The organism is Stenotrophomonas sp. Marseille-Q5258 (assembly GCF_946900935.1).
Lineage (GTDB): Bacteria > Pseudomonadota > Gammaproteobacteria > Xanthomonadales > Xanthomonadaceae > Stenotrophomonas > Stenotrophomonas nematodicola.
On record NZ_CAMPPN010000003.1, the window covers coordinates 57,092 to 113,603 of the forward strand.

General features: G+C 67.8%; 53 protein-coding genes and 1 tRNA gene (2 of these 54 cut by a window edge). 37 read left to right on the plus strand and 17 right to left on the minus strand.

Annotated features, from left to right (window positions below):
- From rlmN to guaA, 11 genes are all read left to right on the plus strand, one after another.
- Positions 1-432, plus strand: partial view of a 23S rRNA (adenine(2503)-C(2))-methyltransferase RlmN gene (rlmN, locus tag OC534_RS02535; protein ID WP_206147297.1) — the end only. It extends 720 nt beyond the left edge of the window; the window shows 432 of its 1,152 coding nt (coding positions 721-1,152); its start codon lies off the left edge, out of view; it ends in the stop codon at positions 430-432.
- Complete coding sequence (gene pilW / locus OC534_RS02540; protein ID WP_026070707.1) at positions 419-1,216, plus strand: type IV pilus biogenesis/stability protein PilW; 798 nt, start codon at positions 419-421, stop codon at positions 1,214-1,216. Before rlmN ends, pilW begins: the two co-directional genes overlap by 14 nt.
- Positions 1,217-1,222: 6 nt before the next feature.
- Positions 1,223-2,077 (plus strand): RodZ domain-containing protein, encoded by an 855-nt coding sequence (locus tag OC534_RS02545; protein ID WP_262071315.1) that lies wholly within the window; start codon positions 1,223-1,225, stop codon positions 2,075-2,077.
- A gap of 57 nt (positions 2,078-2,134) precedes the next feature.
- Entirely contained in the window at positions 2,135-2,773 is a 639-nt protein-coding gene (locus tag OC534_RS02550) for a tetratricopeptide repeat protein (RefSeq protein ID WP_153164236.1), read from the plus strand.
- Positions 2,773-3,981: an outer membrane protein assembly factor BamB gene (gene bamB / locus OC534_RS02555; RefSeq protein WP_017355610.1), complete on the plus strand. Its 1,209-nt coding sequence runs from the start codon at positions 2,773-2,775 to the stop codon at positions 3,979-3,981. The genes OC534_RS02550 and bamB overlap by 1 nt, the downstream gene beginning before the upstream one ends.
- 12 nt (positions 3,982-3,993) lie before the next feature.
- Positions 3,994-5,391, plus strand: coding sequence for a ribosome biogenesis GTPase Der (der, locus tag OC534_RS02560; RefSeq protein ID WP_017355611.1), 1,398 nt, complete (start codon positions 3,994-3,996; stop codon positions 5,389-5,391).
- 126 nt (positions 5,392-5,517) lie between these two features.
- On the plus strand, positions 5,518-6,657 hold the full coding sequence (moeB, locus tag OC534_RS02565) for a molybdopterin-synthase adenylyltransferase MoeB (protein WP_136003819.1): 1,140 nt from the start codon (positions 5,518-5,520) through the stop codon (positions 6,655-6,657).
- Positions 6,658-6,816: 159 nt separating this feature from the next.
- Complete coding sequence (locus OC534_RS02570; RefSeq protein WP_017355613.1) at positions 6,817-8,643, plus strand: monovalent cation:proton antiporter-2 (CPA2) family protein; 1,827 nt, start codon at positions 6,817-6,819, stop codon at positions 8,641-8,643.
- A 138-nt stretch (positions 8,644-8,781) separates the two neighbouring features.
- Positions 8,782-9,657, plus strand: coding sequence for a bifunctional methylenetetrahydrofolate dehydrogenase/methenyltetrahydrofolate cyclohydrolase FolD (gene folD, locus OC534_RS02575; protein ID WP_262071316.1), 876 nt, complete (start codon positions 8,782-8,784; stop codon positions 9,655-9,657).
- Between the two features lie 225 nt (positions 9,658-9,882).
- The gene (guaB, locus tag OC534_RS02580) at positions 9,883-11,340 is read left to right on the plus strand and encodes an IMP dehydrogenase (protein ID WP_136003821.1); all 1,458 of its coding nucleotides are present in this window, start codon (positions 9,883-9,885) and stop codon (positions 11,338-11,340) included.
- A 111-nt stretch (positions 11,341-11,451) separates the two neighbouring features.
- Entirely contained in the window at positions 11,452-13,017 is a 1,566-nt protein-coding gene (guaA, locus tag OC534_RS02585; protein WP_262071317.1) for a glutamine-hydrolyzing GMP synthase, read from the plus strand.
- Positions 13,018-13,071: 54 nt separating this feature from the next.
- Here the strand turns inward: guaA and OC534_RS02590 are convergent, their stop codons facing one another.
- Together OC534_RS02590 and OC534_RS02595 are read right to left on the minus strand one after the other, a co-directional pair.
- Positions 13,072-16,191 carry a discoidin domain-containing protein gene (locus tag OC534_RS02590; RefSeq protein ID WP_262071318.1) on the minus strand — a complete coding sequence of 1,040 codons (3,120 nt, stop codon included), beginning with the start codon at positions 16,189-16,191 and terminating at the stop codon, positions 13,072-13,074.
- A 105-nt stretch (positions 16,192-16,296) separates the two neighbouring features.
- Complete coding sequence (locus OC534_RS02595; protein ID WP_262071319.1) at positions 16,297-18,291, minus strand: hypothetical protein; 1,995 nt, start codon at positions 18,289-18,291, stop codon at positions 16,297-16,299.
- Positions 18,292-18,515: 224 nt separating this feature from the next.
- On the opposite strand from OC534_RS02595, the gene OC534_RS02600 reads away from it, so the two are divergent.
- From OC534_RS02600 to OC534_RS02610, 3 genes are all read left to right on the plus strand, one after another.
- Positions 18,516-19,040, plus strand: coding sequence for a DUF3592 domain-containing protein (locus OC534_RS02600; protein WP_017356852.1), 525 nt, complete (start codon positions 18,516-18,518; stop codon positions 19,038-19,040).
- An 81-nt stretch (positions 19,041-19,121) separates the two neighbouring features.
- Positions 19,122-20,345 (plus strand): hypothetical protein, encoded by a 1,224-nt coding sequence (locus OC534_RS02605; protein WP_136003830.1) that lies wholly within the window; start codon positions 19,122-19,124, stop codon positions 20,343-20,345.
- Positions 20,342-22,534: an ATP-binding protein gene (locus OC534_RS02610; protein ID WP_262071320.1), complete on the plus strand. Its 2,193-nt coding sequence runs from the start codon at positions 20,342-20,344 to the stop codon at positions 22,532-22,534. The genes OC534_RS02605 and OC534_RS02610 overlap by 4 nt, the downstream gene beginning before the upstream one ends.
- Before the next feature lie 134 nt (positions 22,535-22,668).
- On the opposite strand, the gene OC534_RS02615 is transcribed toward OC534_RS02610, so the two are convergent.
- The 6 genes from OC534_RS02615 to OC534_RS02640 form a co-directional block, all read right to left on the minus strand.
- A complete protein-coding gene (locus OC534_RS02615; RefSeq protein ID WP_136004147.1) occupies positions 22,669-23,538 on the minus strand; it encodes a DMT family transporter in 870 nt (289 codons plus the stop codon).
- A 50-nt stretch (positions 23,539-23,588) separates the two neighbouring features.
- A complete protein-coding gene (gene murB, locus OC534_RS02620; RefSeq protein WP_017357561.1) occupies positions 23,589-24,626 on the minus strand; it encodes a UDP-N-acetylmuramate dehydrogenase in 1,038 nt (345 codons plus the stop codon).
- Positions 24,627-24,637: 11 nt separating this feature from the next.
- A complete protein-coding gene (locus OC534_RS02625; RefSeq protein ID WP_017357562.1) occupies positions 24,638-25,693 on the minus strand; it encodes a quinone-dependent dihydroorotate dehydrogenase in 1,056 nt (351 codons plus the stop codon).
- A 9-nt stretch (positions 25,694-25,702) separates the two neighbouring features.
- Positions 25,703-26,473: a class I SAM-dependent methyltransferase gene (locus OC534_RS02630; RefSeq protein WP_262071321.1), complete on the minus strand. Its 771-nt coding sequence runs from the start codon at positions 26,471-26,473 to the stop codon at positions 25,703-25,705.
- Between the two features lie 90 nt (positions 26,474-26,563).
- Positions 26,564-27,364, minus strand: coding sequence for an SDR family oxidoreductase (locus OC534_RS02635; RefSeq protein WP_262071357.1), 801 nt, complete (start codon positions 27,362-27,364; stop codon positions 26,564-26,566).
- Positions 27,364-28,896, minus strand: a complete 1,533-nt coding sequence (locus OC534_RS02640; protein ID WP_136003836.1) for an aldehyde dehydrogenase family protein — start codon at positions 28,894-28,896, stop codon at positions 27,364-27,366. Before OC534_RS02640 ends, OC534_RS02635 begins: the two co-directional genes overlap by 1 nt.
- A 155-nt stretch (positions 28,897-29,051) precedes the next feature.
- Here OC534_RS02640 and kdsA point away from each other — a divergent pair, with 155 nt between their 5' ends.
- Complete coding sequence (gene kdsA / locus OC534_RS02645) at positions 29,052-29,897, plus strand: 3-deoxy-8-phosphooctulonate synthase (RefSeq protein WP_262071322.1); 846 nt, start codon at positions 29,052-29,054, stop codon at positions 29,895-29,897.
- A 124-nt stretch (positions 29,898-30,021) separates the two neighbouring features.
- Positions 30,022-30,098: transfer RNA gene (locus OC534_RS02650), tRNA-Arg, on the plus strand.
- A gap of 151 nt (positions 30,099-30,249) precedes the next feature.
- On the opposite strand, the gene OC534_RS02655 is transcribed toward OC534_RS02650, so the two are convergent.
- From OC534_RS02655 to OC534_RS02670, 4 genes are all read right to left on the minus strand, one after another.
- On the minus strand, positions 30,250-31,113 hold the full coding sequence (locus OC534_RS02655) for a DNA adenine methylase (protein ID WP_262071323.1): 864 nt from the start codon (positions 31,111-31,113) through the stop codon (positions 30,250-30,252).
- Between the two features lie 2 nt (positions 31,114-31,115).
- A complete protein-coding gene (locus tag OC534_RS02660; protein ID WP_262071324.1) occupies positions 31,116-32,789 on the minus strand; it encodes an AAA family ATPase in 1,674 nt (557 codons plus the stop codon).
- A gap of 75 nt (positions 32,790-32,864) precedes the next feature.
- Positions 32,865-33,854, minus strand: coding sequence for a tyrosine-type recombinase/integrase (locus OC534_RS02665; RefSeq protein ID WP_262071325.1), 990 nt, complete (start codon positions 33,852-33,854; stop codon positions 32,865-32,867).
- A 180-nt stretch (positions 33,855-34,034) separates the two neighbouring features.
- Positions 34,035-34,358 (minus strand): hypothetical protein, encoded by a 324-nt coding sequence (locus OC534_RS02670; protein ID WP_262071326.1) that lies wholly within the window; start codon positions 34,356-34,358, stop codon positions 34,035-34,037.
- A 68-nt stretch (positions 34,359-34,426) separates the two neighbouring features.
- Between OC534_RS02670 and OC534_RS02675 the strand changes: the two genes are divergently transcribed.
- From OC534_RS02675 to OC534_RS02695, 5 genes are all read left to right on the plus strand, one after another.
- Positions 34,427-34,759: a hypothetical protein gene (locus tag OC534_RS02675; protein WP_262071327.1), complete on the plus strand. Its 333-nt coding sequence runs from the start codon at positions 34,427-34,429 to the stop codon at positions 34,757-34,759.
- A 7-nt stretch (positions 34,760-34,766) separates the two neighbouring features.
- Positions 34,767-35,249, plus strand: a complete 483-nt coding sequence (locus OC534_RS02680; RefSeq protein ID WP_262071328.1) for a hypothetical protein — start codon at positions 34,767-34,769, stop codon at positions 35,247-35,249.
- A 339-nt stretch (positions 35,250-35,588) separates the two neighbouring features.
- Positions 35,589-35,936, plus strand: coding sequence for a hypothetical protein (locus OC534_RS02685; RefSeq protein WP_262071329.1), 348 nt, complete (start codon positions 35,589-35,591; stop codon positions 35,934-35,936).
- Positions 35,882-36,667, plus strand: coding sequence for a DUF3011 domain-containing protein (locus tag OC534_RS02690; RefSeq protein ID WP_262071330.1), 786 nt, complete (start codon positions 35,882-35,884; stop codon positions 36,665-36,667). The genes OC534_RS02685 and OC534_RS02690 overlap by 55 nt, the downstream gene beginning before the upstream one ends.
- 51 nt (positions 36,668-36,718) lie before the next feature.
- Positions 36,719-37,204, plus strand: coding sequence for a hypothetical protein (locus tag OC534_RS02695; RefSeq protein WP_262071331.1), 486 nt, complete (start codon positions 36,719-36,721; stop codon positions 37,202-37,204).
- 15 nt (positions 37,205-37,219) lie between these two features.
- Here OC534_RS02695 and OC534_RS02700 read toward each other — a convergent pair whose 3' ends face one another.
- Both OC534_RS02700 and OC534_RS02705 read right to left on the minus strand, forming a co-directional pair.
- Positions 37,220-37,711, minus strand: coding sequence for a DUF6265 family protein (locus tag OC534_RS02700; protein WP_262071332.1), 492 nt, complete (start codon positions 37,709-37,711; stop codon positions 37,220-37,222).
- Positions 37,712-38,071: 360 nt separating this feature from the next.
- Positions 38,072-38,443: a hypothetical protein gene (locus OC534_RS02705; RefSeq protein ID WP_262071333.1), complete on the minus strand. Its 372-nt coding sequence runs from the start codon at positions 38,441-38,443 to the stop codon at positions 38,072-38,074.
- 143 nt (positions 38,444-38,586) lie between these two features.
- Here OC534_RS02705 and OC534_RS02710 point away from each other — a divergent pair, with 143 nt between their 5' ends.
- Complete coding sequence (locus OC534_RS02710) at positions 38,587-39,804, plus strand: hypothetical protein (protein WP_262071334.1); 1,218 nt, start codon at positions 38,587-38,589, stop codon at positions 39,802-39,804.
- A 209-nt stretch (positions 39,805-40,013) separates the two neighbouring features.
- Positions 40,014-40,463 carry a PA2169 family four-helix-bundle protein gene (locus OC534_RS02715; protein ID WP_017356218.1) on the plus strand — a complete coding sequence of 150 codons (450 nt, stop codon included), beginning with the start codon at positions 40,014-40,016 and terminating at the stop codon, positions 40,461-40,463.
- Positions 40,464-40,536: 73 nt separating this feature from the next.
- Here OC534_RS02715 and OC534_RS02720 read toward each other — a convergent pair whose 3' ends face one another.
- Positions 40,537-40,794: a hypothetical protein gene (locus OC534_RS02720; RefSeq protein WP_262071335.1), complete on the minus strand. Its 258-nt coding sequence runs from the start codon at positions 40,792-40,794 to the stop codon at positions 40,537-40,539.
- A gap of 219 nt (positions 40,795-41,013) precedes the next feature.
- On the opposite strand from OC534_RS02720, the gene OC534_RS02725 reads away from it, so the two are divergent.
- Positions 41,014-41,301 (plus strand): hypothetical protein, encoded by a 288-nt coding sequence (locus OC534_RS02725; RefSeq protein ID WP_017356220.1) that lies wholly within the window; start codon positions 41,014-41,016, stop codon positions 41,299-41,301.
- A 7-nt stretch (positions 41,302-41,308) separates the two neighbouring features.
- Here OC534_RS02725 and OC534_RS02730 read toward each other — a convergent pair whose 3' ends face one another.
- Entirely contained in the window at positions 41,309-41,788 is a 480-nt protein-coding gene (locus tag OC534_RS02730; RefSeq protein WP_136003950.1) for a GNAT family N-acetyltransferase, read from the minus strand.
- A gap of 117 nt (positions 41,789-41,905) precedes the next feature.
- Here OC534_RS02730 and OC534_RS02735 point away from each other — a divergent pair, with 117 nt between their 5' ends.
- From OC534_RS02735 to thrC, 5 genes are all read left to right on the plus strand, one after another.
- On the plus strand, positions 41,906-42,637 hold the full coding sequence (locus tag OC534_RS02735; RefSeq protein ID WP_262071336.1) for an AraC family transcriptional regulator: 732 nt from the start codon (positions 41,906-41,908) through the stop codon (positions 42,635-42,637).
- Positions 42,638-42,709: 72 nt separating this feature from the next.
- A complete protein-coding gene (locus OC534_RS02740; protein ID WP_262071337.1) occupies positions 42,710-43,657 on the plus strand; it encodes a DMT family transporter in 948 nt (315 codons plus the stop codon).
- Between the two features lie 347 nt (positions 43,658-44,004).
- A complete protein-coding gene (gene thrA / locus OC534_RS02745; protein ID WP_262071338.1) occupies positions 44,005-46,527 on the plus strand; it encodes a bifunctional aspartate kinase/homoserine dehydrogenase I in 2,523 nt (840 codons plus the stop codon).
- On the plus strand, positions 46,524-47,453 hold the full coding sequence (locus tag OC534_RS02750) for a homoserine kinase (RefSeq protein WP_153164224.1): 930 nt from the start codon (positions 46,524-46,526) through the stop codon (positions 47,451-47,453). The genes thrA and OC534_RS02750 overlap by 4 nt, the downstream gene beginning before the upstream one ends.
- A gap of 35 nt (positions 47,454-47,488) precedes the next feature.
- The gene (gene thrC / locus OC534_RS02755) at positions 47,489-48,781 is read left to right on the plus strand and encodes a threonine synthase (protein WP_262071339.1); all 1,293 of its coding nucleotides are present in this window, start codon (positions 47,489-47,491) and stop codon (positions 48,779-48,781) included.
- Positions 48,782-48,815: 34 nt separating this feature from the next.
- Here the strand turns inward: thrC and OC534_RS02760 are convergent, their stop codons facing one another.
- Positions 48,816-49,577, minus strand: coding sequence for a helix-turn-helix domain-containing protein (locus OC534_RS02760; RefSeq protein ID WP_017355819.1), 762 nt, complete (start codon positions 49,575-49,577; stop codon positions 48,816-48,818).
- Between the two features lie 141 nt (positions 49,578-49,718).
- On the opposite strand from OC534_RS02760, the gene hisS reads away from it, so the two are divergent.
- The 8 genes from hisS to hisH all read left to right on the plus strand — a co-directional run.
- Entirely contained in the window at positions 49,719-51,116 is a 1,398-nt protein-coding gene (gene hisS / locus OC534_RS02765; RefSeq protein WP_017355820.1) for a histidine--tRNA ligase, read from the plus strand.
- Between the two features lie 23 nt (positions 51,117-51,139).
- Positions 51,140-51,433: a hypothetical protein gene (locus OC534_RS02770; RefSeq protein WP_262071340.1), complete on the plus strand. Its 294-nt coding sequence runs from the start codon at positions 51,140-51,142 to the stop codon at positions 51,431-51,433.
- Between the two features lie 279 nt (positions 51,434-51,712).
- A complete protein-coding gene (locus tag OC534_RS02775; RefSeq protein ID WP_017355822.1) occupies positions 51,713-52,033 on the plus strand; it encodes a YerC/YecD family TrpR-related protein in 321 nt (106 codons plus the stop codon).
- 11 nt (positions 52,034-52,044) lie between these two features.
- Positions 52,045-52,956, plus strand: coding sequence for an ATP phosphoribosyltransferase (gene hisG, locus OC534_RS02780; RefSeq protein WP_017355823.1), 912 nt, complete (start codon positions 52,045-52,047; stop codon positions 52,954-52,956).
- Positions 52,953-54,248: a histidinol dehydrogenase gene (gene hisD, locus OC534_RS02785; protein ID WP_262071341.1), complete on the plus strand. Its 1,296-nt coding sequence runs from the start codon at positions 52,953-52,955 to the stop codon at positions 54,246-54,248. Before hisG ends, hisD begins: the two co-directional genes overlap by 4 nt.
- A complete protein-coding gene (gene hisC / locus OC534_RS02790; RefSeq protein ID WP_262071342.1) occupies positions 54,245-55,333 on the plus strand; it encodes a histidinol-phosphate transaminase in 1,089 nt (362 codons plus the stop codon). Before hisD ends, hisC begins: the two co-directional genes overlap by 4 nt.
- Positions 55,330-56,403 carry a bifunctional histidinol-phosphatase/imidazoleglycerol-phosphate dehydratase HisB gene (gene hisB / locus OC534_RS02795; protein WP_262071343.1) on the plus strand — a complete coding sequence of 358 codons (1,074 nt, stop codon included), beginning with the start codon at positions 55,330-55,332 and terminating at the stop codon, positions 56,401-56,403. Before hisC ends, hisB begins: the two co-directional genes overlap by 4 nt.
- Positions 56,400-56,512, plus strand: the 5' end (the start) of a protein-coding gene (hisH, locus tag OC534_RS02800; RefSeq protein ID WP_017355827.1) for an imidazole glycerol phosphate synthase subunit HisH. The gene runs 490 nt beyond the window's last position; 113 of the gene's 603 nt are visible here — the first part of the coding sequence; the start codon lies at positions 56,400-56,402; the stop codon falls past the right edge of the window. Before hisB ends, hisH begins: the two co-directional genes overlap by 4 nt.

Genomic DNA, 56,512 nt, shown 5'->3' on the forward strand with positions numbered 1-56,512 from the left:
TACCCGATCGTCGACCTGATGGCGTCCTGTGCGCGTTACCTGCGCGCCAACAAGCGCCGTGAGTCGGTGACGTTCGAATACACCCTGATGAAGGGCATCAACGACCAGCCCGAGCATGCGCGTCAGCTGGCGCGGCTGATGCGGCAGTTCGACAATGCCGTGCAGACCTCGCACGCTGGCAAGGTCAATCTGATTCCGTTCAATCCGTTCCCGGGTACCCGCTATGAGCGCTCCGGGGAGACGGAGATCCGCGCGTTCCAGAAGATCCTGCTCGACGCCCAGGTACTGACGATGGTCCGGCGCACCCGCGGCGACGACATCGATGCCGCCTGTGGCCAGCTCAAGGGGCAGGTGATGGATCGCACGCGCCGCCAGGCGGAATTCAACAAGACATTGCTGCAGGACGGGAAAGACCGGGATGCCGCTGCCTGATTGCCGATTGCCAGCCGTTGTTCTCTGCGCGCTGGCATTGGCCGGCTGCGGCAGACATGGCGCCCGACACCCGGCCGGGCAGTTGCCCGTCGCGCCGGTCTATGAAGTCCGCGACGACCCCGCCACCCGCAAGCGGGTCGGCTACCAGGATCAGGTCGTTCTGGCCTCCGAGGCGCTGCGCGCCGGCGGCCTGGATGTGGCCGACAAGAAGGCCCGGGCGGCAGTGAAGATCGACCCGTCGCGTCCCGAGGCGTACATGCTGCTCGCCCAGATCGCCAGCAGCCGGGGCGATGACGTCGCTGCGGGCAGCCACTACCGCAAGGCCGCCGACGTGGCGCCCAGCCGTGGCGACGTCCTGAACAACTATGGTGCCTGGCTGTGCACCCACGGCCAGCCCGCCGCCGCCCTGGAGTGGTTCGATCGAGCCCTGGCCGCCCCCGGGTACGCCACGCCGGCGTCGGCCCTGGCCAATGCCGGGGGGTGCGCACTGGATGCCGGGCAGCCCGAGCGCGCCGAGCGTGACCTCCGCGCCGCGGTACAGCTGGAACCGACCAATGCCTATGCGCTGGAGTCGATGGCCCGCAGCGAGTTCGCCCGCGGGCGTTTTTTCGAGGCCCGGGCCTTCTCGCAACGGCGTCTTGCGGCTGCACCGGCCACACGTTCCGTGTTACAACTTGCCTCACAAATCGAGGTGCAGCTTGGCGACAACGCGGCATCCAGTCGCTATCTGCAGCGAATTCGCAACGAATTTCCGCAGGATGCGGCTCCTAATCCCCGGGGTTGAAGCATTGTGATTGATGACCAGACTGTGAACGCTTTCGACACTGTGACCGGGTCCGGAGCTCGACTCCGCCAGGCGCGCGAAGCGGCCGGACTGACGCTCGAATCGGTGGGTCAGCAACTGCGCATGCCGGTGCAGGTGGTGCGGTCGCTCGAAGAGGAGCAATGGCAGCGCCTGGGCGCGCCGGTGTTCGTCCGTGGCCAGCTGCGCAGCTACGCCCGTCTGCTCAAGGTCGACATCAACGACCTGCTCGAGCAGGCCCATATCGGGCCGGTGGTGCCGCCGCAGCTGGTCAGCCACACGCATACCCCGCGGGCGCGCCGGATCGCCGAGAGCCTCGGTCGCCGGGCGCTCTATGTCGGCATCACCGCCGTGCTGGCCGTGCCGGTGTGGTTCGCCACCCGCGGCCATTTCGACGGGACCGCCAACACCCCCAATACCGCCTCGCTGGATGTCATTCCGGCAGCGGTTCCCGTGGCAGGGGGCGACACGCCGCCCGCCGCGCCGGCCCCGGTCAGCTCGGAACCGCCCAAGCCGGCGGCCCCGTATCTGGCGTCGCTGACCCCCGTGCCGCGTCCGGCCAGTACGGCCGCGCCGGCCGGCGCGTTGACCCTGCAGTTCAAGGGCGACAGCTGGGTCGATATCGCCGCTCCCGATGGCACTACCGTCGAGAAGGCGCTGGTGAAGTCCGGCGAAACCCGCAGCTTCACGCCGGGCCAGGTGGCCCGCATGGTGCTGGGCAACGCGTCGGCGGTCGAGGTTCAGCAGGGCGGCACTATCGTCGACCTTTCGCCGTACCAGCGAGCCAACGTGGCACGCTTTACGGTATCCTCTGACGGCTCCGTGGCTCCGGTTTCACACTGAGTCGCGTTCCCAATCCAATTCAACCAGCTCCTCCTGACGGGCGGGGCGAGAGTACGCATGGCGATCGACGATCTGCTCGACGAGCACGAACAAAGTGAACGCGTCCGCAGTTGGCTGCGGAAGAATGGTCTCAGCATCCTGGCCGGTGTCGCCATTGCGATCGCCGGCATCTGGGGCTGGAACGAATGGCAGGCCCGGCACAGCAACTCGCTGGCCGATGCCAACGTCGCTTACCAGGCCGTGCTCAAGAGCCTGGAAGAAAAGAATCTGGACGAGGCGGCCAAGGGCGTGAAGACGCTTGAAGGCGGCAAGGCCAATATCTATGCGGACCTGGCGGCGTTGCAGCTGGCCAAGGCGCAGGTGGATGCGGGCAAGGACGAGGCCGCCCTGGCGACCCTCCGCGCGATCAGCGCCGACGCCGAGTTCAAGCCGGTGATCGACCAGCGCGTCGCGCGCCTGCTGGTGGCAACCGGCAAAAGCGATGAAGCGATCAAGCTGCTGGGCAGCGCAGCCGACAGCGCCAGCCTGGAGATCCACGGTGACGCGTTGATGGTGCAGGGCAAGCGTGATGCGGCCCGCGAACAGTATGAGAAGGCGCTCAAGACGCTGGACGTGGCAGCGCCGCAGCGGCGTCTGCTGGAAACCAAAGTGATGGATGCCGGTGGCACCGTCACCGATCCTGCGGAGTCGGTGTAATGAACCAGATGGTCATGATCAAGCGCGTTGCCACGGTAGTCCTGCTGGGTGTGGCCCTGTCCGGCTGCTCCACCGTCAAGGGCTGGTTCGCCGGCAAGGACGCGGCGGCCAAGAAGGCGCTGGAACCGGCGGAACTGGTGAAGTTCGAGCCGACCGTCAAGGTCGACAAGCTGTGGTCGGTCAACGTGGGCAAGGGCGAGAAGCGCATCGGCGTCCGCCAGGGCCCGGTGGTTGCCGATGGTCGGGTCTACGCGGCCGCCATTTCCGGTGGCGTGCATGCGATCGATCTGCAGACCGGCAAGAAGGTCTGGACCTACGAGCCGGCCAAGGAAAAGAAGAAGCCCAAGCTGCGCCTGTCTGGCGGCCCGGGTGTCGGCGAAGGCCTGGTGGTGATCGGCACGCTGGACGGCCAGGTGATCGCGCTGGACGCCAACGATGGCAGCGAGAAGTGGCGCGCCAAGGTGCCGGGTGAAGTGATTTCCGCGCCGGCCGTGGGCCAGGGCATGGTGTTTGTGCGCAGCAACGATGGCCGCGTGACCGCCCTGGATGCCGGCAACGGTACCCAGCGCTGGTTCAACCCGCGCGAGCTGCCGGCCCTGACCGTGCGCGGCAACGCGCCGGTGGTGACCGGTCCGGGCGTACTGTTCATCGGCAACGACGATGGCAGCGTGGCGGCATTGGCCATGCAGGACGGCCGCACCGTGTGGGACCAGATGGTGGGTACCCCGGAAGGCCGCACCGAGCTGGAGCGCATGGCCGACGTCGATGGCGCGCCGGTGCTGGATGGCAACACCCTGTTCGTGAACAGCTTCAAGAACCAGACGATGGCGATCGAAGGCCCGACCGGCCGTCCGCTGTGGTCGCGCGATCACGGCGGCGCGGGTGGGCTGGCGGTGACCTCGGGCAATGTATTCGTCTCGGACAACAAGGGCGGCGTGTTCGGCCTGGACAAGGCCAGCGGCTCGGCCATGTGGTCGCAGACCGGCCTGGCCCGTCGCTCGCTGACCGGTCCGGTCGTGCAGGGGGATTACGTTGTGGTCGGTGACTACAAGGGGTACCTGCACTGGCTGCGTACCGACAATGGTGAGTTCGCGGCGCGCGCCAAGAGTGGCGGCGACGCCCTGCTGGCGCAGCCGGTAGCTGCCGATGGGATTCTGCTGGTGCAGAACGTTGATGGAAAGCTGACCGCATTCCGGTTGGCACAATAAGGAGTTACCGCGATGCTGCCCTTGGTCGCCCTGGTTGGACGGCCGAATGTCGGCAAGTCCACGCTGTTCAATGCGTTCACCCGTACGCGCGATGCGCTGGTCCATGACCAGCCCGGCGTGACCCGGGACCGTAATTACGGTGTTTGTCGTCTGAATGAAGACCACCCGTTCCTGGTGGTCGATACCGGTGGTATCGCCGGTGAAGAAGAAGGTCTGGCCGGTGCTACCGCCCGCCAGGCCCGCGCCGCCGCCGCCGAGGCGGACCTGATCCTGTTCGTGGTCGATGCCCGTGAAGGCGCATCCGCCCTGGATGACGAGATCCTGTCCTGGCTGCGCAAACTGTCGCGTCCGACGCTGCTGCTGATCAACAAGATCGACGGTACGCATGAGGACACGGTGCGTTCGGAGTTCGCCCGCTACGGCTTCAGCGAGATGCTGACCGTGTCGGCTGCGCATCGCCAGGGCCTGGACGATCTGCTCGATGAAGTCGTCGAGCGGCTGCCGGAGGAAGGCACCACCGAAACGCTGGACAACGACCCGAACCGCATCCGCATTGCCTTCGTCGGCCGTCCGAACGTGGGCAAGTCGACGCTGGTCAATCGCCTGCTGGGCGAGGAGCGCATGATCGCCTCCGAAGTGCCCGGGACCACCCGCGATTCGATCGCGGTGGACATGGAGCGCGATGGTCGCGAGTACCGGCTGATCGACACCGCTGGCCTGCGCCGCAAGGCGCGCGTGGAAGAGGTGGTGGAAAAATTCAGCGTGATCAAGACGCTGCAGGCGATCGAGCAGTGCCAGGTGGCCGTGCTGATGCTGGACGCCGCCGAAGGCGTGACCGACCAGGACGCCAGCGTCCTGGGTGCGGTGCTTGATGCCGGCCGCGCCCTGGTCGTGGCGATCAACAAGTGGGACGGGCTGACCGACTACCAGCGCGAGCAGGCCGAAGCGCTGGTGTCGCGCAAGCTGGGCTTCGTGCCGTGGGCCGAAGTGGTGCGCATCTCGGCCAAGCATGGCTCGGGACTGCGCGAGCTGTTCCGTTGCATCCATGCCGCCCATGCGTCGGCCACGCACGAGTTCAGCACCAGTGAGGTCAACAAGGCGCTGGAGATGGCCTACGAGACCAACCCGCCGCCGGCCATCCGCGGCCACGTGTCCAAGCTGCGCTACGTGCATCCGGGCGGCTCCAATCCGCCGACCTTCATCGTGCACGGTACGCGCCTGAAGGATCTGCCGGAGTCGTACAAGCGCTACCTGGAGAACTTCTTCCGGAAGCGCTTCAAACTTGTCGGTACCCCGGTGCAGTTCATCTTCCGCGAGGGGACAAACCCCTACGAAGGCAAGAAGAACGTGCTCACCGAACGTCAGATCAAGCGCAAGCGTCGCCTGATCAAGCACGTCAAAGGCAAGTGATGCAATGAAGAGCCGGCGCAAGCCGGCTCTTCCGCATTCCAGGGTTGGGGCGGGCCGCTGGCCGGCAAACCGCGCACGGCGCGGCAGGACCCGACTGCACCGGGAGGTCTGCGCGATAATGCACAGATGAGCACTGTCCCCGAGATCACCCCCGCCCAGGCCCGCGAACGCCTCACCCACGGCGCACTGCTGATCGACGTCCGCGACGCGCATGAGCGCGCCACCGGCATGGCCGAAGGCGCGCTTGGCATCGCCCGGGGCGACCTTCAGCGCGCACCGGCCACGCACCTGCCGGTACTGGACCGCGAGGTCGTGCTGATCTGCCAAAGCGGCAGGCGCTCCCTGGACCTCGCCACCACCCTGGCTGGTCTCGGCTATACCCGTATCGCCTCCGTGCACGGCGGCACCGCCGCCTGGCGTGCCGACGGCCTGCCGCTGGTGCAACCGCTGCAGAGCGATGCCGAGCGCGATTTCAACGAGCGCTATTCGCGCCACCTTCTGTTGCCGCAGGTGGGAGTCGACGGGCAGCGCAGGCTGCTGGCGTCGCGCGTGCTGGTGCTTGGGGCCGGAGGGCTGGGCGCGCCGGCCAGTTTCTACCTGGCCGCCGCCGGGGTAGGGCACCTGCGCATCGCCGATGACGACGTGGTCGAGCGCAGCAACCTGCACCGGCAGATTCTGCATACCGATGCCAGCGTCGGCACGCCCAAGGTGCTGTCCGCGCGCGAACGGCTGCTGGCGCTCAACCCCCATCTCGACGTGGACGCGGTACAGCTGCGGGTGACGTCCGCCACAGTTGATGCGCTGCTCGACGGGGTGGACGTGGTGCTGGACGGTTCGGACAATTTCCCGCTGCGCTATCTGCTCAACGATGCCTGCATCCGCCACGGCATCCCGCTGGTCTACGGCGCGGTGGAGCGCTTCACCGGCCAGGTCAGCGTGTTCGACGCGGGCCGCCAGCGGGGCGTCGCACCGTGCTATCGCTGCCTGTTCCCGGAGCCGCCGCCGCCCGGTTCTGCGCCGAACTGCGCCGAGGCCGGCGTGCTCGGGGTGCTGCCGGGCATGGTCGGGCTGCTGCAGGCCACCGAGGTCCTGAAGCTCCTGCTGGGCATCGGCGACTCCCTGGTCGGCCGGCTGCTGTCGTTCGACGCGTTGGCGATGCGCTTCCGCGAAACACGGCTGCCACCGGACCCCGACTGCCCGCTGTGCGCGCCGGGCCGTGCGTTTCCCGGGTACATCGATTACGCCGCGTTCTGCAGCAGCGTCTGAAGGCTGGTCAATCGCCGGCAGCGCTGTCGATAGGATGATCCTGCCATCCATGCGGGGCATTGTTCTGTTTTCAGTACAAATCAACGCACCCCGCGCGCTATTGCGTGCAAACGCTTTGCCCTATCGTGGGGGCATCTAGGTAGTCCGGGGAACATCCGCATGGCGGTGGAAGCAGGGGCCAGTGAGCTGGTAAAAGTGGTCGCGCTGCTTGGCGCGGCGGTGGTGATGGTGCCGCTGTTCCGCCGGCTCGGGCTGGGTTCGGTGCTGGGGTACTTCGCCGCCGGTCTGGCGATCGGTCCGTTCGGGTTTGGCTGGTTCTCCGATCCGCAGGCGATCCTGCATACCGCCGAACTGGGCGTGGTGATGTTCCTGTTCGTGATCGGCCTGGAAATGCGGCCGTCGCACCTGTGGAGTCTGCGCAAGGAAATCTTCGGCTTGGGCACCCTGCAGATCGTGGTCTGCGGCGCGGTGCTCACCGGCGTCTGCATGCTGTTCGGCTTCCCGCTGCCGGTGGCGTTCATCGGTGCAGCCGGCTTCGTGCTGACCTCGACCGCGGTGGTGATGCAGTTGCTGGCCGAACGTGGAGACATCGCGCTGCCGTCGGGCCAGAAGATCGTGTCGATCCTGCTGTTCGAAGACCTGCTGATCGTGCCGTTGCTGGCCGTGGTCGCCTTGATGGCGCCGGTGCATGCCGAGGTGGGCGGTGCGTCGCGCTGGGTCAGCGTCGGCATCGCTGCCGGTGCCATCGTTGGCCTGGTGCTGGTAGGGCGGTTCCTGCTCAATCCGCTGTTCCGCATCCTGGCCGCCGCCAAGGCGCGCGAAGTCATGACCGCCGCCGCATTGCTGGTGGTGCTGGGCGCCGCGCTGCTGATGCAGCTGGGCGGATTGTCGATGGCGATGGGCGCGTTCCTGGCCGGCGTGCTGCTCAGCGAATCCACTTTCCGTCATCAGATCGAGGCGGACATCGAGCCGTTCCGCGGCATTCTGCTGGGCCTGTTCTTCCTCAGCGTGGGCATGGCGCTGGACCTGACCGTGGTGGCCAACAACTGGCCGCTGATCCTCTCCGGCGTGCTCGCCTTGATGCTGGCCAAGGCAGTGTGCATCTACACCGTGGCGCGCATCCTGGGCAGCGACCACCACCAGGCGCTGGATCGTGGCGTGGTGATGGCGCAGGGCGGCGAGTTCGCGTTCGTGCTGTTCTCGGCCGCCGCGGCTGCCGGCGTGATCGGCGTGGAGGTCAACGCCAACCTCACCGCGATCGTGGTGCTGTCGATGGCGCTCACCCCGTTGTTCGTGCTGCTGCACGACACGCTGATGCCGGCCCGTGCGGTGTCGCTGGACGGCGTGGAAGCGGCCGACGGCCTGTCCGGCAGCGTGCTGCTGATCGGCTTTGGCCGCTTCGGCCAGGTGGCCAGCCAGTCGCTGCTGGCGCGCGACGTGGACGTGACCATCATCGACAACGATGTGGACATGATCCACAACGCAGAGCGTTTCGGCTTCAAAATCTACTACGGCGACGGCACCCGCCTGGATGTGCTGCACGCCTCCGGCGCGGCCACCGCGCGTGCCATTGCGGTGTGCGTGAACAGTGCGCAGGACGCGGACCGCATCGTCGAGCTGGTGGCCCACCAGTTCCCGCAGGCCAAGCTGCTGGTGCGGTCGTTTGACCGTGAGCATTCGCTGCGGCTGATCCATGCCGGCGTGGACTTCCAGATCCGTGAGACCTTCGAATCGGCGCTGCTGTTCGGCCAGGCCGCGCTGGTCGAGCTGGGCGCGGAGGAAGATGACGCGCGCGACATCGCCGAGCAGATCCGTCAGCGCGACGCCGAGCGTTTCGAGCTGGAGATGGCCGGTGGCGACCTGCGCGCCGGCGCGCACATGGTGTTCGGTACCGCGCTGCCCGGCGTGCCCACGCCGACCCCGTTCACCGCGCCCAGGCGCAAGGCACGCACCCTCAATGCGGACGAGGTACCCGAAGAGGAATGACGCGCGATGCGTAGTGCCGGCCGATGGGCGACTTCCGGGACAATCGGTGGTGTTGCGGAGCCGGCCGGCGGCTGGGCGACGCGATCCGGGCAAATCAGGGACAATACGTTCCCCGCCGCCGCCATGCCCCCGCATTCGATGAACGATTCCGCCCCCCGCCATTCCGCCCGCATCCTGGACGGACGCCGCATCGCCGAAGACCTGCTGGACAGCCTGAAGGTGCGCGTGGACGCGCGCCTGGCCGCCGGTGGCAGCCGGCCCGGCCTGGCGGTGGTGCTGGTCGGGGGCGACCCGGCCTCGACCGTGTACGTGCGCAACAAGCGCCGGGCCGCCGAGAAGGTCGGCATCGAGGCGTTCGACTACGACCTGCCGGCCGGGACCACCGAAGCCCAGCTGCTGACCCTGATCGACCAGCTCAACGCCGATCCGAAGATCCACGGCATCCTGGTGCAGCTGCCGCTGCCGGGCATCCCCGATGCCAGCCGCCTGATCCACCGCATCGACCCGCGCAAGGACGTGGACGGTTTCCACCCGGAAAACGTCGGCCACCTGGCCCTGCGCGAGTTCGGCCTGCGCCCGTGCACCCCGCGGGGCATCACGACGCTGCTGGGCCATACCGACCAGCCGGTGCGCGGCCGCAACGCCACCATCGTGGGCGTCAGCAACCACGTTGGCCGCCCGATGGGGCTGGAGCTGCTGATCGCCGGCTGCACCGTCACGAGTTGCCACAAGTTCACTCCCAAGGACGTGCTGGAGCAGTCCGTGCGCAATGCCGACATCCTGGTGGTGGCGGTGGGCCGCCCGGGCATCGTGCCAGGCGAGTGGGTCAAGCCGGGCGCAGTGGTCATCGACGTGGGCATCAACCGCCTGGACGACGGCCGCCTGGTCGGTGACGTCGGCTTCGAGGCCGCTGCCCAGCGCGCCAGCTGGATCACCCCGGTCCCGGGCGGCGTGGGGCCGATGACCGTCGCCACCCTGATGCAGAACACCATCGAGGCGGCAGAAGCCTTCTGATCCGGACGGCGGCACCCGTGCAGCCGGGCTCTGCCCGGCTGCACGAAACCCCGCCCCGTAGAGCCGGGCTCTGCCCGGCTGAGGGACCCCTGCAAACGTCGGCCGGGCCCGCCCGGCACTACGTGAACGCTGTTCGCGGGCGCGACACTGCGTCGCATCCGCCCCCTGCCCATCGGGCCAGAATCAGGGTAAAATGTCGCGCTTCCCCACATCTCGGGTATGCCGATGCTGCGCATCCAGGCTGAAGCACTCACTTACGACGACGTCTCGCTCGTCCCCGCACACTCCACGATCCTGCCCAAGGATGTCAGCCTCGAAACGCGGCTGACCCGCGACCTGCGGCTGAAGCTCCCGATCCTCTCGGCAGCGATGGACACCGTCACCGAAGCCCGCCTCGCCATCGCGATGGCCCAGCTCGGCGGCATGGGGATCATCCACAAGAACCTGACCGTCGAACAGCAGGCCGCCGAAGTGGCCCAGGTCAAGAAGTTCGAGGCCGGCGTCATCCGCGACCCGATCACCGTCGGCCCGGAAACCACCATCCGCGACGTGCTGGCGCTGACCCAGGCGCGCAACATTTCCGGCGTGCCGGTGGTGGATGGCGGTGGCCAGCTGGTGGGTATCGTCACCCATCGCGACATGCGCTTCGAGACCGAGCTGGACGACCCGGTCCGCCACATCATGACCAAGAAGGATCGACTGATCACGGTCAAGGAAGGCGCCGCGTCGGACGAAGTGCTGCAGTTGCTGCACCGCAACCGCATCGAGAAGATCCTGGTGGTCAACGATGATTTCGCCCTGCGCGGGCTGATCACCGTCAAGGACATCCAGAAGAACACCGACTACCCCAACGCCGCCAAGGACACCGCGACCCGTCTGCTGGTCGGTGCCGCGGTCGGCGTCGGCGGCGATACCGATCGCCGTGTCGAAGCGCTGGTCGCCGCCGGCGTGGACGTGCTGGTGGTGGACACCGCGCACGGCCACTCGCAGGGCGTGCTGGACCGCGTGCGCTGGGTCAAGAAGAACTTCCCGAACGTACAGGTCGTCGGCGGCAACATCTGCACCGGCGAAGCCGCGCTGGCGCTGCTGGACAGCGGCGCTGACGCGGTCAAGGTCGGCATCGGCCCGGGCTCGATCTGCACCACGCGCGTGGTCGCCGGTGTCGGCGTGCCGCAGATCACCGCGATCGACCTGGTCGCCGAAGCGCTGCAGGACCGCATCCCGCTGATCGCCGATGGCGGCATCCGCTACTCGGGCGACATTGGCAAGGCACTGGCTGCCGGCGCCTCGACCATCATGATCGGCGGCCTGCTCGCCGGTACCGAGGAATCGCCCGGCGAGACCGAGCTGTTCCAGGGCCGCTCGTACAAGAGCTACCGCGGCATGGGCTCGCTGGCCGCGATGGAGAAGGGGTCTAAGGACCGTTACTTCCAGGACGCCTCCAGCGCCGACAAGCTGGTGCCGGAAGGCATCGAAGGCCGCGTGCCGTACCGCGGTCCGGTCGGCGGCATCATCCACCAGTTGATGGGTGGCCTGCGCGCCACGATGGGCTACGTGGGCTGCGGCACGGTCGAAGACATGCGCAGCAAGCCGAAGTTCGTCAAGATCAGCGGCGCCGGCCAGCGCGAGAGCCACGTCCACGACGTGCAGATCACCAAAGAGCCGCCGAACTACCGCGCCTGATGCGGTACGCGCAAAGAGGAACGAGGAAGCTGATTCCCGTTCCTCTTTCTCTATCCGCCGCCGGTACCACCGTTTCGTTTTCCGTACTCCCTCCTGCATTGCCCGGGCGCCATGACCAACATCCATAACGACAAGATCCTCATCCTCGATTTCGGCGCGCAGTACACCCAGCTGATCGCGCGCCGTATCCGCGAGCTCGGCGTGTACTGTGAAATCTGGGCGTGGGACCACAACCCGGCCGAGATCGCCGCGTTCGGTGCCAAGGGCATCATCCTGTCCGGTGGCCCGGAATCGACCACGCTGCCGGGCGCGCCCGCCGCACCGCAGGAAGTGTTCGACAGCGGCCTGCCGATCTTCGGCATCTGCTACGGCATGCAGACCCTGGCCGCCCAGCTCGGTGGCGCCACCGAAGCGGCCGACCAGCGCGAGTTCGGCCATGCCGAAGTCAACGTCGTGCACCCCGACGCGCTGTTCAAGGGCCTGAGCGACCACGGCGGCGAGCCGAAGTTGAACGTCTGGATGAGCCACGGCGACCACGTCTCCGTTGCGCCCCCGGGGTTCACTGTGACGGCCGTGACCGATCGCATCCCGGTGGCCGCGATGGCCAACGAAGAGAAGCGCTGGTACGGCGTGCAGTTCCACCCGGAAGTGACCCACACCCTGCAGGGCCAGGCGCTGCTGCGCCGCTTCGTGGTGGACGTGTGCGGCTGCCAGACCCTGTGGACCGCCGCCAACATCATCGACGACCAGATCGCCCGCGTGCGCGAACAGGTGGGCGACGATGAAGTGATCCTGGGCCTGTCCGGCGGCGTCGATTCGTCCGTCGTGGCCGCGCTGCTGCACAAGGCCATCGGCGACAAGCTGACCTGCGTCTTCGTCGATACCGGCCTGCTGCGCTGGCAGGAAGGCGACCAGGTGATGGCGATGTTCGCCGAGCACATGGGCGTCAAGGTGATCCGCGTCAACGCGGCGGACCGCTACTTCAGCAAGCTCGACGGCGTGAGCGATCCGGAAGCCAAGCGCAAGATCATCGGCAACCTGTTCGTGGACATCTTCGATGAAGAGTCCAACAAGCTGAGCAATGCCAAGTGGCTGGCGCAGGGCACCATCTACCCGGACGTGATCGAGTCGGCCGGCAGCAAGACCGGCAAGGCCCACGTCATCAAGAGCCACCACAACGTGGGCGGCCTGCCCGAGCACATGAAGCTGGGCCTGGTCGAGCCGCTGCGCGAGCTGTTCAAGGACGAAGTGCGTCGCCTCGGTGTCGAACTCGGCCTGCCGCGCAGCATGGTGTACCGCCACCCGTTCCCGGGCCCGGGTCTGGGCGTGCGCATTCTTGGCGAAGTGAAGCGCGAATACGCCGAGCTGCTGGCCAAGGCCGATGCGATCTTCATCGATGAACTGCGCAAGGCCGACCTGTACGACAAGACCAGCCAGGCCTTCGCGGTGTTCCTGCCGGTGAAATCGGTGGGCGTGGTGGGCGATGCGCGTGCGTATGAGTGGGTGATCGCGCTGCGTGCGGTGGAGACCATCGATTTCATGACCGCGCACTGGGCGCACCTGCCGTATGACTTCCTGGGCACCGTGAGCAACCGCATCATCAATGAGCTGCGCGGGGTGTCGCGCGTGGTCTATGACATCTCCGGGAAGCCGCCGGCGACGATCGAGTGGGAATGAGTTGACTGACAAGGGCGCCGCGCGGCGCCCGCGCGCGGCGCAGCGCTGCCGCGTCTACCAGCGCGCCTCGAGTGTGCGGAACGGCTGCTGCAGGCGCACGCCGTTGGCGTCGTAATCGCTCACCGTGCGTCCATCCACGCGCACGTGGGTCGGGCGCGTGCGCGTTGGCCACCACACGCGCACGGCGGTATCGCCGCGCAGGCCGGGTCCGAGGGTGAGGCGCAGGGCACCGTCGCGCTGCCGCGCCTGCAACTGCAGGGTGCCGTAGGCGGTGGGCAGGCGGTCGATGGCGAGCCCTTCGCCAGCCACCCAGGCCGGTGGCGTGCCAGGCAGCAGCGACAGCGCGTCGTCGTCCTCGCGCATCAGCATGCCGAACAGCGTGCGGCCGTACTCCGCGCCGATCCAGGTGTGTGGCATGTCGCCCAGGTAGCGTGGGAACCGCTGCCGTGAGTGCACCACTTCGGCCAGCACCTGCCATTCCAGCGGGCGGCGGTCGCGCAGCAGACCCTGCAGCAGTTCCTCGGCGGCGGCGGGCTGGTCGAGGTGGACGTAGCTGAGCACGTTGCGGATTTCGTAGGGCGTGTAGGCGTACAGTGCGCCGGGCTGCGTGCGCTTGCGCACGTCATCCAGGTAGCGCGCGAAGGTGGTGCGCAACGCCGTGGGCGGCAGCACGTCCTGCGCGCCGGTGGGATCGAGGGCGATCGACACGCCGGTGGGATCGCCATCGCCGAGGTCGGCCGAGGAGGGAATGAAGTCGATGCCTTTCCACGCCATCGTGGCGCGGATCGACGCAGCCAGCGCATCGTGCAGCGCGGTGTACTGGGCGCGGGCCCAGGCGGCGGTGTCGTGGTCGCCCAGCGATTCGGCCAGCCATGCGCCGTCGTGCCAGCCTTTCAGGCCCCAGTAGTCATCCCAGTAGCTGTGGGTGGGCGAGGGGTAGCCCTCATGGCTGATTGATGGTGCGAGGATGCCGGCGAAGCGTTCCGGCGCCGGCTGGCCTGCCATGTAGCCCGGCACCAGGGTGCGCTCGCGCAGTTCCTGCAGGAAGCGCAGCGCCGCCTTCACCTTGGGCAGATACGCGCGCACCGATTCAGGACCGCCATCGAGACGGGCGACATCGGCGACCAGTGCGACGTACTGGCCCTGGCTGTCGTACTCGATGTCCGAGCCGAAGCCCGTGTTGACGCTGCCATCGGCGTTGAGGATCGGCGAGACCAGCCCGTTGGGGTGGACGCCGTGGTCGCTGTACCAGGCCAGGTAGTCGCGTGCGACCCCGGCCTCGCCCATGCGCAGCAGCACGGCCGAGGTCGCCATGCCGTCGCGGATGAAGGAGCGGTTGTAGTTGCGCGGCCCGGGCTGCATCGCAGGGCCGGTCTGGTTGATCAGCATGTAGGCGGCCTGCGCGCGCAGCATGTCCACCAGCGATGGATCGGGCAGGCGCAGTCCCACCTGGCCCAGGCGCGCCTGCCAGTCGGCGGCGGCGCGGTTGGCGAACATCCCGTAGGCGGCGTCCGGATCGCGCGGTGCATCACCCAGCGCTGGCGCGGGCGCCGGTGGCAGCGTGCCATCAGCGGCCGCAGCGGCGGTGCCGAGCGGAAAGGCGACCACCACCGAACGGCTGGCGCCCGGCGCGATCTGGATGCGGTAGGCCAGCGCGGCGGCGGCCAGGCCATCGGCATCCTGCGCCTGCTGCTGGGCAGGCAGGCGGCCGGTGGCGATGGCGGTGGTGATCTCGCTGCTGCCATCGACGCCGAACGGCGCGGCGCCTGCGGCATCGATGGCGGTCAGCGAGTGCAGCAGCGGGCGGCCGTTGACGCGCACCGCGCGGCCGTCGATCGCAATCGAGCGGATCGGCGACAGGCCACCGTTCTGCCACGGTGGGTTCATCTGCATCGGCCGTACCGCCAGCGTCAATGTGCCGTCCACCGGCGTGCTGCCGGTGTTGCGCAGACGATGCCGGACGAAGGTGACCGGTTGGCCATCGAGCGCGATCGCGAAGGCCTCGCTCTGCAGCTCCAGACCCGGCTGTGGCATCCAGCGCGCGGACGGCATCGGCTTCCAGCCGTCGCGCAGCGCATGTGTCACCGGCTTGTCCGCCGCACCGGCAGTGTGGCCGTCGGCGTTGCGCCAGATCGGCTGCACCAACGGCGCGCCCTTGAAGGCTTCGATGTTGCCGTACTCGTCGAAGATCGATTTCTGCCGTCCGGCGTGCACGCCGACGGCGGTCCAATAGGTCTGCTGCCGGTGCAGCGAGGCTGGGAAAAGGGCACGCTGCGCCCCGCTGGCGGCGATCTGGTAGCGCTTCATCGGGGTCATCACCGCGGCCGGGCCGAGCAGGCGGAGGCGATCCACGCCGGGTGCATCGCCCTCTACGGTGAGCCGCAGTGCGGTGGCCGTCAGCGGCGCTGTGCCGGCCAGCAAGCTCTGCACGCGGCTGCCGGCGTGGGGGTCCCGCGCGATCTCGTGCCACCGGCCCTGCGCATCGCGCGCGTCCAGGCGTGCCGCACCGTGCGCGCCGGCCCAGTCCACGGCCAGGCCGGTGGTCGACTCGGCGCGCGGCAGGGCGATCGCCAGCGCGTGCGTACCGGCCGCGCCTGCGGGCACGGCGACGGCACCACCGCCCTGCCATAAGGCGGCGGCCTCGTCGGGGGAGAGGCCGGCCACCCGCGCACTCGCGCGTGCATCGAGGGGCTCCAGCTCGAAGATCGACACGCCCCAGTCGGCGGTACGCTTGGGACTGGCCAGGCGCAGGTAACGTGCCGGGCGGGGCGCGAAGTACAGCGTTTCGATGCCGCCCAGCGAATCGCGCATGGTGTAGGCAGGCTGCCACTGCGTGCCGTCCAGCGACGTCTGCAGGGTGTAGCCCTCGGGGTTTGAGACATCCCAGGTGAGTCGTGCGCCGCTCAGCGTGCTGGTCGCGCCGAGGTCCACCTGGAACCAGTGGCCCGGGCTGAAGGCGCCGCCGGTGACGGTCTTCGCGTCGCCATCGATGAGATGGGCCACCGCCATCGCCGGGACCTGCTGCGAGGAACTGCTGGCCTGCCACTGGCTGCGCGGCGGCAGGCCTTGGCCGATGGCGGTCGTGGCGAAGGCCAGGGCGGGAACCAGCAGCGCGCGCGCAATGCCGGCGGCGGGGTGGGGCAGATCGGTCCGGCGGGTGGTGGGCAGCCCCATCGATGCGCTCCTGGTTCCGCGACGCCCCGGCACTGGGGCAGGGTCACGCTAGCAGGGGCTGTAATCGTTTACATGACGCGTCGCAATATCCTCCTTCAGCGCCGGCTATGTGCCAGCCGGCTCGGCCTCCGCCAACGCCGGCCCGTAGCGCTGCTGCATCGCGTCGCGGTCCAGCACCACCTCGTAGGTCTGGTGGAAGACGGGCCCGTACAGCGAATGCTGCAGCGGAAACTGCACGGCGCGTGTGGTGACGTACTGGCGGATATCGGAAAGCTCCACGGGCGAGGCCAGCTGCCCGTACAACCGGTCGGCGGCCTGCTCGACGGTGTCGTAGAAGGTCAGGTCGTGTCGATGCACCGAGCGGCCTGCTTCAAACATCTCGGCCTTGGTGTAACGGTTGGCAAGGTAGTGGCAGATCATCGCGGTATCCACCACGGGAACCCCGTCGATCGGGAACCCGGCGTACACCGGCGAATTGGTCAGCACGCAGGCGGTGACGAAGGCATCGTCGGGAATCGCGCAGCCCTTGTCGCGCAGGCATTGTCTGAATGCCTCCAGGTGCGCGACGACGGCGGTACGCTTGCGCTCGATCTGGGCGGTCGCACCAGCCACGGTGTCATGGTAGTTGGTGAACTGCAGCGCATCGTCGGGCCAGAGGATGCACTTGGCCTCGAGGATAAGGATGTTGCGCCCGATCACGGCCACGATGTCGATCTCCTCGCTGCGGCCGCCGGGCGGGGTAAACGTGACGGCACTGTCCAGCACCGTGGCGCAGCCGACGAGCGGGCACGCGGCAGCGGCCTCCTTCAGTTCCTTGCGGCAATACACCTCGAACGGCGTTCCGCGTCGGTCGAGTTGGAGGCCGCCCTGGCGCATCCATCCCTCCACAATGCGCAGCAGACGCGCCGACAGGATGCAGGGCAGCATGAGAACCACCGCATCGCCGATCCGGACCAGCGGCTGGCACCAGAGGTCGCGTGTGGGCGAGCCGTCGAACGTCAACGCGTCCAGCGCAAGCTGCGCCTGTGCCGGCGCGATGCCCAGCGAACGGGCCACACTGGGCACCAGGACCCGAAGGGGAATCGAGGGCGCGCAATGCGCCGTGTCGATCTCCCCGCGCATCCTGAGCAGCCCGTCATTCATCAGCGTCCCGACCGCCTGCAGGAAGCGCCAGGTGTCGATCAACAGGGTGAGCGCAACGCCGTTGAAGCGGGGCAGCGGCTCATCCAGGAAGCCGCGGTAATAGCCAAGCTGCACGGCAAGTGCCTCGCCGAGCGCTGTGGCGGCCAGGTCAAGCACCCGTGCGTTGTTGCCGAGATCGATCCGCTCGATGCTGCCCACGCCATGCAGCTTCTTGGGCAGGATGATCCGGCTGATCTTCTCCCGCCGTGCCGCATCCAGTTCGCGCCACCACATCGCCATCTGCAGCCCGAACTGCAGCGACAGGTTGTTGCGGCGGTAGATCGACAGGATGCGCGCCGTCTCGCGCGCTGCATCGGACGGGCGGATGAACAGGCCGTCCCGCTCGGCGCTCACTCCATACGTGTTGCCCACGCAGTCGTGCCAGTACTCCACCGCGCACTGGTAGATGATGGCTTTGTTGATTTCGGTCGCGGTGGCCTCGAGGGTGTCCGCGCTGAAGGAGGTGTCACCCCGGGTATCGGCGCCGCGTGCCATCAGCTGGCGCAGCATGTGCCTGAGCCCATCGCCCATGCCGGTGATCAGCTCATCGGGTGCGAACAGTTCGCCGAGCACGGACGGGAGCTTCTGCTCCAGCAGGTCCGGAAGGTCGATGACCGGCGCACCGTTCCGACGCGTGCGGGTGCCTTCCATGTCGCGCTGCAGCTGGGCCAGGTTGCGGTTGCAGACCGCGACGGCCAGCTGGACGGCGGCGCCAGGGGAGACCTTGATGTCGTCCAGCGCGATCCAGGCGCGGAGCTGGCTGAGCAGCACATCGAAGAACAGCCCGGCCTGATGCACACGGGTATCGTCGTCATCGAACGCAGGCGTTGCCGCAGCCTCCCATGCCGCGCGGTCGAAGCCGCGCTGGCTGGGGCCGGCGCGTTTGCCGTAGCGGACATCATTGGCGAAGGTTCCCATTGTTGAACCGCTCCTTGTCGCAGGCGGTCATCGTGCCAGATGGGCGGCGGGATCAGGAACCGATCGCCTGCGCCCACCGCTTGACGCATCGTCAACCGCGCGCTGCGCCAACCTGACACGTCGCGGGTTCACGCGTACCGCCGCCGCGCGCAGACTTCTTCACGTTGCCGGCGCATCTCGCTGCCGGCGTAGCCGATCCGATGTGATCGATCCTGGGGAGCGTCATGATCAGCATTCCTGTGTCCGATACCGCCCACGCCCGCCTCGTGCGTGCATCACGCTGGCTGTGCGCCGTGGCCTACGTGGTGATCGTTGCCGTGTTCGCCTCCTCCGCCTTGGGCGGACACTTCCGGGCCCAGGCCATCCTCAAGGATGCGGTGACCGTGCAGGCGCCGGTCACGCTGGACTCCATCGACGAGAAGCGGCGCAAGGGGCGGGTCTCGCACACCTACCAGTTCCGTTATGCCTTCGATGTCGATGGCGTGCCGTACACCGGTCACTTCGCCACCAGCGAAGACAACGCCGCACCTTACCTGGGCGATGCGCCGCAGGTCACGGTGGCCTACGCCCGCGCCGAGCCGGCGCGGTTCGAACGACTGGATCGGCTGCAGGCGCAGCAGGGACTTGGTTCGGTGCTGGGGCGCCTGGTGGGCGCGCTGCTGATGTTGGCCGGCCTCGCGTTCCTGGTGCACCTGCTGGTGACCCGCCGCCTGTTCGTACGCCACGCAACGCCGGCCGCGGCAGGTTGAGCCAGGGCCATGACTGCACGGGTTGACAGCCAAACCGGGCCGGGTAAGTTGGCCGATTCCTTCCCGCTCTGGTCACCCGCCATGCCCGCTCCGGAATTCGCGGACCTGTTGTCCCGCCACATGCGCCGGATCCGGGCCAGCGCCGGTGGCGTGGCCAGCGAGATCGGCATCAGCCGCGAGGCAGTGAACAACTGGCGCTCGGGCGCATCGTTGCCCAGCCGCCGCCACCGCGACCGCGTGCTGGCCTGCGCCAACTACCTCCGGTTGACCGAAGCGGAGAGCAACGGCCTGCTGCAGGCGGCGGGCTTCGAGCCGGAGTTTCCGGCGGAAGGGGCCAGCAGCGCGGACGCGGCGGCCATCGCGCTGCCTGCGGTGCAGATTCCCGCGACGGTGGTGGGACTGTTCGATCGCCTGCAACAACTGCGACCGTATCCGGTGGCCCTGCTGCTGACCCAGGCGCACTGGGGCCAGCCACCCGAACGCGCGGCGATGCTGGCCGAAGCGGCGGCACGCTACGGCAGCGGGCGGGTGCTGCACCTGCAGCCACCGTTCCGCGCCGGTGAGGGCGACCAGGACTATTTCGCCTCGCTGGCCGCGCAATGCGGGCTGGAGGGCGTCAGCACGGATGCCGGTTTCGAGGCGGCGCTGGCGCAGCGCCTGCAGCAGCCCGGCGCGCTGTTCTGCCTGGTCAGCCGCTTCGAGCAGGGCGCCCCCGGCCCACGCGACGTGCTGGCAGGCATCCTGCGCAGTCTGAGCGAAATGTACAGCGGCAAGCTGCACCTGCTGATCTGCGGCGGGGCGGCGCTGGCCGATCTCAAGTATCAGGGCGGCGACCTCTCGCTGCTCAACATTGCCGCCACCGAGACCTGGCCGGAGTTGAGCGTGGCCGATCTGCGCCGCGCCAGCGCCGCGCTGCCGGATACCGTGCTCGCCCGCGCGCTGCAGATCTCCGGTGGGCATCCGCTGTTGGCCCAGGCGGCAGTGGCGCTGCTGGCCGATTCCGCCGTGCCGCTCACGGATGCGGCGCTGGAAGAGCAGTTGTCGGGCCACCCGCGCCTGTGGGACGCGCTGCTGCCGTTGCTGCGTGATGGCGCGGCACGTGCGGCCATCGGCAGCTGGCTGCCGCGTGAGCAGATCGCGCCCGCGCGGCCGTACCTGGTGGACCCCCTGCTGCGCCAGCTGTACTGGCACAACCTGCTGACCCCGCGGGCGCAGGGGCAGGGCAGTTGGCTGGAGTGGCGCTGCGGGGCGATCCGCCGTGCCGTGCGGCAGGTGATCGATTCGCTGGAGGATGTGCCGGCATGAGCCTGCCCCGATGGCGGTTGTGGCGCCTGCTGCTGATAGCGGCGGGCACCTGGTTCCTGGTCAGCCTGCTGTTCGCGCCGTGGCTCAACCCCTGGGCGGCCTGGCGGATGCAGCGCGACCGCGACTCGCTGGTGCTCATCCAGCAGGCGAACATCGACATGATGTTCCTGCGCGAGGAGGCGCTGAGCTACTGGCGGGTGCACGAGCAGTGGCCCGCGCAGGTGAGCGTGCCGGGCGTGCATGATCCCGCCGAGGCGACCGTACGCGCGGAGCTGCCGGCGCCGTGGGTGCTGCGTTTCCGCTTCACCGACCGTTTCCCGGCGCGGTCCGGCCTGCCCGGGACGGTGATCGAACAGCGGCTGGACCCGAAGACGCAGCACTGGAGCTGCCAGCCGGGTAACCCGTCGCCCCCGACGCGGTGGCTGCCGCCGAACTGCCAAACCAGCGCGCCGTGGACGATCGTGCACTGGCTGACACTGCTGCTTGGTCTGGCCCTGGCCGTGCTGCTGGCCGCTGCGGTGATCTGGTGGCGGCTGCGGCCTGCCGTCGCCACGATCGTGCGCGAGCCCCGCGCGCTGCTGTCCCAACCGCTGCAGCAGTTGCCCCGGCTGGACCGGCAACTGGGCTGGCTGCGCCTTCGCGGGCGGGTGCTCGGTGATGCCGGCGTGGCCGGCGTGCGCTGGCGGGAAGCGCTGCGCCATGTCGAGGCGGCAGCGGTACAGCGTGCCGCACAACTGGCCGCGCGGATCGGCGCTGTCGATGCCGCCGCACCCGGCTGGACGCTGCCCGGCGAGGTCCGGGAATGGACGCTGCCGGCCACCCTGCCGCTGGCCCTGGAGCGCCTGTGGCTGTATCTGCCCGACCCGGCGCTGTCCGGCGATGCGCTGGTACGGCAGTTGCGTGCGATGCCCAATGGACAGGACGTGGTGCTGGTGGTGAGCCCATCGCTGGCGGTGGAGCCGGCGCTGATGGCGTACGCCGACGATCCGGTGAACCTGTGCGTGTGCCTGGACCAGGCCGCGCAGACGCGCTGGCTGCTGCAACCGGCCGCGCTGGACGGGCTCGTGGCGCTGCTGGCCCGCCAACTGCAGGCGACGCGTATCTCGCCCTACCAGACCCACGGCGGCATCACCCGGCCGGCGGCGTTCTTCGGGCGCGAGGCGGTGCTGGCACGTGTGCTCAACCGCGAGCCGGGCAACTATCTGCTGGTGGGTGGTCGCCAACTTGGCAAGACCAGCCTGATGAAGGCGATCGAGCGCCGCTTCGTCGATCATCCCCGCGTGTCCTGCTGCTATCTGTCGCTGCGCGATCACCGTCTGACCGTGCGCCTGGCGCTGGAGCTGGGCCTGCCGGAGGCCACTGGCATCGACGCGCTGGTGGCGGCACTGACCGAACGCGCGGGAGGGCGGCGGGTGTTGCTGCTGATCGACGAGACCGACCTGTTCCTGCGTCACGAGGCGCAGGCGGGCTACCCGCAGCTGGCGGCGCTGCGCGCGCTGAGCGAGGAGGGGCGCTGCCATTTTATGCTGGCCGGCTTCTGGGACCTGTACGAAGCGGTCACGCTGGACTTCGCCTCGCCGCTGCGCAACTTCGGCGAGGTGATCCACCTGGGAGGATTGGAAGACGCCGCGTGCCAGGCGCTGGCCACTGTGCCGATGGCACGCCTGGGCGTTCATTTCGCCGAGCCGGATCTGCCGCGGCAACTCGTGGTCGCCTGCGGCCGGCGCGCCAATCTGGTGGCCATCGTCTGCCAGCAGCTGCTGGCCCAGCTGCAGCGTGGCCAGCGGCTGATCGACGCCGCCCAGCTGCATGCCGCACTCGCGGCGGAGCCGGTGTTCGATGCGCTGGCCGGCTGGGCGCGGTTGAGTCCGGACCCGCTGGCATGCCGGATCGACCGCATCGTGGTCTATCACCTCGCCAGTGCGCGTCTGTCCACAAGCGGTGTGCGGGCCACGTCATTGACGGCGTTGCTCGCGGTGTTCGACGCGGCCGGCGTGGGCGTGGACCCCGAACAACTGCGGCGGGCACTGGCGAGGCTGCAGCTGGCGTATGTGATCCGGCGCGACGACGATGGCGTGCAGTTCGTGTTCGCGGTCCCGTTGTTCGTCACCCAGTTCCAGCACGAGGAAGTGGCGGCATTGCTTCAACGGGAGCTGCAGGCCGTGGCAGGCGCTGGCGCGACGGGATGACGCGCCCCGTCGTGGCCGGAGACGCTGCAGTTGATTGCCGGCGGATGGGTGCAGCGCGCAGGTCGCGTGCGCGGCAGACAAGGTGGAGGAGGCGGCCGCGCGCCGCTGGCGGGCAGCCGGGCGCTGATCGGTCCTCACTCGCCCGGCGTTGCTGCCGAGGTGGCCGCCTGGCTGGCGGCGCGGCGCGCCAGCACCGCTTCGCGATGCGCGATGTAGGCATTGGCGGCGAGGATGATGCCGGCACCGATGACGGTGTAGCGGTCCAGCGTTTCGTTGAACAGCACCCAGCCGAACAGGCTCACCAGCGGCAGCTGCATGAAACTGATCGGGGTCAGCGCGGAAACCTCGCCCAGCCGCAGCGCCCGCGTCCACAGCAGTTGCCCGATGGTGCCCATCACGCCGGTGGCCGCCAGCCACAGCCAGGCCATGCCCGTCGGCCAGGTCCATACGAACAGCGCCGGCACCAGTGACAACGGCACCCAGAACACATACGTGTAGAACACCACCGTATCGGCACTGTCCACGCGCGTAAGCTGCTTGATCTGGATCGCCACCAGCGAACTGAGCACGGCTGCCGCCACCGCGACCAGCGTGCCGGGCGTGAAGCCCGCCGAGCCGGGGCGCACGATGATCAACACGCCGATGAAGCCGCAGATCACTGCGGCCCAGCGCCGTATCCGCACGGTCTCGCCCAGCCAAAGCACCGCCGCGATGGTCACAAACAGCGGTGTGGAGTAGGACAGCGAGATCGCCTGCGACATCGGCAGGTGGCCAATCGCCCAGAACCCGCACAGCATCGACGCCAGGCCGATCGCACTGCGCAGGAAGTAGCGCGGCAACTGCCGGGTCCGCAACGGCGACCGGCCCGGGCGCACCAGCATCGGCAACAGCGCCAGCAGGCCGAAAGCATTGCGGAAAAACGCCACTTCCTGGGTGGGCACGTAGCGGGTGGCATAGCGGATCGCCACGGCCATCAGCCCGAAGGCCAGCGTACTGCCGAGCATCAGCAGCGCCGCACGCGCGGGTGTGGGCGCGTGCAGGGCAACCGGCGGGCTCACCACTGGGCGCCGATCAGCCGGGGTTCGGGTTCGATGGGCACGCCGAAGGTCTCCAGCACCGAGGCGGAGATGCGCCGGGCCAGTGCCAGCAGCTGCTCGCCGCTGGCATTGCCGTAGTTGACCAGCACCAGCGCATGGCTGGGTGCCACGCCGGCGTCGCCGTCGCGGTAACCCTTCCAGCCGCAGGTCTCGATCATCCACGCGGCCGACACCTTGCGGCGGTCGTCCTGTTCGGCCGGGAACACCGGCAGTTCGGGGTAGTGCTGCAACAGCACGTCCACCTGCTCCAGCGGCAGCACCGGGTTCTTGAAGAAGCTGCCGGCGTTGCCGAGCACGTCCGGGTCGGGCAGTTTGCGGCGGCGGATGTTGATCACTGCGTTGGCCACATCGGCGGCCACCGGCAACTCCACGCCCATCGCCTGCATTTCCTCGCCGATGCCGGCGTAGCCGAGCCGCAGTTCGTGCAGCAGCGGCAGGCGCAGCTCGATCGCGGTGATCAGGTAACGGTCCGGTTCGTGCTTGAACACGCTGTCGCGGTAGCCGAACCGGCAGGCCTCGGCATCCAGCCGCACCCAGGTCTGTTCCACCCGGTCCCACGCGTCGACGGCCTGGATGAATTCACCCACCTGTGCACCATAGGCACCGATGTTCTGTATCGGGCTGGCGCCGGCGGTGCCGGGGATCAGCGCGAGGTTCTCCAGCCCCGACAGACCCTGCTGCAACGACCACATCACCAGGCCATGCCAGTTCACCCCGGCACCGGCACGGACCACGGTGTGGTCGGCACGGTGTTCGAGGATCTCGATGCTGCGGTTGCCGAACACCAGTACGGTGCCGGCCACGTCGCCGGCGATCAGCACGTTGCTGCCGCTGCCGAGGACCAGCAGCGGTTGCCGGGCCACCTGCGGCAGGCCCAGCACCTCCGGCAGCACGGCGGGTTCGACGACCTCCAGCAGCTGGGCGGCGACGGCGTCGACATGGAAGGTGTTCAGGGCCTTCAGGGAGGCGTTTTCAGTCAGGGTCCAGGCCGGCATCGATGCACTCGTCACAGGGGGGCCACCGCGCCGCGGCTGGGGGCTTCGCGGCGGCGACGGATCGCCTCCACGCACTCGTGCACCAGCTCCGGTCCACGGAAAATGAGGCCGCTGTAGCACTGCACCAGCGCCGCGCCGGCCGCCATCTTGGCGACTGCATCGGCACCGGACAGGATGCCGCCTACACCGATCAGCGGCATCGATTCTGGCAGGCGCGCGCGCAGGCGCCGCAGCACCAGCGTGGACTGGCCCAGCAGCGGGGCGCCGGACAGGCCGCCGGCTTCGGACGCGCGCGGGTCGCCGGCCACGGCACTGCGGTCGATGGTGGTGTTGGTGGCGATCACGCCGTCCACCTTGAGCTCGCCCAGCACGCGCGCGGCGGCGTCGATGTCGCGGTCGCTCAGGTCCGGGGCGACCTTGACCAGCATCGGCACCCGCTTGCCATGCCGCGCGGCCAGGCTTTCCTGGCTTTCGCGCAACTGCGAGATCAGCTGCCGCAGCGCGGTTTCCTCCTGCAGCTCGCGCAGGCCGGCCGTGTTGGGCGAGGAAATGTTGACGGTGATGTAGTCGGCCAACGGATACACCTTCTGCAGGCAGTGCTGGTAATCGTCGAACGCCTGCTCGTTGGGGGTGTCCTTGTTCTTGCCGATATTGATGCCGAGCAGCCCGTGGCGGCGCTGCGCGCGTTCGACGTTGCGCACCAGCGCGTCCACGCCAAGGTTGTTGAAGCCCATCCGGTTGATGATGGCCTGGTGCTTCGGCAGCCGGAACAGGCGCGGTTTCGGATTGCCGTCCTGCGCGCGCGGGGTGATGGTGCCGATCTCGACGAAGCCGAAGCCCAGCGCCAGCAGCGCGTCGATGTGCTCGCCGTTCTTGTCCAGGCCGGCCGCGAGGCCGACCGGGTTGGGGAACGTGAGGCCGAACGCGGGGGTCGGCATGGGCGCGGGGCGGCGGGCCAGCAGCGGACTGGTGCCGGTGCGGTAGGCCAGTTCCAGCGCGCTCAGGCCAAGGCCGTGGGCGCGTTCGGCGTCCAGGGAGAACAGGAAGGGGCGGGCAAGGGAGTACATGGGATCGAGTCAGTCCAGCGTGCCGATGAAGGCACGGGTTTGGTATTCAAAGGCGACCCGTCCATCCACCGCGTGGGCGTCGAACAGGCGTTGCAGGGCATCGAGCATCGGCGCGTGGCGCGGGTGGCCGGCCGGCGGTGCATAGGAGGAGGACAGCAGGCGGCCGCGCAGGCCTTCCAGATCCAGCCATTGGGCGTTGGGCAGCCGCGCCATGCCGCGCAGACCGTCGCCGAACCAGGCGCGCATGGTGTCGTCGTCCTGGTAGCGCTCGGCCACGGCGGTGTAGTCGGTGCCGAATTCGAGCAGCAGTTGTTCGTAGCCGATCAGGAACGGCGAGCTGTCCAGCAGGCGCGAATTCCAGAACACCAGCGCCAGGCCGCCCGGGTGCAGGATGCGCGCCCATTCCTGGCGCACCGCGTCGGTATCGAACCAGTGAAACGCCTGCGCGGCGGCGACCAGGCCGACGCTGTCGCGGGCCAGGGTGGTGGCTTCGGCGGTGCCGTCCACCACTTTCAGGCGGAGGTAGTCCCGGCTCAGCCACTGCTCGGCGGCGGCGCGCATGGCGGCGTTGGGTTCCACCGCGATCACCGGATGGCCGGCAGCCAGGAACAGGCGCGTGGAGATGCCGGTGCCTGCGCCGATGTCGGCCACCAGCGTATCGGGCGACACGCCGATGTCCTGGTGCAGCCAGTCGAGCAGGGCCGGGGGGTAGTCGGGGCGATAGCGGACGTAGTCGGCGACGCGGTTGCTGAAGCGTTCGGTGGAATCGGAATGGCTCATGGGCACCTCGTCATGGGAGAGCGACCGGCGGCGCTAGGCCGCCGAAGACCCGGGGCGCTGCCAGGGACGATGATAGGCGTTGCGCTGCCATCATCCCATCAGGACCTGGCCGCCATCGACAGTGAGCGTGTGGCCGGTGATCCAGCCCGCCAGCGGCGAGCACAGGAACAGCGCGGCCTGGGCGATCTCCTCCGGCCGGCCGAAGCGGCCGAACGGGATGCGTGCCAGGGTCTGGTCGTACAGGGCCCGGTCCTGTTCGCGCCGCCGTGCCCACAGGCCGTCGGCGAACTCGATGGAACCCGGGGCGATGGCATTGACGCGGATCCGGCGCGGCGCCAGCCCCAGCGCCTGCGAGGTGGTGTAGTGCATCAGCGCGGCCTTGGCCGCTGCGTACGGCGCGCCGCCGGGACGCGGCTGCTGCGCGGCGATCGACGCCAGATTGAGAATGCAGGCCTGCTCGGCGCGCTCCAGCCAGGGCAGCGCCAGCCGCGAGGTGCGCACGGCCGCCATCAGGTCGATGGTGAGGCTGGCCTCCCAGCCGGCCTCGTCGTCGCCCATGCCGTAACCGGTTGCGTTGTTGACCAGCACATCGATGCCGCCCAGCGCGTGGGCGGCGTCCTCCAGCCAGCGGCCGATGTCCTCCAGTCGCGACAGGTCGGCCACGCAGGCATGCAGGTCCAGACCGAGCGCCAGGGCATCGGCCCGCAGCGCGGCGAGCCCAGGCTCGCCCCGCGCGCAGACCGAGACGTGGGCGCCCGCCGCAGCGAACGCCAGCGCCATCGCCCGCCCGATGCCCTTGCTGCCCCCGGCGACCAGAACCCGGCGCCCGGTGTAATCCAGGCGCGGACCCTTCGGTTCACCGGCCGGTTCGCGGCTGGCGGCGGAATCGATCACAGGTCGAACTTGATGCCCTGGGCCAGCGGCAGCGAATCGGAGTAGTTGATGGTGTTGGTCTGACGACGCATGTAGACCTTCCATGCATCCGACCCGGATTCCCGACCACCGCCGGTGTCCTTTTCGCCACCGAACGCACCGCCGATCTCCGCACCGGACGTGCCGATGTTGACGTTGGCGATGCCGCAGTCCGACCCGGCCGCCGACAGGAAGCGCTCGGCGGCCTTCAGGTTGGTGGTGAAGATCGACGAGGACAGGCCCTGCGGCACGCCGTTCTGCATGTCGATGGCCTCGTCCAGGGTGCTGTACTTCATCACGTACAGGATCGGTGCGAAGGTCTCGTGCTGCACGACCTCATCGCTGTTCTTCAGACCGGTGACGATTGCCGGCAGCACGAAGTTGCCTGCGCGGTCGATGCGGGTGCCGCCGGTTTCAACGGTGCCGCCGCTGGCCTTGGCCTTCTCGATGGACGCCAGGAACTGCTGCACGGCGCCGTCGCTGTTGAGCGGGCCCATCAGGTTGGCCGGGTCGGTCGGATCGCCGATCTTGCCCTCCACCTGCTTGTAGGCCTTGATCAGCGTGGCCAGCACGTCGTCATGGATGGATTCGTGCACGATCAGGCGGCGCGTGGTGGTGCAGCGCTGACCGGCAGTGCCGACCGCACCGAACACGATGCCGGGGATGGCCAGCTTCAGGTCGGCGGTTTCATCGAGGATGATCGCGTTGTTGCCGCCCAGTTCCAGCAGGCAGCGGCCCAGACGATGGGCAACCTTCTCGGCGACCGTGCGGCCGACCTGGGTCGAGCCGGTGAAGCTGATCAGCGGCACGCGCTTGTCGGCCACCATCTTCTCCGACAGCGCGGTGCCGGCATCGTTGATCAGGAAGAACAGGTCCGGGAAGCCACCGTCGCGCAGCGCCGCGTTGCAGATGCGCATGGACGCGATGGCGGTCAGCGGGGTCTTGTTGGACGGCTTCCACAGGCAGATGTCGCCGCAGATGGTGGCCAGGAACGAATTCCACGCCCACACCGCGACCGGGAAGTTGAACGCGCTGATGATGCCGACCAGGCCGAGCGGCTGGTACTGCTCGTACATGCGGTGGCCGGGGCGTTCGGAATGCATGGTGTAGCCGTACAGCATGCGGCTCTGGCCCACGGCGAAGTCGGCGATGTCGATCATCTCCTGCACTTCACCGTCGCCTTCGGGCTTGCTCTTGCCCATTTCCAGGGCAACCAGCGACCCCAACGCGTCCTTGTGGGCGCGCAGCGCTTCACCGCACAGGCGCACGGCTTCGCCACGGCGCGGAGCCGGGGTGGTGCGCCAGATTTTGAAGGCTTCCTGGGCGCGCGCGATGATGGTTTCGTAGTCGGCGTCGGTGGTGGCGTACACCTGCGCGATCGCCTCGCCGGTGGTCGGGTTGACCGGGGTGATCACGCCGGCGTCGGTGGCGGTGGACCACTCGCCGTTGCCGAGGTAGGTGCCAGCGTTGGTCGCGTCGAGGCCGAGGGCCTTGAGCAGGTCAGAGGACATGCAAACTCCTGTTGCGAATCAAAAAGGGCGCAGCCGCTGGCAGGGTGGGGTGCGGCATGCAGAACCACCATTCTAACGTAGTGCCGCCTGCTGGCCGGCACCCCGGTGGGAGCCGGTAGAATAGGCGCCCAGCTCGCAAGCCCCCAGGAATCTGAATGAACGTTACCGTTGCGGAAGGTGTTGTCGTCGGGAACCGTCTCCAGTTCGTGCTGTTTGGCGGCCTGAACGTGCTCGAAGACCTCGACTCGACCCTGCACGCGGCCGAGCACTTCACCACGGTCACGTCCCGGCTCGGCATCCCGTACGTGTTCAAGGCGTCGTTCGACAAGGCCAACCGCTCCTCGATCAAGTCCTTCCGCGGCGTGGGCCTGGACGAAGGCCTGCGCATCTTCGAGGAGGTCAAGCGCCGCTTCGGCGTGCCGGTGATCACCGACGTCCATGAGGTTGCCCAGGCCGCGCCGGTGGCAGACGTGGTGGACGTGCTGCAGATCCCCGCGTTCCTGGCGCGCCAGACCGATCTGGTGGTGGCCATCGCGCAGACCGGCCGTGCGGTCAACATCAAGAAGCCGCAGTTCCTCAGCCCCACCCAGATCACCCACATCGTCTCCAAGATCCGCGAAGCGGGCAACGAGAAGATCATCCTGTGCGAGCGCGGTGCGCAGTTCGGCTACGACAACCTGGTCGTGGACATGCTCGGCTTCCGCGAGATGATCGAATCCACCGGTGGACTGCCGGCCATCTTCGATGTCACCCACAGCCTGCAGCGCCGCGACGCCGGCAGCGAGGCGTCCGGTGGCCGTCGGCGCCAGGTGGCCGAACTGGCCCGGTCGGGCATGGCGCTGGGCCTGGCCGGCCTGTTCCTGGAAGCCCACCGCGACCCGGACCATGCCCGCTGCGACGGCCCCAGCGCGCTGCCGCTGGCCGCCCTGGAACCGTTCCTGACCCAGATCAAGGCCGTGGACGACCTGGTCAAGGGCTTCCCGGAACTGGACATCCACTGACCCGCGCCCACCCGCAGCGTGGCGACGGCCTTGGTCCTGCCGCTGAATGTGGGTATCCTTCACGGCTGCACGCGCGCCATGCCGCGTGCAGCCTGCGGCATCGCGGCGCGCCCGCACCGCACATGGCCCCGTAGCTCAGCTGGATAGAGCGTCCCCCTCCTAAGGGGAAGGTCGCCCGTTCGAATCGGGCCGGGGTCACCATAAATCAAAGACTTAGACCATCACTCACGGTCGCCCGATGCTCTATTGCGCTCGGATTTGGTCGCAAATTGGCACAGTTGGCACAGCTAGGCCGCTCCCGCATTCACCCGAGTCCTGTTGCGGTCGCGCTGGGTCTGGGCCTTGTCTACGTCTACGCAGCTAAGACGTCGAGGCGTGGCACGACTAGGCCAGGAGAGAAGAATACCGCTTCACTTCCTCGATACTTCCTCTGGGCTGTGTAGTTGAGTGAGTAGCCAATCCCGCGAGAGGATTCGTACATTGCACGAATCTCTGGCGCGTCATCATATGAGACCACCCAAGGGGTCGCGAACGTGCTTGATTGCAGCTCGTTGGCGATACTCTGGTGGTCACTGGGCGAGTAGTAGTTGCGATATAGACCCTTTCCTTTAACGAAATAGGGCGGGTCGAGGTAGATTAGTCCACGACCTTCAACTATTTCGCTTGCACGGCGAATTAGGCTAAGTGCGTCCTCGCAATAAACTGAAATTCTGTGTGCTTGCTCGGCAATGAGCTCGATTCTCTTAATCAGAACATCTTTCTTGTAGCGGGCATCGAGCTTGTAGGTGCCACTCTGGGATAGTCCTCCAATTACGCCGCCCTTAAGTATTCCCGACCTGTTGGTGCGGTTGAGAAATAATGTCGCGAAGCCCTTCTCTGTCTGAGAAACATCAATAACTCCTCGAACAATATCTCGCCACTTGAACCATTCCTCCATGGTCACCGGCGTATCTCGAATCAACCTCAGTAGTCCGTCCGCGTCGGATACAACTGCCTGCCAAAAGGCATGCACTGCGGGATCTATGTCATTGATGTGAATGTGCGATGCCAGTCCGCTGAACAGCACATCTAGAGCTACGCCAGCGCCGCCGGCATAGGGCTCTAGGTAGTGCCCGCCGTCCAGTCCATTGACCTGCATCACGCGGCTGATCACTGGCGCGAACGCAGCTTTCCCGCCGGGGTAGCGAAGAGGTGTGAAGAGTCGGTTGGAGTACAAGGCTAGTCCTGGGCGGGGATGGGCGGAAGGCCAAGGCTGGAGTTTATAGTGTTCACACGATCAACAAAAGCCTTTACAAAGGCGGCTGAATCAACACCTTTTGCATAGTACGTGACGTACTTCTTGAATTCCTTTGGTGAATTATCTGCCCACGCTTTGCAGCGAGCTATCGAGACTATCTTTTCGTCCGCAATCGAGTTTGGCGAAAGCGCCTCCAGTCCAGCTTGTTTGAACTCGTCAAGGAATGCGTCGCGCTCTTTGTCGAAGTGAATGAAGAAGTCATCATCGTTCGCCAGTTCCACGATATGGAGAATTATTCTTCTCTCGATCGCAAGGTTTGCCGGATCCGGCAGCTTGATGAAGAGTGACTTATTCTTGATCTTCGCGGTGACCGTCTCGGCAACGTCGCCATCGAAAAGAACCAAGGAGCCTTCGAGAAGCAGCGGGAAAGAAGTGCAGAGTTTAGCTAGTTCACTGTACGCAGTACCGGGCTTGTCGCCATCAGGCGCCAGAGAGCTGTGAAACTCAACAAGGGCCAAAATACTTTGGGATCTAATAAGGCGCTTGGCATAATGGATTGCGTACTCGTCTTCACAGAAGACGTCAATCTTCCGTGCCTTTGCTGCGGCCTCAGGAGTTGATAGGGTCAATTCTCGAAAGGCTATCTCTGCTGGAGGGTTGTACAGTACTGGCGTATTCTTCCCTTTTGCCTTCCCCTTGCTGATGAAGTTCATCGCAATTCGGTTGGCCGCCATGTCCTTAGGATAGGTCAGGTAAGCGTGCTGTATAAGGTGGAGCGAGTGGGTGGTCACAACTACTTGAACATTGTTTTTCTGAGACCAGCGGTAGAGATAGTCAAACAGTCGATTCTGGGCGGCTGGATGGAGGCTGCTCTCGAACTCGTCAATGCAGAGGATGCCGTTTGAAGTGCCATCCTTTGCCAGGTTGCGCATGAAGCCCGCCAACTTATTGAATATTGCGCCAAGATTGTCTTCTCCGGACGAGATTGCGGTCCAATCATAAAGGGCTTCCGCGCCAGAAGGTGCGAAAGTCGTCTTCAATGACTTCTCTCGCACCGGCGTGAATGCGGTGTACTCGCTACTTGGGAATACCTTCTCATAGAAGTCGACCAGAGCTGCCGCCTCCTTTTTGTTGAGCTGGGTGTTCTCTTCGAGGTCTGGCTTGGCCTTCGTATCCACCATCGGGAATAGGCGCTTAAGATTCAGGAACGAAGTATTAAGGGCGAAGTTACCGTCTCCCTTTTCCGATCCCGATACGACAACGCGATGCCTATTTGTTTTATCGCCGACCCAGTAAATCCTTACCTGCTCGGAAAGCAGACCCTCTGGTGTCTGGAGGAGTAGGTCATAAGTATATTCATCCGTATCGTGATCTGGCGAAAGCCTAAATACGTTTGATAGAATCGTTTTCAAGGGTGCGCCGAACGCGTCGCGCGCATCGCTATCGAATGGATGCGCGATCAGCCCGAGGATTGAGGTCTTCATCGTTCCATTTCGACCGGAGATCACGGTTAGATGATTGCCGAGTCGTACATCTTGATTCTCGAGAGTTCGGAATTTATTGATTCTGATTCCCAAGATTCTCTGAATGGGAATTTCTTTATTGTCCTCATATCCAAGATCCGCCTTTGGCAAGGCGCCCTCAAAGCTATCCATGTCTCCAACGATCCTTCTGCAGCGGCGGCGAGTGGCCGAAGCATAGCCGAAGCGGATTGATGAGGGAGCAGGGCCTTAGAAGCGAAGCTTCGACACAGCCCGCTCATCGCCGTCGGGAGTCAGATGGGCGTAGTACTTCTCCGTCGTAGCGTAATCCGCGTGTCCTGCGAGGAGTTGCACGCGGCGCAGCGGCACGCCAGCCATTACCATGTGTGCGCAAAAGGTGTGCCGGAGCCGATGAAGGTGCCCACCTACGCCTGCCAGCTCAGAATCCCTCTTGAACCAGTCCGATACGGTGTCCTTGTGCACCGTGACTAGAGGATCGGGCAGGTGGCGCAGCGCCCACCTGGCATGGCGGTTGAGGGGAACCTCCCGCCACTTGCCAGACTTTGTGCGGCCTTCGCCGCTCTCGTCAGGGTCGCTCTCCACCAATAGGCGACTGGCCACTACCGAGCTTTTCTCAAGACCGATGATCTCGCCCCGCCGCAGCCCGGTGTGGGCCATGAAGAGCCACAGCGGCGCCCGCCCAGGGTTCGCGCGATACAGCCGGCGCATTGCCGCCCGGTCATAGAACTTGACTGCTACGCTCCGCACGCCGCGAGGCGCCTTCACTGAGGCCAGCGGGTTCACGTCCAGCTCTTTCCATTCGACGCCGCGGTTGAACGCCGCCTTCAGCCGTCGAATCTCCGTCCCCACAGTTTCCTTAGCCGCCTTGTCGTCCAGCAGCCTGGCGCGCTTGTACTGCTCCACCTTGACCGCTCGGATGCTGTCGATCGGCCTGTGGCCGAAGCGCTCGATGAAGCGCTTCACCTCGCTCCTGGCCTTCGAAATGGTGGTCGGGTGCTCGGCCTCGTACCAGTCCAGATACCACTCCAGGTAGTCGCGGACCTTTGGCAGCCGGGCAAGGATCCGGACACCGTGCGTCAGCTCTGCTTCTTTCGCGGCACGAATTCTCTCCGCCTCACGGGCGTCAGGTTGCCCAATGGACCGGCGAAAGCGTTCGCCGCCTTCCGCCCAGTCGAGGTAGGCCTTTGTGCCACGCCAGTAGAGTCGAACCTTTGCCATTCTTCCGCACCTTGGATCGCGGCATAGAGCGCCGCCTTCTCGTACAACTGCTTTCCCATGAAGCGTCGGGGTGTCAGTCCGTAGTTCAGGGCGTTTTTGCGAAACTGGCTGTTGGAAACGCCGCAGTAGTGTGCGGCTTCCTCGACCGTCAGCCAGTCCTTGCCCGACAGGCCGAGCTTCTCAGCCGCGCCCATAGGAACCTCCGGTTCGCGAGCCCGGCGGGGAGGCTAGGGTCATGCCGAAGTCCAACTGCACGACTTTGGCTGCGGCCGGCGTATCGATCGCGGGCAGAATCTTGCGCGCGCTGCGGGCGGGTCGGTTGATGCGCCGCCACTCCGCAATTGCCGCGTTGGGCTCTGCGTGCTTGCTGGTCGCCCTGCAACGGCATTCGACCAGGTGCCCGCCGCCTGCGGCGAGGCAGCGCAGATCGTAGATGTGGCGCGCGCTGTGACCGGCGGCGCATGCCGGCAGCCCCTCGGGGTGGCTGATGTGTCGCTGGGTCATATGGCACCTCGGTTGTGGCGGCGTGGCAAAGCTGTGCAACAATCCAGAGAATCGACAAGGAAATCGGTATGCCCATAGGACAGTTGGCCCACACCCATTTGCCGTACTGCATTCAGAAGACGGCGGACGGCAAGTGGCTTGTGCTTAACCGGAACTACAAGCCTCTTGGCGTCGTGAGCAAGGACTGGGTGGACTACGACAGCCACCCTGATCGTGTGCCTCTTGATCACATAAGCGTGGCCGCTCTGACCCGAGTCGCGGCGTACCAGATGGATGACGAAGAGGGCAATCCCGTCACCATCTTTTTCTATAAGGATGGGCAACGAATCGCCGACACCGACGTGGGCTGGAGTTCCTATGCCGAGGTCCTTCAGGTATTGGGTCGAGCGAAGGTTAAGTAGTGCCGTCATGCGGCATCCGCCATTGATGCCATTGGCAAAAGCACCTGCGGACGGATGCAGCTACGCGGAGCTTTACGAACTGCTCGCGGCAGCCGGAATGCCTGCGAAGGAGAACCGTGACCGCGTCATCTCGATTCTGCGCTACCTGGTCGCGCGCAATTACGTCGCGAGGGTGGGTGTTGCCGGGACCGCCCGTTCCAGTTTGACCGGGAAGGCGATGGAGAAGCCCCGCCTCAACGAGGCGCAGCAAGCCGAGCGGAGGCGGGAGAAAGGTCGGCGCCGCGCGGCGCGGCGGAAGGCACGACTGGAGCACTTTCGGTCCGAGCCGGTTGCGGCGCTCGGCGCACGCGCGGCGCTGATCCCCAAGCCGGCACGGAAGGCAGCAGGTCCGTCCGTCCTGGGGGAGACCGTTGCGGAGTTCGTGGCGCGCGGTGGCCGGGTACAGCGGCTGTCGGCGAGTTGGGAGCAGATGGAGCGGACTGCGGCATGAGCAGGGCGAAGACCTACGAGCGCGAGACGCTACCAGACGGTTGGGCGGCGCTGTTGCCCTGTCCCTTTTGCGACAGTCCCGCGCGCCTCACCATCGCGTTCTGTCTCTACCGACCCGACCGCGCGAGCAATGCCTGGGTAGAGTGCTCTCGGTGTGGCGCCACCGCTGGCAGCTTTGAGGTGGTGGAGAAGCCGATGACCGATTCGGAGATTGCGCGGAAAGTTCCGAGAGCATGGAATCGACGCGGTCGCACGCAAAACGCGGCGTGGAAGCTGGCCCGCATCGCCGCCATCCTCGGGTCTGACTTCGTTGAGCGAGTGGGCTCTCCGGAGGTGCAGGGTGGCTGAGCGCGCGCTGGAGCTGGTGCTCCCCTGGCCGAGCAAGGACCTGTCGCCGAACGCGCGTGTGCACTGGCGCGCTCGTTCGAAGGCGACGAAAGTCGCCCGCCGGACTGCTGTGATGCTGGCTTTTGAGGCCGGCTGGAAGAGCACGCAGCTGCCTGAGGGCAGGCTGCACCTGTGGATCGACTTCTACCAGACGCCGAAGAAGGTACTGCCCGACGACGACAACCTGCTGCTGCGATTCAAGGCGTACCGAGACCGGCGCGATCCCGCGCGTCCAGGAGGTCGCAGATGCCGTATCCCATTGGCCGGATGCTTGCCGTTCCCGTGGTGGTGGGTGCGCTGATGCTGCCGTTCTGCAGTCATGCCGCGATCCCGAGGGTGAATGCCGAGTGCCCGGGTGGCGTGCAGATCCACGCCGACGAGGGCGGTTCGGTCTATGTGGACGGCCGCGAGGCGGTGCTGAAGCGTTTCAGCGATACCTACTACGAGGCGCGTGACGACAGGAGCGGGCTGAAGGTGTCGCTGAGCACCGGTGCGGACGGATCGGCGCAGGTGTCCTATACCGGCAGGGGCGGGGCCAACGGCGTGTGCCAGGTAACCACCGCCACTGGCACCCCGCCACCGGCGCATCCTCACCATGACGACGCGCGCCGCGATGACGGGGACGATGACAACCTGCCCAATCAGGTGACCTGCGAATCGGACGATCAGCGGCAGACGTCCTGCGACATGAACACGCGTGGCACCGTGATCGTCGATCGCCAGCTCAGCCACGCCCGCTGCGTCGAGGGGCAGACATGGGGGCTCTCGCGTCACTCGGTGTGGGTGAGTGGTGGCTGCCGGGCGGTATTCCGCAATACGTCCGCGCCCACGCGTTCGTCTGCCGCCGCTGGCGGTGGCAACGCCTTGGCCGCCTGCAATGCCAGGAAGGGCGAGGACGGTACGCTGGTGACCCAGGTGCCGGTCGGTGAGCGCTACATGGAAGTCATCGTCGACTATGCCGACGGACGCCATCTGTGCATGGTCGGCAACGACGGCACGGTGTCCAGCCTGACCCGCATGCGCCAGCGCTGACGTTCGATGCCCCGCGTGGCACTCTTCCCCGATGCGGTCAGGGAGTGGCTCATGATGAGATTCAACGGCGGTGTGCTGGGGGCGGCCTGTCTGCTGCTGGCTGCGTGCGCAACCGGTCCGAAGGCGTCGGACAACGCGGTGTGCACGCAGATCGATGCGTGGGGAGAGGGGCTGTCGCCCGGACAATCCAGTTCGGTGGAGCTGGTCCGCGGTGGCGTCTGGATGGTCAACCATTACAAGCGTTGCACGCACGCCGAGGGCGACCTCGCGGCCACGCGGTTCTGCGCCTGGCTGATGGACAACACGTCCACCGAGTTCATGGAATACAACGTCAACCGCGCGCTCGCCTGCCTGCAGGGGCAGCGCATCGTGGGTTACCTGGGCAACACCGGCGTGGATGCCTGGTCGGGCACCGCACGGTTCACCCGGCTGACCGCGTCGGAGGATATGTTCCGGGTCGAGCTGCGCTATGCGCTCGACTACAGCGCGCCTTCGGAAGAGACCATGATGCAGCTGACACTGACGGCCCTGGACTGAGTTCCCGGCGCGACGTCAGCGCGGCAACGGCGCGGTGTCGCAGGCGACGCGGGTCATGGGGAAGTCCACGGCCCTGCCAGGATCATCTGCCGCGCCTTCGATGCGGGCCAGCAGACGGGTGTCGCCGTCGCGGTGATAGATCACTCGCTGGGGAAAGTCGTTGTCGGGGTTTTCGAAACGGGCTTCCTCCGCACTGATCCGGATCGCCCGGAACGCGGTGCGATCCTGACCCCCGGGCCAGGCAATGAATGCCAGCGCGCCGTCGTCCTGCCGGCGCAGTTGCATGAACTCGAAACCGACGGTGCGGCCGCCCTTGACGGTGCGGCCGATGCCGAACATCGTCCCGCCCGCGGGCGTGCTCCACTGCTCGCCGCTGCCAGCGTCGGCGCCGTCGCGCGCCCAGCAGCCGGCCAGCCACGCCAGAGGGGCCAGGTCCGATGCAGCCGGCGGGGCCGCCGATACGCCGGCCGCCGTGAGCAGTCCAAGGGTGAGCAGCGTTCTGCGCATGGTCGACGTCCCGCGGGGTGATCGGGGAAGTGTACGGCCGGATGCGTGTCCTCGCCCGTCGTTGACATGGCCAGGGCCATGCTCGGTGCATCTTTCTGCAGGAGTACCGCGCATGCGTGTCTTCGATGCCCACGCGCACGTCCGTGCCGGGTCACATGCCGTCGCGCAGGTGCCACAGCCCGGCCAGCCACCGACCGCGCCGCCGGCCCCGGTCGAAGAACCGATCCGGCAGGACCCGCCACCGCGTGAGCCGCCGAACGAAGTGCCCCCCGAGCGCGATCCGCCGCCTGACCCGCCGCCGCGCGAAGAGCCCCCCGGCGAGCCGCCGCCGGCCCCGCACGCAGCGCGGAGGTGCGCCGCCTAGTCGCGACGGGCGTGCGCGTCTGCGCGCGTGCGGCCGTTGCCGCGCAGTTCGGCGGTGACATCGTGAATCAACCCGGCAACTTCGTTGGCCAGGCGGCGGCTGTCGGCGACCGAGCCGTAGAAGCGGATCGTCCGGCCCGACATGAGCACCCTGGCCAGGCCGAGCTCACCTTTGAGTGCTTCCACCTGGCGGCGAAAGACCACGAGCCACGGGGCCGAAGGTTCGACATCCAGCATCGCGGTGATCGCCTCGTCTTCCTCAGGATCGACATCGGCCTGGAGATCGGGCACGTCGAAGCCCAGCAGGCGCGGCGCGCTGCGGTCTGGATCGGGTGTGTTCATGCCGGCATGGTACGCGCTCTTGGACATGGGTGCCTGCCGGTTCTGCAATTGATACCCCATTTCACATCTGGTGTGAGTGATAGGTTCTCTCTGCTGCACATGAAGGTGCAGTTTCACGAGGCCTGCGGCGGCGCCGTGGGCCTCATGACAACATCATGAGAGGACTGCAGATGAAACGGATGGCATGGCTGTTGATGGTGGCGGGCGTGGCAGGGTCGGGTGTGGCCGCTGCACAGGACGCGGAAACAGACGAGGAACTGGCGGTGGCGGTGAAGGCCTACATGGCCGGCCACGATCAGGTGACGATGGACGAGGCGGTACGCCGGCTGCAGGTCCAGGCTGAACTGGCTCCGTTCAGCGAGAATCTCCAGGGCGAGTTCGCCGAGCGGTTCACCGCGATCCGGCTGATGCACGCTCCCGACCAGTACATCCGCGTGGATCTCAAAGGCGATCGCCCGGTGCCGTCGCGGGTGATCCGCACGGCGAGCGGCGAGACGCGGGTGGAATTCCGTGTCGGACGCACCTTCACCCAGGAGGAGTTCCGCACACGGATCAAGGACACCGCCCCGTTGATCCGCAGCCTGATTCCGGGCGTATCGGGCATCACCGGCTTCGCGGGCGACAACCGCGTTGTGGTGAGTATCGAAGGCAATGCCGACGAGGCCGCCCGGTACGCGCGGGTGCTGCCGAAAATCGAGCGCGTATCCGGGTTGAAGGTGGAGCTGGAGCACTCGCAGGGCAGGGAAAGCAACGCGTCCAATGCCAGCGGCGGCGCGGTACTGCAGAACAACAATGACTACTGCACCACCGGCTTTGCCGTGCTGCACAAGGCCACCAACACCCGCGGCATCATCACCGCCGCGCACTGTCCGGATGCGCTGATCTACGGCAACTACGGCAGTACCCAGAACAACACCAAGGTGACCTTCCCGCTGACGTTCCAGAATGCCATTTTCGACGGCAGTCATGACGTGCAGTGGCACACCATCCCGGCGCCACACGGCGTGACGCAGGAAGTGTTCGGCAGTTCGAACAGCGAGTATGGCAAGCGCTCGATCTTGTTCATGTATGCCGCACCGATGGAGGACTCAAACCTGTGCTTCCGTGGCGCGGTGTCCGGCTACAGCTGTGGCCGGGTGGTGTCGGTGACGCACGTACCCGAAGGCACCTGCGGGGCGAGCATCGCCTGCAACCCGGACTGGGTACGGGTGGAGGGCAGTGCACTGTCCTGTACCGGCGGCGACAGCGGTGCGGCGGTGTTCTGGCAGAACTCCGGCTTCGGCATCGTCAAGTCCGGCAAGTGGACCGGCGTCGGTGCAGGCAACTGCGACAGACTGACGGTGATGCCGTTCGGCCGTGTGTCCGCATTGGGCCTTCGCGGCCTGTAGTCCACGCCACACGGGAGCAGGGCGTGTTCGCCGCCGCGTGGAGGCGGCGAACACGTCTCCGGCACGCGGCGTGAACATGGTTCAGACGATGCGATGACGTGGCTGAATCGCAGGATTTTCGTGTCACGCGGGCATCATCTGCAATGCGGAAAAGTCATTCCACCCGAGCAACACCACGGGCTTCCCGGAACAGACTGGAGTACACCGCAGTGACTACTGAATCGAAGACCACGCACAGCTTGAACGACCTCATCGAGATTGCCCGCGACGGCAAGGCGTTCTACACCGAGGCGGCGGGCAAGGTCGAAGACGCCGAGCTTGCGGCGCTCTTCACCCGCATCGCCGGCGTCAAGGACGAGATCGTCCGTTCGCTGAGCACGACGGTGCTCGCCGCCGGTGGCAAGCCCGCCGATCACGGCACGTTCGTCGGCAGCATGCAGCAGTTCTACGGCAAGGTGCGTGCGACGCTGGGCGACACGCAGTATGGCTATGTCGCCGAACTGGAAGAGTCCGAAGACCGCCTGCTGAAGGCGTTCAAGGATGCACTGACCGATGCCGACACTCCGCCGGCTGCACGCGACCAGGTGCAGCGCCTGCTGCCGCAGGTGCAGGAATGCCATGCCGTGATGCGCGACCGCAAGCATGCGATGAAGCGCTGACCACACCGACGCCCGTCGTGGCGCACGGCGGGATGTCCAACGAAAACGCCCCGGCAGGCCTGCCGGGGCGTTTTCATTTGGCGCAGTCCGGATCGGCGCGAACGGTATCGGTCGCCTCCGCCGGGGGGGCCGGGTGTCGCAGCGCGCTCACCCAGTCGAGCATCATGCAGTCGATCCGGGTGGCCTGCGCAGGCCACTGCCGTACCAGGTGCTCACGGATCAGGTCATACCGCGCCCACCGCTCCGCCTGGCGCATATCGCTACGCCAGAGCTGGGCGAGCGACTCGCGCGCGAACCTGAATTCCGCTTGCTGATGGGCAGTGGCGGGCATGGCGGCACGTGGTATCCAAGGGCTGCCGCGGGGGCGGCGTGGCGCACTGTGCGTCGATGCCGGAGAGGTTGCAACTACCGTTCGTCTGATTCCCGCGCCGGGTACGTGTTCATGAAGATCGACTGTCGGAAATCCGATGCCGGGGGCGTTACCGACGGTGACGTACGGGGGTGCGGGAATTGGTGCATACTCGGAACCAGAGACCGTTTTGGATCCCCTATGGAACACATGCGTTGGCTGACGCTTCGTCTTGGCAACAATCAATCCATCGGACCCAAGGCGCTGATGGACCTGTGGTCCAATGCGTGCGAGACAAACCAGTCCTCGGTGTCGCGTGAATCGCTGCCGGGCAAGTCCACCTCCTATGCCCTGCACGCGCCGACCTCGCTGGCCTATCCCAAGCGCGCCGAGCTGCGCATGCGCAAGCTGCTTGAAGAGGCCGGTTACACCTTCACGCTGGGCTCGCTGGCCGATCGGCCGGCGCCGCAACCGGTGCGCTTCCGCTGATCCGGCCTCAGCCGGCGTCCGCAGCGAGCGGGCGCCACATGATGCGCACCGGTACGCCACTGGCGTGGCGGGTCGATTCCAGCCGTTGCCACCCATGCCGGGCGTACAGGCCGCCATCATCGACCTCGGTCTGCAGGTAGAGGTCGCGTACGCCCAACGCCGCGCCGCGCGCCACCAGCGCGTCGATCAGCGTCGCGGCCAGGCCGGTGCCACGGTGCGAGGGCGCCACGTACACGCCGCCCAGCCAGTGCAGGCGCTCTGGACGCTCGGTGCGTTCGTGGAACTTCAGTTGCGCGGCGCCGACAGGTACGTCGTTGTCCACCGCGACCAGCAGCAGCGGCAGCTCGTCTGCCTGCAGGAACACCTCGAGTCGCTGCTGCTCATCGGCGAGCGTGTGCCCGGGCACATGGCACCCCCACGTGTCGAAGTACCACTGGGCGAGGAGGGGCATCCATTCGGGATGCTCACTGAGGACGTAAAACTGCATCGTGGCACCTGCATGAATGGCCGCCCGACTATAGCACCGGCCCGGCTGGAACCGCCGCCGTTTGCGCCCGGCTGACGCCGCGCCCACACTGGGACGTGCCGCCCTACGATGTTCCCCATGTCCGCCTCGCCCGCCTTCCACCTCCGCAGCTACGGCACCACCTCCAGCGTGGACCGCCACGACTTCCTGCAATGGGTGCTGCCGGTGCGCGGCGATCTGGCGTTCGAGCTGGAGGGCAAGGGCGTCGTGCTGGACCGGGTGCTGGGCGCCTGTGTGGTGCCCGATGCCGGTCATGCGCAATGCGCGCGGGGCGACAACCGCTTCCTGATCGTGGACTGCCCGCAGGCGCTGCTGGACGATGATGATCTGCAGGGGTGGCGGCGTCAGCCGCTCTTGGCGCTGTCGCGGCCGGTGCGCGCGCTGGTGGGCGAGGCCGTTGCGCTGGGCGATGCACAGGGGCGGGTGGCGGCGTCGGTGGCGCGGCGCGGACTGCCGCTGCTGCTGCAGTCGTTCGGGCGGGCCGGCGGGCGCGCACGCCTGCATGCGTTGTGCGCCGCCATCGATGCCGAGCCGGGGCAGGCGTGGCCGGTCGCGCGGATGGCGGCGCAGGCCGGTGTCAGCGGCAGCCGGCTGCATGCGCTGTTCCGTGAGGCGTTTGATCTGACGCCGCAGGCCTGGGTGGCAGCCAGCCGGCTGCGCTGGGCGCGTGCGCAGTTGGCCGGAAGCGATCTCCCGATCGCCCAGATCGCGGTGCAGGCCGGGTACTCCGAACAGAGTGCGCTGACCCGGGCATTGCGCCGCGAGTGTGGCGTCACGCCGACCGACGTGCGGCGCAACGCGCGGCAGTAGTTCCGGTCAAGACGGGCAGGGGCGGCGTGCCTACACTGCCGCGTCCAGACTCTGCAGGGCCGCCACAGGCGCATGAATCGATCGATCGGATGGGGTATCGCCAATGGCATCGCAGCCGGTGCGCTGTGGGGCGTGGTGTTTCTGGCGCCGGCGATGCTGGCCAGCTTCCGCGCCGACCAGCTGTCGGCTGGCCGCTATCTGGTGTATGGGCTGATTGCGGTGGTGTTGCTGGCGCCACGCTGGCGGCAGCTGCACGGCCGCCTGGGCATGGCCGAGTGGCGGGGCCTGCTGTGGCTCAGTCTGGCCGGCAACCTGGTCTACTTCCTGCTGCTGGCCACTGCCGTGCAGTGGGCCGGTGGCGCGGCGGCATCACTGATTGTCGGCCTGATTCCGGTGGTGGTCACCCTGGCCGGCGTACGCGAGGAGGGCGCAGTGCCGCTGCGCAGGTTGGCACCGGCGCTGCTGCTGTGCCTGTGCGGGGTGGCGCTGGTCGGCTACGAAGCGCTGCAGGCCGAACATGCGGAGGGGTCGGCCGCGCAACGTCTGCTCGGCCTGCTGTGTGCGATTGGCGCGCTGTTCTCGTGGGCGGTGTACTCGATTGGCAACAGCCGCTGGTTGGCGCGTCGTCCCGACCTGAGCGGGCATGACTGGTCGTTGCTCACCGGCGTGGCGACCGGTGCGCTGGCCCTGCTGCTGGTACCCACTGCCTTCTTCGCCGGGACGCCCGCGCACCCGCCGGCACAGTGGGGCCTGTTCTGGCTGGTCAGCGCCGGTGTGGCGGTGGTGGCCTCGGTGCTGGGCAATGCCTGCTGGAACCGGGCCAGCCGGCATCTGCCGCTGACGCTCACCGGGCAGATGATCGTGTTCGAGACCCTGTTCGCGCTGCTGTACGGATTCGCCTGGCAGCAACGCTGGCCCACGCACATGGAGGCGGTGGCGATCGTCTGCCTGGTCTCCGGCGTGCTGTTGTGCGCGCACGCGCATCGGCCGCCGCGGGCGGTGGCCGAGCACGCCGGCTGACCGCCAGGCCGCACGCTGCAAGGATGGTCACATTCGCAACCGTTTCGCCGAGGTTGCGTGGCGTTGGCCGCATCGGCTTTTTTGCAACGCAGCACTTGACAGTCGCGGGGCCGGCGTAGTTTTCTTGCCGCATGGACCTGCGTACCGCCACCGCCCTGACGTCGCTTCCCGCCTCTGCGGGTCGCGCGGTCGTGGCTGCCGGTACCACCACCATTACCACCGTCACCACTCGCCTGGTGCGGCCCGTCGTCTTCGCGTAATTTCCGAAAACCACGGCCCCGCACCCAGATCAGGTTGCGGGGGATGCCTTCAGCCTGAATGACGCGGGGCCTCGAATCGAGGTCAGCATGTCTTCTGCCGCCGTTCCCCCCTGTTCCGACGAAGCCCCTGTTGCTGCCGCGCCGTTGCGCGCGGTCACCGCGACCGTGGTCCACAAGTTCGGCGGTACCTCGGTCGCCGATGCCGAGCGCTACCGCCATGTCGCGCACCTGCTGCTGGCGCGCGAGGAGGCGACCCAGATCACCGTGGTGTCGGCGATGAAGGGGGTCACCGACGCGCTGATCGCCCTGGCCGGGCTGGCCGCCGACAACGCGCCCACCTGGCGGGACCACTGGCACGACCTGCGCGCGCGGCACCGCGGGGCGGCCGTGGCGCTGCTGGGCGAGCATGCCGGTGCGACCGTGGAATGGCTGGATGCGCGTTTCGACCAGTTGGCCGAAGTGCTGGGCGCGCTGGCAGTGATCGGTGAGCTGCCGGCCGAAGTGCTTGATCGGGTGCAGGGCCTGGGTGAGGTGTACTCGGCGCATCTGCTTGGGCACTACCTGCAGGCTTCCGGCGTGGCGTGCGAGGTGCTGGATGCGCGCGACGTACTGGTGGTCGACCGCGGCGAACTGGGCGTGGATGTGGACTGGGCCGTCAGCGCCCAGCGCCTGCAGCAGTGGCGGGTGGCGCACCCGGCTCCCCGCGTGGTGGCCACCGGCTTTGTCGCTCGCGATCGGCGCGACCGCGTGACCACTCTCGGCCGCAACGGCAGCGACTACTCCGGTGCCATTTTCGCCGCGCTGTTCAATGCCGATGAACTGCACATCTGGACCGATGTGGATGGTGTGCTGTCGGCCGATCCGCGCGTTGTCCCCGAAGCCGTGCAGCTGGAGGCGCTGAGCTACGACGAGGCCTGCGAACTGGCCTATTTCGGCGCCAAGGTGGTGCATCCGCAGACGATGTCGCCGGCCATCGAGCGCGGCTTGCCGATCATCATCCGCAACACGTTCCGGCCCGATCATCCGGGGACGCGGATCACGGCCGAGCGCACCGCGTCCGGCCCGATCAAAGGCCTGACACTGAGTCCGGATCTGGCGGTGCTGAACCTGGAAGGCACTGGCCTGATCGGCGTGCCGGGCACCGCCGAGCGCGTGTTCGCGGCACTGCGCAACGCGCACGTATCGGTGGTGATGATCTCGCAGGGATCGTCCGAACACTCGATCTGCTGCGTGGTCCGGCAGGCCGAAGTGGCCCGTGGACGCGATGCGCTGCTGCACGCGTTCGCCCATGAGCTGAGCCTGGGCCAGGTGCAGCGCGTGCAGGTCACCGACAACGTGAGCGTGCTGGCAGCGGTCGGCGACGGCATGGCCGGGCAGCCCGGCGTGGCCGCGCGGCTCTTCGAGTCGCTCGGCCGCGCGCAGGTCAACATTCTGGCGATCGCGCAGGGCTCGTCCGAGCGCAACATCTCGGTGGCGGTGGACAGCCGGCACGCCACCAAGGCGCTGCGTGCGGCACACGCCGGCTTCTGGCTGTCGCCGCAGACCTTCGCGGTCGGCGTGATCGGCCCCGGCAACGTCGGCGCAGCGCTGCTGGACCAGTTGCAGGGTGCGCAGGCGTCGTTGCTGGGCCGGGCCAACCTGGACCTGCGGCTGCGCGCGGTCGCCTCGCGCAGCCGGATGCTGCTGGATCCGCGCAGCCTGCAGGGGCCGTGGCGCGAGGCGTTGTCGGCCGGCGGCGTGCCCAGCGACCTGGACGCCTTTACTGCGCATCTGCTGTCGGCGCACCTGCCGCATGCGGTCATCATCGACTGCAGTGGCAGCGCAGACGTTGCCGACCGCTACGCCGGCTGGCTGGCGGCCGGCATCCACGTGGTCACGCCGAACAAGCAGGCCGGCGCCGGCTCGCTGGCGCGCTATCACGCCATCCGCGACGCCGCCGCCGCCAGCGGTGCGCGCTTCCGTTACGAAGCCACGGTCGGCGCCGGGCTGCCGGTGATTACCACGCTGCGCGACCTGGTCGATACCGGCGACGAAGTGCTGGCCATCGACGGCATCTTCTCCGGCACGCTGGCGTGGCTGTTCAACAAGTACGACGGGCAGGTAGCGTTCTCGGCGCTGGTGGAGCAGGCGCGCGGAATGGGCTACACCGAGCCGGACCCGCGCGATGATCTGTCCGGTGTCGACGTCGCGCGGAAGCTGGTGATCCTCGCACGCGAAGCGGGGCGCGAGCTGAGCCTGGCGCAGGTGCAGGTGGAGAGTCTGGTGCCCGAAGCGCTGCGCCAGACCAGCGTGGAGGGTTTCATGGCCGGGCTGGGCGCAGTGGATGCGGTGTTCGCCGAGCGCCTGGCGCAGGCGCGGGCGCGCGGGGCGGTGCTGCGCTACGTGGCGCGGCTGTCGGCGGAGGGCGCGGCGGTGGGGCTGGTCGAACTGCCGGCGGGGCACGCGTTCGCAGGCCTGCGGCTCACCGACAACGTGGTGCAGTTCACCACGCGCCGCTACTGCGACAACCCGCTGGTGGTGCAGGGGCCGGGGGCCGGGCCGGACGTGACGGCGGCAGGCGTGTTCGCCGATCTGCTGCGCGTGGCCGCCGGTGAAGGAGCGCGCCTGTGAGCGCAGGCACGGACCAGGCCCGGGCGTTCTCACCGGCGTCGGTCGGCAACGCGGCCGTCGGCTTCGACATTCTCGGCCATGCCATTGCCGGCATAGGCGATACCGTGACGGTGCGGCGGATCGATGCGCCCGAGGTGCGCATCGCGGCCATCCGCGGCACCCCGTTCGACCTGCCGTTGCGCGCCGAAGACAACACCGCCGGAGCCGCCCTGATCGCGCTGCGCGAGGCACTGGCGCTGCCGTTCGGTTTCGCGGTGGAGATCGACAAGGGCATCGCGCTGGGCTCGGGCATGGGCGGTTCGGCCGCATCGTGCGTGGCCGCGCTGGTGGCCGCCAACGCGCTGCTGGCGGTGCCGCTGGCGCGCGAGGCGCTGTATCCGTTCGCGTTGACCGGCGAGGCGGTGGCCAGCGGTGGCCGCCACGGCGACAACCTTGGCCCGATGCTGCTGGGCGGGGTGGTGCTGAGCACGGCCGACCGGCTGGTGCCGGTGCCGGTGCCGGCGGGGTGGCACAGCCTGCTGGTCCATCCCGAGGCGGTGCTGGAAACCCGGCGCGCACGCGCGGCCCTGCAGGGCGCGTACGCGCTGTCGGAGTTTGTCGCGCAGAGCGCCAACCTCGCGCTGGTCCTCAGCGGTTGCTACACCGGCGATGCGACGCTGGTGCGCGCCGGGCTGCGCGATGTGCTGGTCGAGCCGCGTCGTGCCGGGCTGATCGGCGGCTTCCACGCCGCCCGCGATGCGGCGCTGGCGGCCGATGCGATGGGGGCGAGCATTTCCGGTGCCGGTCCCAGCGTGTTCGCCTGGTTCGAAGATGCCGCTGCGGCGCAGGCCGCGCAGGCGGCGGTGCAGCAGGCGTTCGCCAATGCCGGGTTCGACAGCCAGGCCTGGGTGTCGCCGTTGAACGCGCCCGGCGCGCATCTGCTGTGAGCGCCGCGATCCTCTCCCTTTCCCCAGGATGTCCGATGAATTTCGTTTCCACCCGTCATGCCGCCCCCGCCGCTTCGCTGAGCCAGGCCATTGCTGCCGGGCTTGCGCCTGATGGCGGGCTGTACGTTCCCGCCCAACGTCCGGCACCGCAGGCATGGCGCGCGCGGGGCAGCCTCGCGCAGGATGCCGCAGCGGTGCTCGCCCCGTACTTCGCCGGCGATGCGCTGGCCGCGGCGCTGCCGGCGCTGTGCGCGCAGGCGTTCGATTTCCCCGCGCCGTTGCGCGCCCTGTCCACCCCGGCTGACCACGTACTGGAACTGTTCCACGGGCCCACGGCGGCATTCAAGGACTTCGGGGCACGCTTCCTCGCCGCCAGCCTGGCCCGGCTGCAGCGCGACCAGGCCCGCCCGTTGACGATCGTGGTGGCCACCTCCGGCGATACCGGGGCTGCCGTGGCGGCCGCGTTCCATCGCCAGCCGGGTATCCGGGTGGTGGTGCTGTATCCGGATGGGCGGGTATCGCCACGCCAGGCGCACCAGTTGGGCTGCTTCGGCGACAACATCCGCACCCTGCGCGTGGCCGGATCGTTCGACGACTGCCAGGCGATGGTCAAGCAGGCGCTGGGCGACCGCGCGCTGCAGGCGCAGGTGCCGCTGAGCTCGGCCAACAGCATCAGCCTCGGGCGCTGGCTGCCGCAGATGAGCTATTACGCGCACGCCGCGCTGGAACACCACGCCGCCACCGGGCAGGTACTGAACCTGGTGGTGCCCACCGGCAACCTCGGCAATGCGATGGCCGCGGTACTGGCGCGGTCGATGGGCCTGCCGCTGGGCCGGATCGCCCTGGCCACCAATGCCAATGATGTGCTGCCGCGTTACTTCCACGGCGCCGACTACGCACCCTCCGCCAGCGTGCAGACGGTGGCCAACGCGATGGACGTGGGGGCACCCAGCAATTTCGAACGGCTGCGCTGGTTGTATGCCGAGGACGACACGGCATTGCGGGCCGACTTCCGTGCCGATGCGATGGACGATGCGGCGATCCGGGCCCTGATCGCGCGGCGGTATGCGCAGGCGGGCGAGGTGTTCTGTCCGCATACGGCAACGGCGGTCGCCCTGCTCGAACGCCTGCGCGCGGAGGGGGTCGCGGGGGACTGGGCGGTGGCCGCCACCGCGCATCCGGCCAAGTTCGAGGGGGTGGTCGAGCCGTTGATCGGCCGTGCGCTGCAGGTGCCGCCGGCATTGGCCCGGCTGCTGCAGCGCCCGGCCAGCGCCGAACCCTGCGCGCCGGACTACGCCGCGTTGCGTGAGGTGCTGCTGCAGCCGTAACGCCCGTCAACGCCGGAGGGAGCCCGGCCGTGCGTCAGTACGCCTCGTCGGCCGACAGTTGGCGCAGCGCATCTTCGTCGAGGATCTCGACAGTGTTCAGATGGGGCAGGGCGATCAGGCCCTGCTGGCGCAGCTTGGTGAAGGTGCGGCTGACCGTCTCCATCGTCAGGCCAAGGTGGTCGGCGATGTCGCCGCGCCCCATCGGCAGGGTCACGCGTGTCCCGTCGCCCCCCAGCCGTGCCTCGCGCGCGGCCAGCCGCAGCAGGAAGTCGGCCAGCTTCTCGGCCGGTTGCAGACGGCCCAGCGCGAGCGCGGCGTCCTGCGCGGCATCCAGCTCCTGGCAGGCGCGCTGCAGCAGCTTGCGCTCCAGGTGCGGGAAGCGCGCGCGCAGGTCCTTCATCTGCGGCAGGGCGACCCGGCACACGCGGCTGTCGGCGATGGCCTCGATGTCATAGCGGTGGTGGTCGCTGCCGCTGAGGCCGAGATAGTCGCCCGGCAGTACGAAGCCGCTGATCTGACGGCGGCCGTCGGCCAGGGTGCGGACCAGGCGCAGCGCGCCGGCGGTCAAGGTATAGACATGATGGCGCGGCTCGCCGGCGCGCGCCAGGTTGGCACCCAGCGGCAGCGGCTGCGACACGGTGACCCGCTCCAGCGCCAGCACCTCGTCCGGCGCCAGCGCCGAGCACACCGCCAGATGGCGCACCGAGCAGTGCAGGCAGTCGCGCAGCGGCGAGCAGCCCGGCGTGGCAGGGTCTTCAACGGCGGAGAGGGCGTTACCGGGGTGAGGCCGGGTCATGTCGAACCAGGGAGCGGGGCCTGCCTATGATACGTCATGCGGTCGTTGGCCCGGGCCATGCCCGCCGGACGAGGTGCCGCCGCCCGGCTGCGGCTAGAATACGCAGCTCGCTCATCCCCCCGTTTTGCAGGAGTCCCGCAAGTGATCAAGCCCCGTACGCCGCCCGGCATCATGGAATTGCTGCCGCGTGAGCAGATCGCGTTCCAGCGCATGCTGGACGTCATCCGCCGCAACTACGAGCGGTTCGGGTTCCTGCCGGTGGAGACGCCGGTGTTCGAGCTGTCCGACGTGCTGCTGACCAAGTCCGGTGGCGAGACCGAGCGCCAGGTGTATTTCGTGCAGTCCACCGGCGCGCTGGCCAATGCGGCCGAAGCGGGCGACCGGAGCCTGCCGGAACTGGCCCTGCGTTTCGATCTGACCGTGCCGCTGGCGCGTTACGTGGCCGAGCACGAGCACGACCTGACCTTCCCGTTCCGCCGTTACCAGATGCAGCGCGTGTACCGCGGCGAGCGCGCCCAGCGCGGGCGTTTCCGCGAGTTCTACCAGTGCGACATCGATGTGATCGGCAAGGACAGCCTGAGCGTGCGCTACGACGCCGAGGTGCTGGCCGTGATCCACGCGGTGTTCGCCGAACTGAGCATCGGTGATTTCAGCATCCAATTGAACAACCGCAAGCTGCTGCGCGGCTTCTTCGAAAGCCTGGGCGTGGCCGATGGCGAACGCCAGCTGGCGGTGCTGCGCGAAGTGGACAAGCTGGACAAACGCGGCCCGGACTACGTGCGCGAGACACTGGTGGGCGAGGGCTTCGGCATTCCGGCCGGGCAGGTCGAGCGGATCCTGGCGTTCGTCGCGGTGCGCTCCAGCAGCCACGCCGATGCGCTGGCGCAGCTGGATGCACTGCTGGCCGACCCGGCCGCCAGCGACATGCTCAAGGCCGGCGTGGCCGAGCTGCGTGAGGTGCTGGAGCTGGTCAAGGCGCTGGGCGTGCCGGAGACCGCGTACTGCCTGAATTTCTCCATCGCCCGCGGCCTGGATTACTACACCGGTACCGTCTACGAGACCACGCTCACCGACCACCCGCAGATCGGGTCGATCTGCTCGGGCGGCCGCTATGAAGACCTGGCCAGCCACTACAGCAAGTCGCGTCTGCCCGGCGTGGGCATCTCGATCGGCCTGACCCGCCTGTTCTGGCAGCTCCGCGAAGCCGGGCTGATCGCCGGCATCGAGGACAGCAGCGTGCATGCGCTGGTGGCGCTGATGGACGACAACGGTCTGGCCCAGTCGCTGGACATCGCCCGCCGCCTGCGTGCCGGCGGCATCAATGCCGAAGTGCAGATGGAGCCGAAGAAGATCGGCAAGCAGTTCCAGTACGCCGCCAAGGCGGGCATCCGTTTCGTGGTGCTGGCCGGCGAGGACGAGCTGGCGCGCGGCGTGGTCGCGGTCAAGGACCTGCTGCGCGAGCAGCAGTTCGAGGTTGCCCGCGAGGAATTGGCCAGCGCCCTCCAGGTGGAGCTGGAACAGGCCAAGGTCATGCCGTGAGACAGGCCGCGGCCGGGGCGCTGATGGCACTCCTGCTGACCGGGTGCCAGAGCGACCCGGCGCTGCACAGCCTGCGCATCGGGCCGGGACACTACCGGCTGGAGGCGGACCGCTGCCATGTTCACCTCCCGGCGCCGCCGCAGCGGAATCCGCTGGAGCTGGATCTGGAAGCCCTCGCCGCGCGGACGTGCGGCGGCCGGGCCGGCCCGTTGGAAGCGCTGCAGCCCATTCCCAGCCGCCAGGGCAGTCTGTTCGGCGAATGCCTGCGCAGCGGCGCCCTGCGCGCCGAGGTGCGCTGCCAGCGCACCCCCCGGTAGAGCGGACCGTCGGTCGGCTTATCTGTCATCCGCCATCGTTCTTCGACCCCTCGGCACCGCCGCCCCCCGATACCCTGGCACCACGTCCGGTCGAGCCGCCCGTTGCTAGGCGGCGCTCCCGTCCGCCATCGCACCCCCTGAGCACCTACGCCCTGCGCGGCCCGCTGGCCAGCGCCCGGCGCTCCCCCACACCTGAATCCTTCCCGGTCCGCACCCGTCGGCGTTTGACTGCGGTCGTTTACTTGCGCTAATGTATTAGCGCGCTATTACATTCATACGATGAAACTACGCCCTATCCCCCGTGAAAAAGATGCCCAGGCCGACCTGTCGGCGCTGGCCCGCGCGTTCGCTGCGCTGTCCAGTCCGGCACAGGTGACCGCGTTCCTGCGCGACCTGTGCACCCCGGCCGAACTGGAGGCGCTGTCGGACCGCTGGAAGGTGGTGCCGCTGCTGCAGCAGGGCGTGCCGTATCGCGAAATCCATGAACTGACAGGCGTCAGCGTGACCACCACCGGCCGTGTCGCGCGTTCGCTGGAGCATGGACACGGCGGCTATGCCGCTGCCGTTGCCGCCACTGCGTCCACCTCCGAATCCACGTAGAGACCCTCCCCATGAGTGCAACCCAGACTGCCCCGGCACGCGACCGGCTGCGTATTGCCATCCAGAAGAACGGGCGGCTGGCCGAGCCTGCCCGCAGCCTCCTGACCGCCTGCGGGCTGAGCTGGCGGCAGAGCCGTGACAAGCTGTTCTGCTATGGCGAATCGCTGCCGGTGGACCTGCTGCTGGTGCGCGACGACGACATTCCCGGCCTGATCGCTGACGGCGTCTGCGATTTCGGCATCGTCGGCCGCAACGAACTGGACGAGCAGGGCGCCGCCCGTCGCCGGATCGGGTTGCCGCAGGCTTATCAAGCCCTGCGCGGGCTCAACTTCGGCCAGTGCCGGCTGATGCTCGCCGTGCCGGAGGAATGGGAGTGGCAGGGCGTGGCCACGCTGGCCGGCAAGCGCATCGCCACCAGCTATCCGGCGATCCTGGCCGACTGGCTGGAGGCGCGCGGCATCGACGCGCAGGTGGTGGAGCTGTCCGGCTCGGTCGAGATCGCCCCGCGCCTCGGCACGGCCGACCTGATCTGCGACCTGGTCTCCAGCGGCGCGACGTTGGCCGCCAACCAGCTGACGCCGGTGGAAACGCTGCTGGACAGCGAGGCGGTGCTGGCCGGTCCGGTGCGGACACCCGACGACGCGCGCGCCGGCCTGATGGCAATGCTGCTGCGCCGGCTCGATGCAGTGGTCAACGTGCAGGACAGCAAGCTGCTGATGTTCCGCGCCGCACGCGACCGCGTGTCCGAGCTGAGCCGGCTGCTGCCCGATGCCGATCCGCTGGTGCACCTGCCCGACGACGGTGGACACCTGCGCCTGCAGACCATGTGCCACGGTGCGTTGACCTGGCAGCGGCTGGAGGAGCTGGAGCGCGCTGGCGCCCAGGGGTTGATGGTGTTGAGCGTGGAGCGGTCGCTGGCATGAATCGTCTGCAATGGTCCCAATTGGATGCCGATGCCCAGGCGCAGTCGCTGCAGCGCCCCGTGCAGGCCGTAGCGGCACGCACCCGTGAATCGGTGGCGTCGCTGATCGCGGCGGTACGCGCCGACGGCGATACGGCGCTGCGCGAAATCAGCCTGCGCTTCGATGGCGTGGCCCCGGCAACCTTCGAGGTCGGCGAGGCCGAGTTCGCCGCCGCCGAGCGGGCGGTGTCGGCCGACCTGCGCAAGGCGATGAGCGAGGCCGCCGCACGCATCGCGATGTTCCACCAGGCCGGCATGAGCCAGGGCTATGCGGTGGATACCGCTCCCGGGGTGCGCTGCGAGCGCGTGGTGCGGCCGATTGGCCGGGTCGGCCTGTACGTGCCGGCCGGCAGCGCGCCGTTGCCGTCCACCGCGCTGATGCTGGGTGTGCCGGCGCGGTTGGCCGGGTGCCGCGAAGTGGTGCTGTGTACGCCGCCGCGCAGCGACGGCAGCGCCGATCCGGCAGTGCTGGTGGCCGCGCGCCTGACCGGTGTGCACCGCGTGTTCACGCTCGGCGGCGCACAGGCCATCGCCGCAATGGCCTACGGCACCGAGAGCGTACCGGCCTGCGACAAGCTGTTCGGGCCGGGCAACAGTTTCGTCACCGAGGCCAAACAGCAGGTGGCGCAGGACGGTGCGGCGGCCATCGACATGCCCGCCGGTCCCTCTGAAGTGCTGGTGATTGCCGATGCCGGCGCCAACCCCGCATTCGTCGCCGCAGACCTGCTTTCGCAGGCCGAGCACGGCCCGGATTCGCAGGTGCTGCTGCTCACCGATGATCCGGCCATGCTCGCCAGGGTGGCGGCGGCCGTCGACGACCAGCTCGGCCGCCTCTCGCGCGCGTCGATCGCGGTGCAGGCATTGCAGGCATCGCGCCTGATCCAGGTGGAGTCCCTGGCGCAGGCCTTCGAGATCAGCAACCGTTACGCGCCCGAACACCTGATCCTGGCGCTGCGCGAACCACGTGCCTGGCTGGACAAGGTCGAGGCGGCCGGCTCGGTGTTCCTCGGCGACTACACCCCCGAAGCGCTGGGCGACTACTGCAGCGGCACCAACCACGTGCTGCCCACCGCCGGTGCCGCGCGTGCCTACAGCGGCGTGAGCGTGGCCAGCTTCCAGAACCTGATCAGCGTGCAGTCGGCCACGCCTGCGGGCATCGCCGCGATCGGCGAATGCGCGCGCATCCTTGCCCGCGCCGAAGGCCTGGACGCGCACGAGAACGCGGTGACGCTGCGCATGGAGGCGGCCGCATGAACGCTGCCTCCATCCTGTCGCTGGTGCGCGACGATCTGCAGGCGTTTGCGGGCTACTCGTCGGCACGCAGCGGTGCGCTGGTGGGCGATGTGTGGCTCAACGCCAACGAATCGGCGTGGGCCAACCCGGCCGACGTGGCCGGTGGCGCGCGGCGCTATCCGGACCCGCAGCCGGCGGCATTGCGCGAGCGGCTGGCCGCTCTGTATGGCTGCGCGCCCGAGCAGTTGCTGATCGGGCGCGGCAGCGACGAAGCCATCGATCTGCTGGTGCGCGCCCTGTGCGAGCCGGGCCGCGACGCGGTGGTGACCACCCCGCCGGTGTTCGGCATGTACGCGGTGTGCGCGCGGCTGCAGAACGCGCCGCTGGTCGAAGTGCCGCTGATTGACCGCGGCGACGCGCTGGACGCCGACATCGACGCGGTGATCGCTGCCGCATTGGGCGGCAACGCCAAGCTGGTGTTCCTGTGTTCGCCATCCAACCCGGCCGGCAGCACGATCGCGCTGGCCGAGATCGAGCGTGTCGCGACGGCGCTGCAGGGCAGAGCATTGGTGGTGGTGGACGAGGCCTATGGCGAGTATGCGGAGCAGCCGTCTGCCACGACGCTGTTGAGCCGCCACGACAACATCGCCGTGCTGCGGACGCTGTCCAAGGCGCACGCGCTGGCGGCCGCCCGCATCGGAAGCCTGATCGCCGATGCCGCGCTGATCCAGCTGCTGCGCCGCTGCCAGGCGCCGTACCCGGTGCCGGCCCCCTGTGCGGATCTGGCATTGGCCGGTCTTGAGCCGGAATCCCTGGCCGTCACCGGCCAGCGCATCGCACAGGTCAAGGCCGAACGCGCGCGTCTGCAGGCTGGCCTGGCCGTGCTGCCCGGCGTGGTGCGCGTGTACCCCTCGCAGGGCAACTACCTGCTCGTGCGCTTTGCCGATGCACAGGCTGCGTTCGATGCGCTGCTCGCCGCCGGTGTGGTGGTGCGCGACCAGCGTGCCGCGCCCCAGCTCGGCGATGCGCTGCGCATCACCATTGGCAGCCCGGAGCAGAACGACCGCGTGCTTGCCGCCCTGATTGCCCGGAGGGCTGCCGCATGACCCCGATTCTGTTTGTCGACCGCGACGGTACCCTGATCGAGGAGCCAGCCGATTTCCAGATCGATGCCTACGAGAAGCTGCGCTTCGTCCGCGATGTGATCCCGGCGATGCTCAAGCTGCGTGACGCCGGCTATCAGTTCGTGATCGTCAGCAATCAGGACGGGCTGGGCAGCGAAGATTATCCCCAGGCCAGCTTCGACGGCCCCAACGACCTGATGCTGCAGATCTTCGCCAGCCAGGGCATCGTGTTCCGTGACGTGCTCATCGATGGCACCTGGCCGCACGACAATGCGCCGACGCGCAAGCCCGGCATCGGCCTGATGCTGCCCTATCTGCAGGACCGCAGCATCGACTGGGCGCGCTCGGCGATGGTCGGCGACCGCCCCACTGACATCCAGTTCGCGCAGAACATGAACATCCGCGGTTTCCAGCTGCGCACCGCACAGTTCGGCGGCGAGTGGGACTGGAACGGCATTGCGCACGAGCTGGCCGACGCGCCACGCCGGGCGACAGTGCAGCGCACTACCAGGGAAACCCGCATCCGCGTCGAGGTCGATCTGGACCGCGTCGCCGAACCGCGGATCCATACCGGTCTGCCGTTCTTCGACCATATGCTGGAGCAGATCGGCAAGCACGGCGGGTTCGCGCTGATCGTGCACGCCGAGGGTGACCTGCATATCGATGAGCACCACACCATCGAGGACACCGGTCTGGCCCTGGGCCAGGCCCTGCGCGAGGCGCTGGGCGACAAGCGCGGCATCGGCCGCTATGGCTTTACCCTGCCGATGGACGAGACCCTGGCCAGCGCCGCGCTGGATTTCAGCGGCCGGCCGTACTTCGTGTTCGAGGGCGATTTCAAGCGCGAACGTGTGGGCGACATGCCCACCGAGCTGGTACCCCACTTCTTCCGCTCGCTGTGCGACGCGGCCGGGCTCAACCTCAACCTCCGCGTGCAAGGCGACAACGACCACCACAAAGTCGAGGCGTGCTTCAAAGTACTTGCGCGCGCCCTTCGCCAGGCCTTGCCACGGCAGGGCAGCGCGATGCCCAGTACCAAGGGGGCGCTGTGAGCGAAATCGCCCTGATCGATGCCGGCGGCGCCAATCTCGGCTCGGTCCGCTATGCGCTGGAACGGCTTGGCGCGCGCGTGCGACTGGTGCGCGACGCGGCCGGCCTGCG

Excerpts from the sequence above, each read along its gene's own strand:
- pilW (WP_026070707.1), top strand. The coding sequence starts at position 419 with ATGCCGCTGCCTGATTGCCGATTGCCAGCCGTTGTTCTCTGCGCGCTG.
- OC534_RS02550 (WP_153164236.1), top strand. The coding sequence starts at position 2,135 with ATGGCGATCGACGATCTGCTCGACGAGCACGAACAAAGTGAACGCGTC.
- bamB (WP_017355610.1), top strand. The coding sequence starts at position 2,773 with ATGAACCAGATGGTCATGATCAAGCGCGTTGCCACGGTAGTCCTGCTG.
- der (WP_017355611.1), top strand. The coding sequence starts at position 3,994 with ATGCTGCCCTTGGTCGCCCTGGTTGGACGGCCGAATGTCGGCAAGTCC.
- moeB (WP_136003819.1), top strand. The coding sequence starts at position 5,518 with ATGAGCACTGTCCCCGAGATCACCCCCGCCCAGGCCCGCGAACGCCTC.
- OC534_RS02570 (WP_017355613.1), top strand. The coding sequence starts at position 6,817 with ATGGCGGTGGAAGCAGGGGCCAGTGAGCTGGTAAAAGTGGTCGCGCTG.
- folD (WP_262071316.1), top strand. The coding sequence starts at position 8,782 with ATGAACGATTCCGCCCCCCGCCATTCCGCCCGCATCCTGGACGGACGC.
- guaB (WP_136003821.1), top strand. The coding sequence starts at position 9,883 with ATGCTGCGCATCCAGGCTGAAGCACTCACTTACGACGACGTCTCGCTC.
- guaA (WP_262071317.1), top strand. The coding sequence starts at position 11,452 with ATGACCAACATCCATAACGACAAGATCCTCATCCTCGATTTCGGCGCG.
- OC534_RS02590 (WP_262071318.1), bottom strand. The coding sequence starts at position 16,191 with ATGGGGCTGCCCACCACCCGCCGGACCGATCTGCCCCACCCCGCCGCC.
- OC534_RS02595 (WP_262071319.1), bottom strand. The coding sequence starts at position 18,291 with ATGGGAACCTTCGCCAATGATGTCCGCTACGGCAAACGCGCCGGCCCC.
- OC534_RS02600 (WP_017356852.1), top strand. The coding sequence starts at position 18,516 with ATGATCAGCATTCCTGTGTCCGATACCGCCCACGCCCGCCTCGTGCGT.
- OC534_RS02605 (WP_136003830.1), top strand. The coding sequence starts at position 19,122 with ATGCCCGCTCCGGAATTCGCGGACCTGTTGTCCCGCCACATGCGCCGG.
- OC534_RS02610 (WP_262071320.1), top strand. The coding sequence starts at position 20,342 with ATGAGCCTGCCCCGATGGCGGTTGTGGCGCCTGCTGCTGATAGCGGCG.
- OC534_RS02615 (WP_136004147.1), bottom strand. The coding sequence starts at position 23,538 with ATGCTCGGCAGTACGCTGGCCTTCGGGCTGATGGCCGTGGCGATCCGC.
- murB (WP_017357561.1), bottom strand. The coding sequence starts at position 24,626 with ATGCCGGCCTGGACCCTGACTGAAAACGCCTCCCTGAAGGCCCTGAAC.
- OC534_RS02625 (WP_017357562.1), bottom strand. The coding sequence starts at position 25,693 with ATGTACTCCCTTGCCCGCCCCTTCCTGTTCTCCCTGGACGCCGAACGC.
- OC534_RS02630 (WP_262071321.1), bottom strand. The coding sequence starts at position 26,473 with ATGAGCCATTCCGATTCCACCGAACGCTTCAGCAACCGCGTCGCCGAC.
- OC534_RS02640 (WP_136003836.1), bottom strand. The coding sequence starts at position 28,896 with ATGTCCTCTGACCTGCTCAAGGCCCTCGGCCTCGACGCGACCAACGCT.
- kdsA (WP_262071322.1), top strand. The coding sequence starts at position 29,052 with ATGAACGTTACCGTTGCGGAAGGTGTTGTCGTCGGGAACCGTCTCCAG.
- OC534_RS02660 (WP_262071324.1), bottom strand. The coding sequence starts at position 32,789 with ATGGATAGCTTTGAGGGCGCCTTGCCAAAGGCGGATCTTGGATATGAG.
- OC534_RS02665 (WP_262071325.1), bottom strand. The coding sequence starts at position 33,854 with ATGGCAAAGGTTCGACTCTACTGGCGTGGCACAAAGGCCTACCTCGAC.
- OC534_RS02670 (WP_262071326.1), bottom strand. The coding sequence starts at position 34,358 with ATGACCCAGCGACACATCAGCCACCCCGAGGGGCTGCCGGCATGCGCC.
- OC534_RS02675 (WP_262071327.1), top strand. The coding sequence starts at position 34,427 with ATGCCCATAGGACAGTTGGCCCACACCCATTTGCCGTACTGCATTCAG.
- OC534_RS02680 (WP_262071328.1), top strand. The coding sequence starts at position 34,767 with ATGCGGCATCCGCCATTGATGCCATTGGCAAAAGCACCTGCGGACGGA.
- OC534_RS02690 (WP_262071330.1), top strand. The coding sequence starts at position 35,882 with ATGCCGTATCCCATTGGCCGGATGCTTGCCGTTCCCGTGGTGGTGGGT.
- OC534_RS02695 (WP_262071331.1), top strand. The coding sequence starts at position 36,719 with ATGATGAGATTCAACGGCGGTGTGCTGGGGGCGGCCTGTCTGCTGCTG.
- OC534_RS02700 (WP_262071332.1), bottom strand. The coding sequence starts at position 37,711 with ATGCGCAGAACGCTGCTCACCCTTGGACTGCTCACGGCGGCCGGCGTA.
- OC534_RS02705 (WP_262071333.1), bottom strand. The coding sequence starts at position 38,443 with ATGTCCAAGAGCGCGTACCATGCCGGCATGAACACACCCGATCCAGAC.
- OC534_RS02710 (WP_262071334.1), top strand. The coding sequence starts at position 38,587 with ATGAAACGGATGGCATGGCTGTTGATGGTGGCGGGCGTGGCAGGGTCG.
- OC534_RS02720 (WP_262071335.1), bottom strand. The coding sequence starts at position 40,794 with ATGCCCGCCACTGCCCATCAGCAAGCGGAATTCAGGTTCGCGCGCGAG.
- OC534_RS02725 (WP_017356220.1), top strand. The coding sequence starts at position 41,014 with ATGGAACACATGCGTTGGCTGACGCTTCGTCTTGGCAACAATCAATCC.
- OC534_RS02730 (WP_136003950.1), bottom strand. The coding sequence starts at position 41,788 with ATGCAGTTTTACGTCCTCAGTGAGCATCCCGAATGGATGCCCCTCCTC.
- OC534_RS02735 (WP_262071336.1), top strand. The coding sequence starts at position 41,906 with ATGTCCGCCTCGCCCGCCTTCCACCTCCGCAGCTACGGCACCACCTCC.
- OC534_RS02740 (WP_262071337.1), top strand. The coding sequence starts at position 42,710 with ATGAATCGATCGATCGGATGGGGTATCGCCAATGGCATCGCAGCCGGT.
- thrA (WP_262071338.1), top strand. The coding sequence starts at position 44,005 with ATGTCTTCTGCCGCCGTTCCCCCCTGTTCCGACGAAGCCCCTGTTGCT.
- thrC (WP_262071339.1), top strand. The coding sequence starts at position 47,489 with ATGAATTTCGTTTCCACCCGTCATGCCGCCCCCGCCGCTTCGCTGAGC.
- OC534_RS02760 (WP_017355819.1), bottom strand. The coding sequence starts at position 49,577 with ATGACCCGGCCTCACCCCGGTAACGCCCTCTCCGCCGTTGAAGACCCT.
- OC534_RS02770 (WP_262071340.1), top strand. The coding sequence starts at position 51,140 with ATGGCACTCCTGCTGACCGGGTGCCAGAGCGACCCGGCGCTGCACAGC.
- OC534_RS02775 (WP_017355822.1), top strand. The coding sequence starts at position 51,713 with ATGAAACTACGCCCTATCCCCCGTGAAAAAGATGCCCAGGCCGACCTG.
- hisG (WP_017355823.1), top strand. The coding sequence starts at position 52,045 with ATGAGTGCAACCCAGACTGCCCCGGCACGCGACCGGCTGCGTATTGCC.
- hisD (WP_262071341.1), top strand. The coding sequence starts at position 52,953 with ATGAATCGTCTGCAATGGTCCCAATTGGATGCCGATGCCCAGGCGCAG.
- hisC (WP_262071342.1), top strand. The coding sequence starts at position 54,245 with ATGAACGCTGCCTCCATCCTGTCGCTGGTGCGCGACGATCTGCAGGCG.
- hisB (WP_262071343.1), top strand. The coding sequence starts at position 55,330 with ATGACCCCGATTCTGTTTGTCGACCGCGACGGTACCCTGATCGAGGAG.